Annotated in this window: 53 protein-coding genes, 1 tRNA gene and 1 pseudogene (1 of these 55 only partly in view); 29 read left to right on the forward strand and 26 right to left on the reverse strand. The window is 65.1% G+C overall.

Annotated elements, in window-relative coordinates; translation table 11 throughout:
- The 5 genes from C5L14_RS20605 to C5L14_RS30035 form a co-directional block, all read left to right on the forward strand.
- The coding region (locus C5L14_RS20605) for an NAD(P)(+) transhydrogenase (Re/Si-specific) subunit beta (protein ID WP_146126978.1) at positions 1-170 on the forward strand (170 nt) is incomplete at its 5' end.
- A gap of 153 nt (positions 171-323) precedes the next feature.
- Positions 324-953 (forward strand): glutathione S-transferase family protein, encoded by a 630-nt coding sequence (locus C5L14_RS20610; RefSeq protein WP_105863963.1) that lies wholly within the window; start codon positions 324-326, stop codon positions 951-953.
- A 737-nt stretch (positions 954-1,690) separates the two neighbouring features.
- On the forward strand, positions 1,691-3,016 hold the full coding sequence (locus C5L14_RS20615; protein ID WP_181161267.1) for a porin: 1,326 nt from the start codon (positions 1,691-1,693) through the stop codon (positions 3,014-3,016).
- 361 nt (positions 3,017-3,377) lie between these two features.
- Complete coding sequence (locus C5L14_RS20620) at positions 3,378-4,331, forward strand: glucokinase (RefSeq protein WP_181161268.1); 954 nt, start codon at positions 3,378-3,380, stop codon at positions 4,329-4,331.
- 9 nt (positions 4,332-4,340) lie between these two features.
- Complete coding sequence (locus tag C5L14_RS30035; RefSeq protein WP_146126979.1) at positions 4,341-4,757, forward strand: hypothetical protein; 417 nt, start codon at positions 4,341-4,343, stop codon at positions 4,755-4,757.
- On the opposite strand, the gene C5L14_RS20630 is transcribed toward C5L14_RS30035, so the two are convergent.
- Positions 4,747-5,931 carry an MFS transporter gene (locus tag C5L14_RS20630; protein ID WP_105863967.1) on the reverse strand — a complete coding sequence of 395 codons (1,185 nt, stop codon included), beginning with the start codon at positions 5,929-5,931 and terminating at the stop codon, positions 4,747-4,749. The two genes, C5L14_RS30035 and C5L14_RS20630, sit on opposite strands and share 11 nt — an antisense overlap.
- A gap of 54 nt (positions 5,932-5,985) precedes the next feature.
- Positions 5,986-6,924, reverse strand: a complete 939-nt coding sequence (locus C5L14_RS20635; protein ID WP_105863968.1) for a LysR substrate-binding domain-containing protein — start codon at positions 6,922-6,924, stop codon at positions 5,986-5,988.
- A 298-nt stretch (positions 6,925-7,222) separates the two neighbouring features.
- Here C5L14_RS20635 and C5L14_RS20640 point away from each other — a divergent pair, with 298 nt between their 5' ends.
- Entirely contained in the window at positions 7,223-8,113 is an 891-nt protein-coding gene (locus C5L14_RS20640) for a DMT family transporter (RefSeq protein ID WP_105863969.1), read from the forward strand.
- 345 nt (positions 8,114-8,458) lie between these two features.
- Positions 8,459-8,872, forward strand: coding sequence for a hypothetical protein (locus C5L14_RS20645; protein ID WP_146126980.1), 414 nt, complete (start codon positions 8,459-8,461; stop codon positions 8,870-8,872).
- 264 nt (positions 8,873-9,136) lie between these two features.
- Here the strand turns inward: C5L14_RS20645 and C5L14_RS20650 are convergent, their stop codons facing one another.
- The 3 genes from C5L14_RS20650 to C5L14_RS20660 all read right to left on the reverse strand — a co-directional run bounded on the left by C5L14_RS20650 (position 9,137) and on the right by C5L14_RS20660 (position 13,124).
- Positions 9,137-10,246, reverse strand: coding sequence for a mandelate racemase/muconate lactonizing enzyme family protein (locus C5L14_RS20650; RefSeq protein WP_105863971.1), 1,110 nt, complete (start codon positions 10,244-10,246; stop codon positions 9,137-9,139).
- Between the two features lie 121 nt (positions 10,247-10,367).
- Positions 10,368-11,870, reverse strand: a complete 1,503-nt coding sequence (locus C5L14_RS20655) for an aldehyde dehydrogenase (RefSeq protein WP_105863972.1) — start codon at positions 11,868-11,870, stop codon at positions 10,368-10,370.
- 93 nt (positions 11,871-11,963) lie between these two features.
- Entirely contained in the window at positions 11,964-13,124 is a 1,161-nt protein-coding gene (locus C5L14_RS20660) for an iron-containing alcohol dehydrogenase (protein WP_105863973.1), read from the reverse strand.
- 397 nt (positions 13,125-13,521) lie between these two features.
- Here C5L14_RS20660 and C5L14_RS20665 point away from each other — a divergent pair, with 397 nt between their 5' ends.
- Together C5L14_RS20665 and C5L14_RS20670 are read left to right on the forward strand one after the other, a co-directional pair.
- Complete coding sequence (locus C5L14_RS20665; RefSeq protein WP_105863974.1) at positions 13,522-15,075, forward strand: trimethylamine methyltransferase family protein; 1,554 nt, start codon at positions 13,522-13,524, stop codon at positions 15,073-15,075.
- A 107-nt stretch (positions 15,076-15,182) separates the two neighbouring features.
- Positions 15,183-17,609 (forward strand): GcvT family protein, encoded by a 2,427-nt coding sequence (locus C5L14_RS20670; RefSeq protein ID WP_105863975.1) that lies wholly within the window; start codon positions 15,183-15,185, stop codon positions 17,607-17,609.
- 31 nt (positions 17,610-17,640) lie between these two features.
- Here C5L14_RS20670 and C5L14_RS20675 read toward each other — a convergent pair whose 3' ends face one another.
- Positions 17,641-18,576 carry an IS110 family transposase gene (locus C5L14_RS20675; RefSeq protein ID WP_146126830.1) on the reverse strand — a complete coding sequence of 312 codons (936 nt, stop codon included), beginning with the start codon at positions 18,574-18,576 and terminating at the stop codon, positions 17,641-17,643.
- 399 nt (positions 18,577-18,975) lie between these two features.
- Here C5L14_RS20675 and C5L14_RS20680 point away from each other — a divergent pair, with 399 nt between their 5' ends.
- Both C5L14_RS20680 and C5L14_RS30845 read left to right on the forward strand, forming a co-directional pair.
- Positions 18,976-19,227 (forward strand): type II toxin-antitoxin system ParD family antitoxin, encoded by a 252-nt coding sequence (locus C5L14_RS20680; RefSeq protein WP_105863976.1) that lies wholly within the window; start codon positions 18,976-18,978, stop codon positions 19,225-19,227.
- Between the two features lie 201 nt (positions 19,228-19,428).
- Positions 19,429-19,497 (forward strand): annotated as a pseudogene (locus tag C5L14_RS30845) (type II toxin-antitoxin system RelE/ParE family toxin); the annotation flags it as partial.
- A gap of 15 nt (positions 19,498-19,512) precedes the next feature.
- Here C5L14_RS30845 and C5L14_RS20690 read toward each other — a convergent pair.
- Complete coding sequence (locus C5L14_RS20690; RefSeq protein ID WP_105863977.1) at positions 19,513-20,202, reverse strand: hypothetical protein; 690 nt, start codon at positions 20,200-20,202, stop codon at positions 19,513-19,515.
- 513 nt (positions 20,203-20,715) lie between these two features.
- Positions 20,716-21,108 (reverse strand): winged helix-turn-helix transcriptional regulator, encoded by a 393-nt coding sequence (locus C5L14_RS20695; RefSeq protein WP_105863978.1) that lies wholly within the window; start codon positions 21,106-21,108, stop codon positions 20,716-20,718.
- Positions 21,109-21,189: 81 nt separating this feature from the next.
- Between C5L14_RS20695 and C5L14_RS20700 the strand changes: the two genes are divergently transcribed.
- The gene (locus C5L14_RS20700) at positions 21,190-21,921 is read left to right on the forward strand and encodes an SDR family NAD(P)-dependent oxidoreductase (RefSeq protein WP_105863979.1); all 732 of its coding nucleotides are present in this window, start codon (positions 21,190-21,192) and stop codon (positions 21,919-21,921) included.
- 403 nt (positions 21,922-22,324) lie between these two features.
- On the opposite strand, the gene C5L14_RS20705 is transcribed toward C5L14_RS20700, so the two are convergent.
- From C5L14_RS20705 to C5L14_RS20735, 7 genes are all read right to left on the reverse strand, one after another.
- The gene (locus tag C5L14_RS20705; protein ID WP_210203273.1) at positions 22,325-22,855 is read right to left on the reverse strand and encodes a hypothetical protein; all 531 of its coding nucleotides are present in this window, start codon (positions 22,853-22,855) and stop codon (positions 22,325-22,327) included.
- A complete protein-coding gene (locus tag C5L14_RS20710) occupies positions 22,852-23,982 on the reverse strand; it encodes an MGDG synthase family glycosyltransferase (protein ID WP_210203274.1) in 1,131 nt (376 codons plus the stop codon). The genes C5L14_RS20705 and C5L14_RS20710 overlap by 4 nt, the downstream gene beginning before the upstream one ends.
- 69 nt (positions 23,983-24,051) lie before the next feature.
- Complete coding sequence (locus C5L14_RS20715) at positions 24,052-24,651, reverse strand: DUF2585 domain-containing protein (RefSeq protein WP_105863980.1); 600 nt, start codon at positions 24,649-24,651, stop codon at positions 24,052-24,054.
- Positions 24,652-24,867: 216 nt separating this feature from the next.
- Complete coding sequence (locus tag C5L14_RS20720) at positions 24,868-25,884, reverse strand: sugar-binding protein (protein WP_105863981.1); 1,017 nt, start codon at positions 25,882-25,884, stop codon at positions 24,868-24,870.
- 79 nt (positions 25,885-25,963) lie between these two features.
- Entirely contained in the window at positions 25,964-27,007 is a 1,044-nt protein-coding gene (locus C5L14_RS20725) for an ABC transporter permease (protein ID WP_245443466.1), read from the reverse strand.
- Positions 27,008-27,014: 7 nt separating this feature from the next.
- Positions 27,015-27,755 (reverse strand): ATP-binding cassette domain-containing protein, encoded by a 741-nt coding sequence (locus C5L14_RS20730; RefSeq protein WP_105863982.1) that lies wholly within the window; start codon positions 27,753-27,755, stop codon positions 27,015-27,017.
- A 564-nt stretch (positions 27,756-28,319) separates the two neighbouring features.
- Positions 28,320-30,983, reverse strand: a complete 2,664-nt coding sequence (locus C5L14_RS20735; RefSeq protein WP_105863983.1) for a TIGR02302 family protein — start codon at positions 30,981-30,983, stop codon at positions 28,320-28,322.
- Positions 30,984-31,883: 900 nt separating this feature from the next.
- On the opposite strand from C5L14_RS20735, the gene C5L14_RS20740 reads away from it, so the two are divergent.
- Together C5L14_RS20740 and C5L14_RS20745 are read left to right on the forward strand one after the other, a co-directional pair.
- A complete protein-coding gene (locus C5L14_RS20740; RefSeq protein WP_105863984.1) occupies positions 31,884-32,663 on the forward strand; it encodes a class I SAM-dependent methyltransferase in 780 nt (259 codons plus the stop codon).
- Entirely contained in the window at positions 32,660-34,123 is a 1,464-nt protein-coding gene (locus tag C5L14_RS20745) for a cobyric acid synthase (RefSeq protein ID WP_181161269.1), read from the forward strand. The genes C5L14_RS20740 and C5L14_RS20745 overlap by 4 nt, the downstream gene beginning before the upstream one ends.
- A 165-nt stretch (positions 34,124-34,288) precedes the next feature.
- On the opposite strand, the gene cbiB is transcribed toward C5L14_RS20745, so the two are convergent.
- Positions 34,289-35,272: an adenosylcobinamide-phosphate synthase CbiB gene (cbiB, locus tag C5L14_RS20750; RefSeq protein WP_105864215.1), complete on the reverse strand. Its 984-nt coding sequence runs from the start codon at positions 35,270-35,272 to the stop codon at positions 34,289-34,291.
- Positions 35,273-35,555: 283 nt separating this feature from the next.
- Here cbiB and C5L14_RS20755 point away from each other — a divergent pair.
- Both C5L14_RS20755 and C5L14_RS20760 read left to right on the forward strand, forming a co-directional pair.
- Positions 35,556-35,631 (forward strand) — tRNA-Ala (locus C5L14_RS20755).
- Positions 35,632-36,029: 398 nt separating this feature from the next.
- Positions 36,030-36,800 (forward strand): hypothetical protein, encoded by a 771-nt coding sequence (locus tag C5L14_RS20760; protein ID WP_105863985.1) that lies wholly within the window; start codon positions 36,030-36,032, stop codon positions 36,798-36,800.
- Positions 36,801-36,803: 3 nt separating this feature from the next.
- On the opposite strand, the gene C5L14_RS20765 is transcribed toward C5L14_RS20760, so the two are convergent.
- On the reverse strand, positions 36,804-37,709 hold the full coding sequence (locus C5L14_RS20765; protein WP_105863986.1) for a LysR family transcriptional regulator: 906 nt from the start codon (positions 37,707-37,709) through the stop codon (positions 36,804-36,806).
- Between the two features lie 82 nt (positions 37,710-37,791).
- Here C5L14_RS20765 and C5L14_RS20770 point away from each other — a divergent pair, with 82 nt between their 5' ends.
- From C5L14_RS20770 to C5L14_RS20800, 7 genes are all read left to right on the forward strand, one after another.
- Positions 37,792-38,541: a sulfite exporter TauE/SafE family protein gene (locus tag C5L14_RS20770; protein ID WP_105864216.1), complete on the forward strand. Its 750-nt coding sequence runs from the start codon at positions 37,792-37,794 to the stop codon at positions 38,539-38,541.
- Between the two features lie 137 nt (positions 38,542-38,678).
- Entirely contained in the window at positions 38,679-40,091 is a 1,413-nt protein-coding gene (locus C5L14_RS20775) for an MFS transporter (RefSeq protein ID WP_105863987.1), read from the forward strand.
- A 143-nt stretch (positions 40,092-40,234) separates the two neighbouring features.
- Positions 40,235-40,546 carry a ribbon-helix-helix domain-containing protein gene (locus C5L14_RS20780; protein WP_068289590.1) on the forward strand — a complete coding sequence of 104 codons (312 nt, stop codon included), beginning with the start codon at positions 40,235-40,237 and terminating at the stop codon, positions 40,544-40,546.
- Between the two features lie 181 nt (positions 40,547-40,727).
- Positions 40,728-41,099 (forward strand): c-type cytochrome, encoded by a 372-nt coding sequence (locus C5L14_RS20785; RefSeq protein WP_245443468.1) that lies wholly within the window; start codon positions 40,728-40,730, stop codon positions 41,097-41,099.
- A 30-nt stretch (positions 41,100-41,129) separates the two neighbouring features.
- On the forward strand, positions 41,130-41,504 hold the full coding sequence (locus tag C5L14_RS20790) for a VOC family protein (protein ID WP_245443470.1): 375 nt from the start codon (positions 41,130-41,132) through the stop codon (positions 41,502-41,504).
- A gap of 94 nt (positions 41,505-41,598) precedes the next feature.
- Positions 41,599-42,135 (forward strand): twin-arginine translocation signal domain-containing protein, encoded by a 537-nt coding sequence (locus tag C5L14_RS20795; RefSeq protein WP_245443472.1) that lies wholly within the window; start codon positions 41,599-41,601, stop codon positions 42,133-42,135.
- Between the two features lie 189 nt (positions 42,136-42,324).
- Positions 42,325-43,896 (forward strand): GMC family oxidoreductase, encoded by a 1,572-nt coding sequence (locus tag C5L14_RS20800; RefSeq protein WP_105863991.1) that lies wholly within the window; start codon positions 42,325-42,327, stop codon positions 43,894-43,896.
- Positions 43,897-43,947: 51 nt separating this feature from the next.
- Here the strand turns inward: C5L14_RS20800 and C5L14_RS20805 are convergent, their stop codons facing one another.
- The 4 genes from C5L14_RS20805 to C5L14_RS20820 all read right to left on the reverse strand — a co-directional run bounded on the left by C5L14_RS20805 (position 43,948) and on the right by C5L14_RS20820 (position 46,957).
- Positions 43,948-44,361: a hypothetical protein gene (locus C5L14_RS20805; RefSeq protein ID WP_105863992.1), complete on the reverse strand. Its 414-nt coding sequence runs from the start codon at positions 44,359-44,361 to the stop codon at positions 43,948-43,950.
- 84 nt (positions 44,362-44,445) lie between these two features.
- The gene (locus C5L14_RS20810; RefSeq protein ID WP_105863993.1) at positions 44,446-44,940 is read right to left on the reverse strand and encodes a hypothetical protein; all 495 of its coding nucleotides are present in this window, start codon (positions 44,938-44,940) and stop codon (positions 44,446-44,448) included.
- Between the two features lie 156 nt (positions 44,941-45,096).
- Entirely contained in the window at positions 45,097-46,164 is a 1,068-nt protein-coding gene (locus C5L14_RS20815; protein ID WP_105863994.1) for an ABC transporter ATP-binding protein, read from the reverse strand.
- Position 46,165: 1 nt separating this feature from the next.
- A complete protein-coding gene (locus C5L14_RS20820; RefSeq protein WP_105863995.1) occupies positions 46,166-46,957 on the reverse strand; it encodes an SDR family oxidoreductase in 792 nt (263 codons plus the stop codon).
- Between the two features lie 364 nt (positions 46,958-47,321).
- Between C5L14_RS20820 and C5L14_RS20825 the strand changes: the two genes are divergently transcribed.
- From C5L14_RS20825 to C5L14_RS20845, 5 genes are all read left to right on the forward strand, one after another.
- The gene (locus tag C5L14_RS20825; RefSeq protein ID WP_105863996.1) at positions 47,322-48,557 is read left to right on the forward strand and encodes an ABC transporter substrate-binding protein; all 1,236 of its coding nucleotides are present in this window, start codon (positions 47,322-47,324) and stop codon (positions 48,555-48,557) included.
- Positions 48,558-48,851: 294 nt separating this feature from the next.
- Positions 48,852-49,721, forward strand: a complete 870-nt coding sequence (locus C5L14_RS20830; protein WP_105863997.1) for a carbohydrate ABC transporter permease — start codon at positions 48,852-48,854, stop codon at positions 49,719-49,721.
- Complete coding sequence (locus C5L14_RS20835) at positions 49,718-50,557, forward strand: carbohydrate ABC transporter permease (protein ID WP_105863998.1); 840 nt, start codon at positions 49,718-49,720, stop codon at positions 50,555-50,557. The genes C5L14_RS20830 and C5L14_RS20835 overlap by 4 nt, the downstream gene beginning before the upstream one ends.
- Positions 50,558-50,680: 123 nt before the next feature.
- On the forward strand, positions 50,681-51,046 hold the full coding sequence (locus tag C5L14_RS20840) for a RidA family protein (RefSeq protein ID WP_105863999.1): 366 nt from the start codon (positions 50,681-50,683) through the stop codon (positions 51,044-51,046).
- A 301-nt stretch (positions 51,047-51,347) separates the two neighbouring features.
- Entirely contained in the window at positions 51,348-51,734 is a 387-nt protein-coding gene (locus C5L14_RS20845; RefSeq protein WP_105864000.1) for a VOC family protein, read from the forward strand.
- Between the two features lie 14 nt (positions 51,735-51,748).
- On the opposite strand, the gene C5L14_RS20850 is transcribed toward C5L14_RS20845, so the two are convergent.
- The 4 genes from C5L14_RS20850 to purH all read right to left on the reverse strand — a co-directional run bounded on the left by C5L14_RS20850 (position 51,749) and on the right by purH (position 55,015).
- On the reverse strand, positions 51,749-51,988 hold the full coding sequence (locus C5L14_RS20850; protein ID WP_105864001.1) for a hypothetical protein: 240 nt from the start codon (positions 51,986-51,988) through the stop codon (positions 51,749-51,751).
- A gap of 43 nt (positions 51,989-52,031) precedes the next feature.
- On the reverse strand, positions 52,032-52,715 hold the full coding sequence (locus C5L14_RS20855) for an OmpA family protein (RefSeq protein ID WP_105864002.1): 684 nt from the start codon (positions 52,713-52,715) through the stop codon (positions 52,032-52,034).
- A complete protein-coding gene (locus C5L14_RS20860) occupies positions 52,712-53,176 on the reverse strand; it encodes a hypothetical protein (RefSeq protein WP_105864003.1) in 465 nt (154 codons plus the stop codon). Before C5L14_RS20860 ends, C5L14_RS20855 begins: the two co-directional genes overlap by 4 nt.
- 249 nt (positions 53,177-53,425) lie before the next feature.
- Entirely contained in the window at positions 53,426-55,015 is a 1,590-nt protein-coding gene (gene purH, locus C5L14_RS20865; protein WP_245443474.1) for a bifunctional phosphoribosylaminoimidazolecarboxamide formyltransferase/IMP cyclohydrolase, read from the reverse strand.
- A gap of 252 nt (positions 55,016-55,267) precedes the next feature.
- Between purH and C5L14_RS20870 the strand changes: the two genes are divergently transcribed.
- Positions 55,268-55,756, forward strand: coding sequence for an RrF2 family transcriptional regulator (locus tag C5L14_RS20870; protein ID WP_105864005.1), 489 nt, complete (start codon positions 55,268-55,270; stop codon positions 55,754-55,756).
- Here C5L14_RS20870 and C5L14_RS20875 read toward each other — a convergent pair.
- A protein-coding gene (locus tag C5L14_RS20875) for a mechanosensitive ion channel family protein (protein WP_105864006.1) crosses the window boundary here: on the reverse strand, positions 55,662-55,854 show its end. It continues 854 nt past the right edge of the window; 193 of the gene's 1,047 nt are visible here — the last part of the coding sequence; its start codon lies beyond the right edge, outside the window; the stop codon is at positions 55,662-55,664. The genes C5L14_RS20870 and C5L14_RS20875 overlap by 95 nt on opposite strands.

Consider the following 55,854-nt stretch of genomic DNA (forward strand, 5'->3'; position numbering starts at 1 on the left):
TCGGCATGCCCATCCTCGATGTCGAGAAGGCAAAGACCGTCCTCTTCATCAAGCGCGGCATGGGTTCGGGCTATGCCGGCGTCGAGAACGAGCTCTTCTTCAAGGACAACACCATGATGCTCTTCGGCGACGCCAAGAAAATGGTCGAGGAAATCCTCAAGGCGTTCTGACGCGGGGAACCGGAGGTTTCGTCGCGTCTCATTTGTGCCGAACCTGGCTGCCATTGCGAGTTCCGCCAGTCCCGTGACGTGGAAGAACTCGCAATGGCCACGAATCCAGCCTAACAATAAACGGCAAATCGTCGGACTCGGGAGGAGGATGCGATGCGGCAATGGCGGCACTATTGGTGTCCCGGCACCGGCTCCCTGGTCGTCGACGTCGCCTTCGCCTGGGCGGGGATCACGCCTGAGCGCGTCCTGATCGATACCGACAAGGGCGAGCAGCAGGCGCCTGATTTCCTCGCCATCAATCCCGCCGCGCAGATCCCGGCGGTGATCCTGCCCAGCGGCACGGTGCTGACGGAGACGGCGGCAATCCTGCTCACCATCGACGAGGCCTCCGCCGGGGCGGGCCTGTTGCCGGCCGCCGGCTCGACAGCGCGTGCCGTCTCGCTGCGCTGGCTGATGTTCCTGGCAACCAACGCCTATCCGGCGGCTTTGCGCACCTACTACGCCGATCGCTACACCGCCGATGCCGGCGAGGCGGCCAGGATGGCGGTCGCCGAAGCGGGCAGGCGGGATTCCGACCGCATCTTCACCCTGCTCGCCAAGGAGATAGCCGGCCCTTTCCTGCTCGGCGACACCGTCACCATCGTCGATGTCTATGCCGCCATGATCGCTGGCTGGCATGGCCCCGCGCGCGCTTTGCCGGCCTTGCGCACCCTGTACAAGGCCCTGCAGGCTCATCCCGTGGTCGGGCCGGCCTGGCGGCAGCACGAGGGGCAGCCGGATTGATCCGGGTTCGGCCCTTCAAAGGGCTTTGACGTAGGGAAAGCAGGCGCTACATCTTGGTACGGAGGGCTTGAAATCCACTTAGAGCGGCCATCACCCTGCCTCCGACCTTGGCATAACAGAGCGCGCGGACCAAGAGAATAAACCTTGCTTCGGTCGAAGCCATACAAGCATAAGAATTCCAGAACCGAGCTAAAATGAGCGAACAGGGCACAACATGCTCTAGATCGTCGTCACATGTTCGCCAAGGCCGTGAGTACAGAAGCGGATCTATAGATTGCGCAAATTATCGAAGCCCGCTGCCGATCGAACTTTAGACGATACGTTGTAAGCTTGCAATAACTGCAATCGCTCTAGACGTCGGCCGATAACATAATTGAATTGGTTGTGGATGTCCGCAGTGCATCCAAAAAGGAACCCGGATTGGCGGAGATCGCAACCAATCCGGGCGCTTTACAAGATCGCATGGGTCTCGCTTCCCTGCGCAGTATATTACTACCACATTGACAATCTCTGGCAAGCCAACTTGCCCTTCGAATGCCGTAGTGTGGCAATTTCGTGACACTCGACGGCAAATCGACGGAGCCACCCTGTTCCTGGCTTGTACAATTTTACCGTGTATATAAAGATTAAACGGTCATCGCACCTTGCAGATACAAGCATGTACAACCGGCTGGGTTCGTCGACGCCAATTCAGAATGCTGGCTCTTGGCCGCATAACTCTCCCTAGGGGGTCTCTAATGAAATTGAGCTCAGCTCTCCTTGGCGCAGCTGCTGGTATTGTCGCCTTTGGCGCTGCCCAGGCCGCCGATCTGCCCATGACCAAGGGCGAAGCCGTTGAATATGTGAAGGTCTGCTCGGCTTTCGGTCCCGGCTTCTTCTATATCCCCGGCTCCGACACCTGCCTCAAGATCGGGGGTGAAATCCGCGCCGATTACCGCGTCTTCGGCGGCAACGGCTTCAGCCGCAACGACGATCGGTCTGCCTTCAACACCCAAGGCCGCATCTGGTTCGATGCCCGCACCGAGACCGAATGGGGTCTGCTGCGCTCCTACTTCCAAATTAATGCCGACTCGCATAAGATCAGCAATCAAGGTCGTGGCGCAGTTTACAATTCCAACACGTTCTCCGTCGATAAGGCCTTCATCCAGTTTGGCGGCTTGACCGCTGGTTATGCCCATTCGTTCTTCGGCTTCTACGACAACGATTACGGCAATACTATATGGGCGCCTTATTACGCCGAGTCGAATACGGTCAACCTGATCGCCTATACGGCTCAGTTTGGCGGCGGTTTCAGTGCTACGCTGTCGATCGAAGACGGGCGCGACCATGCGCTGGATAGCGGGTTTGGCGCCAGCGGCCTTCCGACCACCAGCCTTCGCGGTGGGCAGCAGATTCCGGACGTCGTCGCCCAGCTGCGTTGGGACCAATCGTGGGGTTCGGTGGCGGTCCAGGCTGCCGCCCACCAGTCCCGGACGGCGGAATCTGTAACGATTACTGATCCGAACGATCCGACCAACACTCAGACCTTGGGGCTGGATCGTTCCAATAAGTGGGGCTATGCGGTCGGCGCTACCGGCCTGATTAAGCTCCCCTTTATTGATGGCGGCCATTTCATCGTTGAAGGTCAGTACGCCGATGGCGCTACTGACTACTTGGGTGCCGGAAACAGTTTCTTTGGCCGTTCGCCGGGTGATCTCTTTATCACGGGTACCACCCCTGCCGGCTTGGCTGTTGTTGATCGGGCCAAGGGTTGGTCGATCGTCGCCGAACTCGGTGGCAATATCACCCCTGTCCTGAATGCCAATCTCGTCGGCAGCTATATCGATACAAAGTCCGAGAATATTCTTGGCGCGGGTGTCGATACAAAGGTTCAGGAATACACGATTGCAGGTAACTTAACGTATACGATCGTCAAGGGACTGACGATTGGAGCTGAAGTGGCCTATACTCACGGCAAGGTCAAGAACGGTCTCGTGTATGACACGGACGCGGAGACTCTTGCTCTCCAGAACGACAGCGTCAATGCGTGGCAGGCTGGCATCCGCCTTAAGCGTGTTTTCTAAATCGGACTCTAAACGAATTAAACGAGGACCCAGCCAATCGGCTGGGTCTTTTTTGTTTCTATGGATGGGAATCGCTCGGGAGAGGAATGGCGTCCCAGGGCGTACAATACCGAGATCAGATATGCTGCGCGGACCCGGCAAGAGGCTTAGCCGCAAGAGTGTGGCTGTCCGCGCTCTTTCGAAAAGACTGAGCAAGCAATGAAGTGAAGGTTGACGTCAAGCCGAAGGGCTATGTTAATGACGCATGTGCCTTACGGAAGGTGTTGCCGAGGAGCTATTCCCCACCGCGAAAAGGTGCAGACGAGACCCCAGATTTCACCGGCATTTTCGATGCGTTGGAAGCCAAGATGACGAGATTCTCATGACAAACCTGACCTTGCTGGGCGACATCGGCGGCACCAACAGCCGGTTTGCCCTCGTCGTTCAGGGCCGCACCGATTATCGCAGCGAGCGGCATTACGAGAACAAGCGGTATCCCACCTTCCGGGAGGCGATCGAAGCCTATATCGCCGATGTCGGCGAACGGCCGAATGCCGGAGTCGTCGCCATCGCGGGGCCGGTAGCGGGGGAGATGGTCGGGCCGACCAACCGGCAGAGCTGGCTGTTCAATCCACCGACCCTGGCGGCCGAGCTGCGTTTTGCCCGCCTCGACGTGATCAATGATTTCGAGGCGGTCGCCCATGCCTTGCCGCATCTGGCGCAGGCCGACACCACGGTGATCGGCAGTGTCACCGGCGGCGTGGCCGGCGGCAACATGGCCGTGCTCGGACCGGGCACGGGGCTGGGCGTCGGTGCGCTGGTGCGCGGCGGCTCGCGCTGGATCGCCGTGCCCTCCGAGGGTGGCCATGCCGAGATCGGCGCACCCGCCGGGGCGTGGGCCAAAGCGCATGAGCTCATCCGCGGCAAGATCGGCCGCGTCTCGGGCGAGCATGTGCTGTCGGGCCCAGGCCTGCAGCGTATCGATGCAGCCCTTGCGGCCCTTGCGGGCCATCCCGCCGAGCGCAGCGCCGCCGAGATCGGCACGGCGGCGGTGGCCGGCACAGATCCGGTGGCGGTGGAAGCCACCCATCTGTTCTTCGACTATCTCGCCCGCTTTTCCGGCGATGTTGGCCTGATGTTCGCGGCCAAGGGCGGCGTCTTCCTCTATGGCGGGGTGGTGCAGAAGCTCTCGCCGCTGATGGACGAGGCCGCCTTCCGGGCCGCCTTCGAGGCCAAGAGCCCGCTGGAGAAATTCCTGCGCGAGATCCCGATCCGGCTGATCACCCATCCCACGCCCGGTCTGATCGGCTGCGCGGCGGTGGCGGCGCATTGGTAGGGGGCAGCAATGTTTTTTTCGAAAGAGAAATTTATTATATGGGTAGGAATAGCGGTCACGGTCCTCTGGTATTCTTTGTGCGTATGGTTTTGTTTTGCTTTGTGCTATTATGTAACAGACAAAGGTGATCTATTTTTTGCGATTGAGAAGGTTGTATTTCTATTAATAGCGATATTGTTTATTGGAGTTTTAATGTGGAGATTTGGAAATATATTTATTTTTAAATCGAAATATATTGAAGTAAAGCTTGCGCTTGTCTTTCAATCTTGCAGCGCTGGCTTAATGTTATTGATTTTTAATCTAAAGAAGCCGATTGCTTTTGAGGGCGCCATTACGCTCTATATACTCGCCTTTTTTGTTGGGGCTTTTGGCTGGTTCCTTTCACAAGTTGTCGCCGCCAGGTTCGTAAAGCGGGTCATTGGTTAGCCATTGAGGTCGTGCCGGCCCTGTCCGACCCCGGGCTCCTCAGCACCCGGAGCAGAATGAACACCGCCATGGCGGCGTGAATGCCGGCATTGTGGAGGTAGAGGCCGGGATCGCCGAGCCATTGCATGATGGCGTAGGCCGTGACCGGGCCGAGCACGGCGCCGATGCAATAGAGGAACAGCAGGGCCGAGGCGACGCCGACGGCATTGTCGCGGCCGGTGATGTCGTTGGTATAGGCCGAGCTTGCATAATATTGCGTCGAGATGATGCCGCCCAGCACGAAGCCTGTGATCACGAAGGGCCAGCCGACCAGGAGCTTGCCCGACCAGTAGATGCCGATCTCGACCAAAGCGGTGAGGGTGGTGAGGCCGATCAGCACCTTGCGACGGTCGAAGGCGTCGGACAGCCGTCCGACCGGGAACTGGAAGGCGGCCGAGCCCAAAGTGATGGCCGAGATTAGCGTGCCGGTCTGGACCCCGTCCATGCCGAGCTTGGTGGCGTAGACGGGGGTCAGAGACCAGAACGGGCCATTGGCAAAGCCGATCAGCGTGGCGCAGACGAAGCCGACCGGCGTGGTGCGCAGCAGCCAGAGAAGGCGCATGCCGGCCCGGCGGCTGCCCTTGGGAGGCGGGCCGTCCTCGATCAGCAGGAGCGGCGCCAGGCAGACGATCACCACGGCCGCGGCGATGCCGAAAATGGTGAAGGCGGCGGGATCGCCCAGGCGCATGAACTGGTTGCCGATGGCCCAGCCGCCATATTGGGTGATGGAGTAGAGCCCGAGCAGGCGTCCGCGGATACGGTTCTCCGCCTTGCCCTGCAGATAGCTCTCCACAATGGCGTAGATGCCGGCCAGGAAGAAGCCGCGCAGGAAACCGATGACCACCCAGGCATGCGGCTCGACCAGGGTGCCGGCGACCAGGATCATCACCGCCCCGCAGATCGAGGACAGGCCGAAGGCCTTGATGTGGCCGAAGCGTTGCACCAGGCGCGGCGTCAGGAAGGCTCCGGCGAGCATGCCGCCGAAATAGGCCGAGCCCATCAGGCTGATGGCCAGTGCCGGAAAATGTTCGAGCTCGGCGCGCACCGGCAACAGCGTGGTGAGCACGCCATTGCCGGCCAGCACGCCGGCGACGGCGACCAGCAGGGCGGCGATGGAGGCGTAGGAGGAACGCAAGGCAGCGAACTCGTGGCAGGAGAGTGTTGTCGGAGCGGGGTGGTGGACGAGGGCTCAGGTGGCCGGCGCCGCGGCCTCCTCGAGGAAGGGCGGGCGCGAGAAGCGGCGGATCAGCCAGGAGCGGAACAGGGCGATCTCCGGCCGGTCGAGGTCGTCGGGATGGATGGAGAGGTAATAGCCATAGCCGTCGTCGACATGGATGTCATAGGGCCTCACCAGGCGGCCGGCCCGGATTTCGTCCTCGAACAGCACGGGATCGACCAGCGCCAGGCCTTCGCCGGACAGCGCATATTGCACGGCGAGCTGGGCGGTATCGAAGACCAGGCCGCGATCGAGCTGCCCCGGGGCGACATGGGCGGCCCGGGCGAAATTCTGCCACAGGAAGGCAGGGGGGCGGCTGTCGAGCTTGACGTGGAGGAGATCGTTGGCGGCCAGGAAACCGGCGATGTCGGTTCCCTTGGCCCGCGCGGCGACGTCGGGATGGCACAGGATGGTCAGCTTCACCATCCAGAGCAGGTCGAGCACCTGCGGGGCCACCCGGGGCGGGGTGTAGATCACGGCGACGTCGGCCTCGCGTTCGGCAGTGCCCGGCACCGGGCGGGAGTCGATGTCGAGCTTGAGGTCGGGGAATTCGGCCCGGAAATGACGCAGGATCGGCACGGCCAGGCGTTGGGCGAAGGTCGTCGGCAGCAGCACCCGCAGGGAGCGCTGCGGCTCGCCCCGCTCGCGCATGATCTCCTCCAGCGTGGTGTCGATGCGCTCGAAGGCCTTCTCCACCACGGGCAGCAGACGTTTGCCCGCTTCGGTCAGCGCCGGCTGCGGCGGCTTGCGGTCGAACAGCGGCACGCCGAGGAAGTCTTCCAGGCCAATGACATGGCGGCTGACGGCGCTTTGGGAGACCAGCAGGCTTTGGGCGGCGCCTGTGAAACTACCCTGCCGCCCCACCGCCTCGAAGGCCCGCAAAGCGTTCAGCGGCAGCCAGCGCCTGTCCATGATTTCCGACCCTGTGGTTCATGCCGACCCCGGGAGCAAAGCGCGTTTAGACGGAAACGCTTCTTTGCTCCGGCTCTTCTTCGACGCGCCGTTGCGATGCGACACGCCTCCACCAAATCGCAAAACGATTTGGCGGATCATACGCTCAGTCATCATCCGGTTCCTTTATTCGCCCTGTCTTGAACGCGACATGAACGGCGCCTGTTATGGCGTTTGAAGGCAACTCTTTCGTCGCGACTCCGCGATAGGGATGATATAGCCAGCCTATCGGCCCCGTCGCGCCGCCGCGTACCCCTTCATGCCTCCCCTTGCTCCCCCCGATTCACGCCCGCTGACCGGCATTGCGCTAGCCTCGATCGGCTATTGCCTGTTCGCCATCCAGGATGCGGCCGTCAAATGGCTGGTGGCGAGCTACGAGGTGCCACAGATCCTGTTCCTGCGCTCGGTCGTCATCCTCCTCGTAGGCATGACGATCGCCCGGCGGCAGGGCCAGCCGCCGATCTGGCGGAGCCGCAACAAATGGGCGCTGACCTCGCGCGGCCTGCTTTTGCTGGTGGCCTGGCTGAGTTTCTATAATGCCTCGCGCTATCTGGGCCTGGCCGATCTCACCACCATGTATTTCGGCGCGCCGGTGATGGCGGTGGTGCTTTCCATCCTGATCCTGAAGGAGAAGGTCGGGATCGCGCGCTGGCTTGCCGTGATCGCCGGTTTCCTCGGCGTGATCGTCGCGGCCGACCCGTCGGGCCGGCCCGACTTCCTGCCGGCGGCGATGGTGCTGTTCGCCGCCTTCTGCTGGGCCTGGGGCACGGTGCTGATCCGCCTGATCAACCGTTCCGAGAGCACGGCCAACCAGATGATCGCCACATCGGGCCTGTTCGTGCTGGTGTGCGGGGCGGCGCTGCCCTTCATCTGGAAGATGCCGGACGCCATGGGCTGGGCCCTGATGCTCGGCCTCGGCCTCGTCTCCGGCGTCGCCCAGTACCTGCTCTACGAGGGCTATCGCTACGCGCCGGCCTCGGCGCTGGCGCCGGTGGAATATACCGGCCTGGTCTGGGCCTTCATCTATGGCTATCTCCTGTGGCAGGATATTCCCAAGCCCCACGTCTTCGCTGGCGCGGCCCTGATCGTCGCCGCTAGCCTCGGCCTGGTCTGGTGGGAGGCGCGGGCGGCACGGCTGAGGACGGCCTGAGCGCAGGCGCTGAGCCATCGGTGGTCGAAGGTGACCTAGAGGCGCACTGCCTTCGAGACCGTTCAAGAACAAGCGCGCCGTCATTCCCGGCCGAGCTTCTCGTGAGCGAAGCGAGAGAGGGCGAGGTATCCTCACAAGCTTTGCTTGTGAGTGGAATCCAGGGGCTAAAGATCGTATTTACGGCCCCTGGCCCCCTTCCCGCCGCCTGCGGCGGCGCCGGAGATGACAGAGCGCATCGCACAAACGGTTTGGTCATTCAGCGAACTGTTACTGCCTCATCGCGACCTCAGCCGACACCACCTTGCTAAGGTCGATGGAGCTGGCTAGGCAAGGATGATGAAGACCATGCTGCGCCTCGTCCTCCTTCTCCTGTTCGCCGCCGCGACGGTTCCGGCAGTCGCCGCCGCGCCGCCGGCCAAGCGCCATCTTGCCTGGGTCGGCACCGGCGTGCAGAGCGAGCGTGGCGCGCCGCCCAGCCGCTGGCGCATCCATCTGGTCTTCGACAGCCATGGCAATGCCCGCATCGACTATCCCAGCCTGCATTGCGGCGGGGTGCTGATCCGGCGCAGCCAGCATGGCGCCATCGCACGCTACCGCGAGCATATCCGCTATGGCCGCGGCACCTGCATCGATGGCGGCACGGTGACGGCCTGGCGGCGCGGCAACCGGCTGTTCTGGCGCTGGAGCGGGGTGAACACCCGCTTTCCCGGCATCAGGGCGCGAGCCACGCTTGTACTGTCGCGGCACCGGGGGCGGTAGGAGCGGGGGCACGCGGCAACAGGAGCTGTCTGGTCGGTGGCATAGCCCCTCACCTCTATCCTCTCCCCGCAAGAGCGGGGCCAGGGGACGCAAATGTTGTGTATCTCCTTGCCGCACTGCGTCCCGCTCGACGGTTGGGCGAGATGAGTCGATCTCCGCATGAAGCCCGACGCCGATGCCCTCCTCGCCCCGCTCTTGCGGGCAGATGGCACAGGAGGGGCGGCGCTGCCCGACGGAATCAAGGGCCGTTTTTCGGCGGAAGCCTCAGCCGACCCGCGTCTTCGCCAGCATCGTTTCGTCCAGCGCGTAGCCCATGCCGGGCTGATCGCTCAGCGTGATCATGCCCTCACCATCCACCGCCAGGGGCTCGGCCATCATGAAGTCGCGGCGCGGCAGGCTCCATTCCGGCGGATCATAGGGGAATTCCACGAAAGGCGCGTCGGCGAGGCCGGCGGTCAGGTGGCAGTTGGCGGCAACGCCCATGCCGTTGGTCCAGGTATGCGGCGTGAAGATGAGATTGTTCTCGGCCGCCATCGCCGCGACCCGGCGAAGGCCCGTGATGCCGCCGACCAGGGCGGCGTCGGGCTGCAGCACGTCCAGGCAGCCGTCGCGGATGAGGTCGCGGAATTCGTAGAGCTCGCGCGTCATCTCGCCGCCGGCGATGCGGATGTCGACCATTTCGCGCAGGCGCCGCATGCCTTCCCGGTCGGAGCGGTGCAGCGGCTCCTCCATCCAGTAGACACCGAGCCGTTCGAGCTCGCGCGCGACGGGGATGGCATCCTTGAGCGTCCAGGGCGCATAGGCGTCCCAGGACATGCGCCAGCCCTGGTTGCAGTCGACCATCAGGTCGAGCCGGCTGCCGACACGGGCCCGCACCGCCTCCAGCGCCTTGATGTCGGCCCGCCAGTCGCCGCGATGAAAGCGGATCTTCAGCGCCTTGAAGCCTTGGCCCAGATAGGCCTCGGCCGCGTCGGCGAGTTCCTCGGGCTTGCGCAGCGTGCCGGAGGAGGCATAGGCGGCGACCTTGTTGGACAGGCCGCCGAGCAGCTTCCACACCGGCTGCCCGGTGATCTTGCCGGCAAGGTCCCACAGCGCCAGGTCCAACGGCCAGCAGCGGCCGTAATGGAACTGGATGTTGGAGAGGATGCGGTAATGGCGCTCGATCGCCATCGGGTCCTGCCCGATGAAGAAGCGCTCATGGCCCTCGAAGCCCGTCATGGTGTCGCCCGAGCCATAGCCGGTGAGGCCCTCGTCGGTGGCGACCCTGACAATGGTGGCGTCGAAGGCGGTGCGGGGCTTGGAATCCCAGCTTGCATGGAAGGGCGGGTCGAGGGGCAGGCGATGATGGGTGATCTCGATGCCGGTGATTTTCATGAGGGTGTTTCCCGGGTGCGCGGACGTCTCGTCCGCTCTTGGAACCGTTGCGGGAGCCGGATGGGAGATGCGGACGTCGCGACATGCGAGCATGTCGCTGTGACGTCCGCGCACCCGGGATTCAGGAATACGCCGTCCACACCGTCTTGAAGTCCGTGTACTTCTCGATGGCGTGGGGGGAGCGGTCGCGGCCGAAGCCGGATTGGCGGAAGCCGCCGAAGGGCGTGGCCAGCGAGGAGCGGTCGAAGCAGTTCACCCACACGGTGCCGGCGCGGATGCCGCTGGTGAGGCGGTGTGCGGCGTTCATGTCCTTGGTCCACACCGCGGCGGCGAGACCGTAGATGGAATCATTGGCCATGCCCAGCGCCTCGCTCTCGTCGGTGAAGGCGGTGACCGCTACGACCGGCCCGAAGATTTCCTCGCGGGCGACGCGGTGCTCCGGCCGGACCCCGTCAAGGATGGTGGCCTCGACGTAATAGCCGCCGGTTTCCGCCATCACGCGGTTGCCGCCTCGGGCGACGACGGCGCCTTCCTGCCGACCGATGTCGATATAGGAGAGCACGCGCTCCATATGGTCCTTTTCGACCAGGGCGCCCATCTGGGCTGCGGGATCGAGCGGGTGGCCGAGGGGAATCTGCGTGGCCGCGACCTCGCCGATCCTGCGGACCAGTTCGTCCTTGATCGAGGCGTGGGCGATCACCCGCGAGCCGGCATGGCAGGTCTCGCCCTGATTGTAATAGATGCCCCAGGCGATGCCCGAAGCGGCCGCGTCGAGATCGGCATCGGCGAGCACGACATGCGGGCTCTTGCCGCCGCATTCCAGCGCCACGCGCTTCATGTTGCTCTCGCCGGCATAGCGCAGCATCAGCTTGCCAACCTCGGTGGAACCGGTGAAGGAGATCATGTCGACGTCGGGATGCAGCGCCAGCGGCTTGCCGGCCTTCTCGCCGAAGCCGGGCACCACGTTGAGCACGCCGTCGGGCAGGCCGGCCTGCCGGGCGAGTTCGCCGAGGCGCAGCGCCGAGAGCGGTGACTGCTCGGCCGGCTTCAGCACCACCGAGTTGCCGGCCACCAGGGCCGGGCCGATCTTCCAGGCTGTGATGATCAGCGGGTAGTTCCAGGGCACGATGGCGCCGATCACCCCGAGCGGCTCGCGCCTGACGATGGCGAGGTCGTTAGGCCCGGTCGGCGCGACCTCGTCGAAGCTCTTGTCGGCGAACTCGGCATAATACTGGATGCAATCGGCGCAGAAGGGTACGTCGACGCTGAGCGAATTGGAAATGACCTTGCCGACGTCGAGGGTTTCGAGCAGGGCCAGATGCTCGAGATCGGCCCGGATCAGTTCGGCCAAGCGCAGGAGGATGCGCTTCTTCTCGGCCGGCGGCTTCAGGCGCCAGCGCCCATCCTCGAAAGCGGCCCGGGCGGCCTTTACCGCGGCCTCGATATCATCGGCGCCGCAATCGGCGACCTCGGCGATCATCCTTCCGTCGATCGGCGAGGCCTTGGCGAAGGTCTTGCCGGAGAGGGCGGGGACATAGCGGCCGTCGATGAAGGCGCGGCCTTCCGGCTCGATGGCCGCGGCCTTGGCTTCCCAGTCGGAGCGGGTGAGGGGGGTGGTGAGCATGGGATATTCCTGGGACCGCCGGCTTTCAGCCGGCTCTTGGAAACGAAGAGCGTGGGGAAAGGAAGAGCCGGCAAGATGCCGGCGATCCCAGAACTAAACCTGCGTCAGCACGCGTTCGGCGAAGCGGATGAGGTCGGCCTCCTCGATCGTGCGGCGGTTGGAGGCGCGCATCGCGGCATTCTCGGGCCGGGCCATCTGCTCGGCGAGCCGCGTGGCGCTGATGCCCTCGAACTCGTCGGCGAGCGAGACCTTGATGCCGATGGCGCGCACCAGTTTCTCGAAGGCGGTCGGCAGGTCCGCGGCCGATGTCAGCCCCATCGCCCGCGCGGCGGCGGCGAAGCGCCCGTCATCGCCCGCGATGTTCCAGTCGAGCGTGGCGATCATGCCGAGCGCCACCGAGCGGCCGTGCTGCACGGGGCGGAGGGAACCCAGCGCATGGCCGATATTGTGGGCGACGGCGGTGCCGCAATTGTCGATGGCGATGCCCGCCAGCGCCGCGGCGCGCTGCAGTCCCTCGCGGGCGGCGAGGTCGCTGCCCTTGCCGACGGCATCGGGCAGGTTGGCGACGGCGAGGCGGATCGCTTCATGCGCATAGACATTGTTGGCCGGCGTGGCGTTGCCGTTGGTGGTGGCCTCCAGCGCGTGGACGAGGGCGTCGATGCCGGTCCAGGCCGTCAGCACCGGCGGCAAAGAGAGCGTGGTTTCCGGATCGAGGATCACCTCGTCCGGCTTGAGTTCCTCGCCCCAGAGCCAGACCTTGGCTTTGTCCGAGCGGGTGAGAATGGCGGTGCGGGTGCATTCCGAGCCGGTGCCGGAGGTGGTGGGAATGACCAGCGAGACCAGACGCTTGCGCGGGAAGGGGCGCTTGCACAATTCATAGTCCTCGGCCGAGCGCCGCGCCGTCGCGGCCGTGGTCGCGACGGCGGCCACCACCTTGCCGAGATCGAGGGCGGAGCCGCCGCCCAGCGACACAACCGCCTTGGCCTTGGTGCGCCGCGCCTGGGCGGCCGCGGCATCGGCCGAGGCGATGGTGGGATCGCCGCCGAAATCGGAGAAGACGGAGACGCCGAGCCCGGCCTTGCGTAGCGAGGCCTCGACGTCATCGATCAGGCCCGTCGCCTTCAGCCCGGGATCGGCGACCAGCAGCACCTGCGCGCCCGCGCCGAGCCGGGCGGCCGTAAGCTCGCCGGCGAGTTCCCGGGCCCCCGGCCCTCCGGTGATGCGTGGCAGATGAGAGAGCTGGTAGCGGGACATGGATTGTCTTTCGGTGGGTCGATCTCCAGATCGACCCTGATGGGCGAGGTACGGGCCGATCTGGAGATCGGCCCACCAACACTACCTCTGCCCTCGGTGCGCCGTGTGCGCCTTTATTCGATGGCCCGATCCAAAAAAACGATAGCGCCGTTTCGCCGTGGCGGCGGGTCCGGGTGCGCGCTAGGCTCTCTTCGAATTCGTGAATCGAAGAGTGCTGTCATCCCCGGCGAGGCCGCAGGCCTCGGGTATCCTCACAAGCTTTGCTTGTGAGCGGGATCCAGGAGCCCAAAATGCCTCGTGGCCCCTGGATCCCCTTCCCCTCGCCCATAAAGGGCTCGGCCGGAGATGACAGGCCCGTGCTCTTCGGACAGGGGAACGGCCTGCCATGCAAAGCCCGATGGAACTTTCGCTCGAAACCTCGGAGCGGCCGCGCCGCCGCGGCCGGGAGGAGCGCCAGCGTGCCGGCGGCGCTGCCCCGGCCTCGAGGCCCCAGCCCCGGCGCCCGTTTCCGGCCGTCAATGCCGTTTCGGCCGACCAGCTCGAGGCCATCCATCTCGCCTCGCTGCAGATCCTGGAGGAGATCGGCCTCGACGTGCTGCATGCGGAGGCCAAAGCCATCCTGAAGGCTGAGGGCGCCGAGGTCGACCCCGGTTCCGACAGGGTGCGTTTTCCCCGCGGCCTGGTGGAGGCCAAGATCGGCCTCGCGCCGCAGAGTTTCACCCTGCATGCGCGCAATCCCGCGCGTAGCGTCGTGCTCGGTGGCGATCATCTCGCCTTCTGCTCCGTGGCGAGTGCGCCCAATGTCGCCGATCGCGAAGGCGGCCGCCGGCCCGGCAACCGCCAGGACTACCAGAACCTCATCCGGCTCGGGCATACGCTCGACAGCATCCATCTGTGGGGCGGCTATCCGGTCGAGCCGGCCGATATCCATGCCTCCGTGCGCCATCTCGACGCGCTCTGGGACATGCTGACCCTGTCGGACAAGCCCATCCACGCCTATTCACTCGGCCGCGAGCGCAATCTCGATGCCATCGAGATGGCGCGCATCGCCCGCGGAATCGACCAGGAAACGCTGGAGCGCGAACCCTCGCTCTTCACCATCATCAATTCCTCCTCGCCGCTGCGGCTGGATACGCCGATGATGGAGGGCGTGATCCAGATGGCGCGCCGCAACCAGGTCACCGTGCTCACCCCCTTCACCCTGGCGGGCGCCATGGCGCCGGTGACGATTGCCGGCGCCGTGGCCCAGCAGAATGCCGAGGCGCTCGCCGGGCTGGTGCTGGCCCAGTCCGTGCGACCGGGCTCGCCCTTCGCCTATGGCGGCTTCACTTCCAATGTCGACATGAAGACCGGCGCGCCGGCCTTCGGCACGCCCGAGCAGATGAAGGCGGCGCTGGTCGGCGGCCAGCTCGCCCGCCGCTACAGCCTGCCCTACCGCTCCTCCAACACCTGCGCTGCCAACACCATCGACGTGCAGGCTGCCTATGAGAGCGTGTTCTCGCTGTGGGGCGCGGTGATGGGCGGCGTCAACCTGCTGATGCATGGCGCCGGCTGGATGGAAGGCGGGCTGCATGCGAGCTTCGAGAAGATGGTGATCGATGCCGACCTGCTCGACATGATCACCCACTTCCTGATGCCCTTCCAGGTCAATGACGACGAACTGGCGTTGGAAGCGGTGCGCGAGGTCGGGCCCGGCGGGCATTTCTTCGGCTGCGCCCATACCCAGGCCCGCTACCGCAACGCCTTCTTCGCCCCAATGATCTCCGACTGGCGCAATTACGAGACTTGGCAGGAGGCAGGCTCGCCCACCGGCTATGATCGCGCCAACCGGCTCTACAAGGAGCGCCTTGCCGCCTATGAGGAGCCGCCGATGGATCCGGCCATCCGCGAGGAACTCGCCGCCTTCGTGGCCAAGCGCAAGGAAGAGGGCGGCGCGCCCACGGATTTTTGAAGTTTGGGGGAGCGGGTCTTCAGACCCGGCTCTCCTATCCTGCTTCCGCGACGTTTCAAGAATGCCGGGTCTGAAGACCCGCCCCCCAATAGCTCATAGGACTCGCCATGAAATCCCACACCCGTGTCCTCGTCATCGGCGGTGGCGTCGTCGGTTGCTCGGTGCTCTACCATCTCGCCAAGGCTGGCTGGACGGATATCACCCTGATCGAGCGTGCGGAGCTGACGGCGGGCTCGACCTGGCACGCGGCGGGCGGTTTCCATACGCTCAACGGCGATCCCAACGTCGCCAAGCTGCAGCAATATACGGTGGAGCTCTACCGTGAGATCGAGGCGCTCTCCGGCCAGTCCTGCGGCCTGCACCTCACCGGCGGCGTCATGTTGGCCGGCACTAAGGAGCGCATGGACTGGCTGAAGATGGCACATGCCAAGGGCCGGTATCTCGGCATGCATACCGAGATCATCTCGGCCGCCGAAGCCAAGAAGCTGATGCCTCTGATCGACGAGAAGCAGTTCGCCGGCGCGATGTATGATCCGCTGGAGGGGCATCTCGACCCCTATGGCACCACCCATGCCTATGCGAAATCGGCCAAGATCCTCGGCGCCGAGATCGTGCTGCGTAACCGCGTCGTCGACATGGCCCAGCGCGAGGACGGCAGCTGGGACGTCATCACCGAGCACGGCAGCATCCAGGCCGAGCATGTGGTGAACTGCGGCGGCCTCTGGGCGCGCGAATGCGGCCGCATGGTCGGCCTGGAACTGCCCGTGCTCGCCATGGAGCACATGTATTTCCTCACCGAGGACATGCCGGAGGTCGCCGAGATCAACGCCGCCACCGGCAAGGAGGTGATCACCGCGCTCGATTTCGAGGGCGAGATCTATATGCGCCAGGAGCGCGGCGGCATGCTGCTCGGCACCTATGAGCAGGCCTGCAAGCCCTGGTCGGAGAAGGAGACCCCCTGGGATTTCGGCCAGAACCTGCTCGAACCCGATCTCGACCGCATCGCCCCGTCGCTGGAAGTCGGCTTCCGGCATTTCCCGGCCTTCGAGAATGCCGGCATCCGCCGCGTCATCAACGGCCCCTTCACCTTCGCGCCCGACGGCAACCCGCTGGTCGGCCCGATCAGGGGCCTGCGCAACTACTGGGTGGCCTGCGGCGTGATGGCGGGCTTCTCCCAGGGCGGCGGCGTTGGCCTCGCGCTGTCCAACTGGATGGTGCATGGCGATCCCGGCTTCGACGTCTGGGGCATGGACGTCGCCCGCTATGGCGACTGGACCACGCTCTCCCACACCAACGCCAAGGTGCGCGAGAACTATGCCCGCCGCTTCCGCATCCGCTTCCCCAATGAGGAACTGCCCGCAGCCCGCCCCTTCCGCACCACGCCCGTCTATGACCGGCTGGAGAGCCACAACGCCGTTTTCGGCGACATGAACGGTCTGGAGCACGCCCTCTGGTTCGCGCCCTCCAGGGCCGAGGCCAGGGACGAGTTCTCCTTCCGGCGCTCCAACGATTTCCCGCATGTCGCCGCCGAGAGCGCCGCGGTGCGCGAGGGCGTCGGCCTCCTGGAGATCTCGAATTTCGCCAAATACGAGATCTCCGGCAAGGGCGCGGAGGCCTGGCTCGACACCATCCTGCCCAACCGCCTGCCCGCCAGGGGACGCATGGTCTTGACGCCCATGCTGAACGAGAACGGCATGCTGATCGGCGACTTCACCCTGGCGCGCGAGGCGGATGACCGCTTCATGATCTTCGGCTCCGGGCTGGCCGAGCAATATCACATGCGCTGGTTCCAGGCGCATCTGCCCGAGGCCGGCGTCACTCTGCGCGCCCACGGCCTCGACCTCGTCGGCCTGCAGATCGCCGGCCCGAAGTCGCGCGAACTGCTCGCCCGGCTCGTCGACGCCGACCTGACGAAGGAAGCCTTCCCTTTCATGGCGGTGGGGCGCTTCAATGTCGGCATCCTTCCCGCCTTGATCGGGCGCGTCACCTATACGGGCGACCTCGGCTACGAGATCTGGGTCAAGCCCGAGCACCAGCGTGCTTTGTTCGACCTTCTGATGCAGGAAGGAGCCGGCCTCGGCATCCGGCTGTTCGGGGGCCGGGCCCTCAACTCGCTGCGGCTGGAAAAGAGCTTCGGCTCCTGGTCGCGCGAATACCGCCCGATCTATACGCCCTGGGAAGCCGGGCTGGAGCGCTTCGTCTCGACCCAGAAGAGCGATTTTATCGGACGCGATGCATTGCTGCGCGCCCGGGACGAGGGCCCCAGGCGGCGCCTCGCCACCTTCGTGGTCGACGCCCTCGACGCCGACGTCATCGGCGACGAGCCGATTTGGCTCGATGGCAAGGTGGTGGGCTGGGTCACCTCCGGCGGCTACGCCCACCATGCCAAGGCCTCGGTGGCGCTCGGCTATGTAGAGGCCGCCGCCTTCGACGCCTCGGCCCCCTACGAGGTCGAGATCATCGGCGACCGCCGCCCCGCCAGGGTAGCGCCCGAACCGCTGTTCGACCCCAAGGGGCTGAGGATGCGGGGGTAGGAAAATCCCGGCAACTGTAGTTGAGCGAGTGTCAGGCCTTGAACGGGGCCTGATCGCGCAAGATTGCATTGAGAGTGATGAGGATCTTTCGGGCCAAGGCGATGAGAGCCAGTTTGGGCGGCTTTCCGGCTTGTCGCAGTGCGCGATAAGTTTGGGCGAAGTTGGATTTGGATCGGCTGGCTGAAACAGCAGCCATGTAGAGGGCCTGGCGCACGCGTCGTCTGCCGCCGATGACTTTGCGTGTGCCGCGCATGAGGCCGCTATCGCGATTGAAGGGAGCCAGGCCTGCCAAGGCGGCGATGGTCTTGGGCGAGCGTTGGCCAAGTTCGGGCAGGAGAGCCAGCAGGGTCGTGGAAATGACCTTGCCGATGCCTGGAGTGGAGCACATGAGTTGGCGCCTTTGCTCAAGGCTGTCATGGCGGGCAATGAGGCGAGTGATATGCTGGTCGAGGCTGGCAATGGCGGCCTCCAGCCAGGCGAGATGGTCCAGGAGGCTGTCGCGGATCTGGGCCATGTCGGCTTGAGCCAGGCGCGTCAGTTCCTGCTTGCGGGTGGCGACGAACTGGTCGCGGCGCTTGTGCAGCAAGGCCAGTTGCTGGCGGTGGGGATCATCGGCAGGGTCGGCTTGCAGGTTGAGGCACTGGGCCATGGCGGCGAGCATGCGGGCGTCGATGGCGTCGGTCTTGGCCAGCAGGCCGATGGACTTGGCAAAGTCGCGGGCACGGGCCGGATTGATGCGGACAAGGGACAGTTGCAGGCTGGCCAGAGCCGTACGCAACGGCCCATCATAAGGCCCGGTCGCTTCGAAGGCGACGAGCTTGATTGGATCGGCTCGCAAGCGCTCGAAAGTCGAGGTGATCGCCTGTGGGGTGTTGTCGATGCGCTCGACATGCTGGGTGGTGGCATTGAAAATGTCGAGATGGTGTTTGGAGACATCGATCCCGATGAAGCCAGGGTGTATGATCATCGCGCCTATCCCTGTGCTACGAGGTCCGGTGGTGCGGCCTCGATCAACTGTTCAGGTTGGGTACTCGAACGCGGGCGAGGACCAAGCCGGAAAACGGCCTTAACGGGCCGGGGTGCACACGGTCTCTCGCCCGCACCCATCCTGACACATTCCAACTACACAGGGTGCACACGGTCTCTCGCCCGCACCCATCCTGACACATTCCAACTACACAGGGTGCACGGGCATTTCAGCGACATGTATGTCGCGATGCCCGTTCTTTCCTTCCCCGAACGTCGTGATTCCAAGAACGGGCAAGATGCCCGTGCACCCGGATGTAGCACCTCCCTTGGCGCTCCGAGTTCGACTGAACTTGGCAATCTTTGCCATTAATCTCATTATCTCTGCAAAGGAGATATCATGGCTACCATGAATGTATCGCTGCCTGACGGTATGAAGGATTGGGTCGAGCAACAGACCCAAACCGGCCGATTTGGCAATGCCAGCGATTACGTGCGTGATCTCATCCGGAGGGATCAGGAACGCCAAAGCGGTATCGAGCGGTTGCAGCGTCTGATCGATGAAGGGCTGGAAAGTGGTATTAGCCCACGCAGCTTCGAAGACATCATTGCGGATGCTCGTTCTCGTGCCGGCATCGGTCACAAAGCTTGACCTATCGCTTATCTCGGCAGGCTGACACCGATATCGTCAGGCTCTATCTGCATGGCGTTGCGATGTTCGGCTTGCTGCAGGCTGAACGCTATCAAGCCGACCTGCAGCGCTGTCTCGATAATTTGGCTTCACAGCCCTTGATCGCCCGGGAACGGACGGAATTCCGCCCCCCCGGTCCGTGTCCATTTCCACCAGGCACACGTCATCGTCTATGTGCTCGACGGATCCGGCATCCTGATTGTGCGTATTCTCCACGGCCGGCAGGATTAGGAGCATCTGTTGTGACTATTGCCGCGAATAGAGCCCCGTGAAGCGCACGTTCTCGCCGCCGCAGGCGTCGTTGTCGATCACCGCGATATAGGGGCCGAGCTGGGCCATGCGGGCCGCGCAGCGTTTGGGGCCCGCATTGGCCTCTTCGTACCCTATCTGCTGGCCGCCATAATAGCCGAAGGCAAACTCCCGCTCGTTGGCGTCGCCCTCGACCTCGAACTCACCCGTATTGACGTAGGAGCCGGTGTCGTAGGTGGCATGGCCGCGCACGAACATGCGCCCGCCGCCAGTGGTCTTGATGGTGATGACCGAGCGCCCGTCATAGGTGCTCCAGCGTCCGTCCCAGCGCGGCTGGACCTGGACCCGCGAGAGCGACGAAAGCGGCAGCCAGCTCGCAATGTCGGTGCCCTTGCGGTCGACATAGTTGGCGCAGGCGAAATCGCCCTCGATCTCGTTCACCACCACCTTGTCGCCCTCGACCAGGAAGGAGCGCTGCCGGCAGGCCGGCGAGAGGGACGGGCAGCTTTCGCGCTGGCTGGTCGGACCCTTGATGAAGAAGGTGCGCCCGCTCTCGGCGACCTCGTAGAGGCTGATGGCGGCAAGGTCGTTCTGGAGATTGAAGCCGCGGCAGACGCCGTTGGCGGCGAAGGCGGAACCGGTGGCGGCTGCAAGCAGAAGCGCGGCGCTCAGGCTGGAACGGAACATGTCTTTTTCTCTGATCATTGCTTGAGATAAAGGCCGGTGAAAGTGAGTTCAGGCCGCCGCAGGCATCGTTGTCGACCACGGCGATAGAGGGGCTAAGCTGGGCCATGCGTATGCTGCAGGTACCGTCACCGCTGCGGGCATCCTCGATGCGCCCGTGCCGATGCCGGCATCCCGCGCGAGGGCAGGGGCGGCGGGAAGTAAGACGGAAAGCAAAGCGAAGGACAGCAAGCGGCGAATCATCGTGCGACCCTGGAAAAATCCATCGTCATGGAGCCGATTTTCCCGCCTTCGTCTATGCCTTCGGAAACGGTTGTCCTGCGTCGTGATTGACCAGGCCAGCAGGAGGATGCGGGTCGTCGGCATCGTCTAATTGTCGAAAAACAGCCGCGGCTCGTTTTGCTCGTTTGGGCCAATCCAGCAGTATTTGCCGGCCGCGAGCGATCGTTCCCAGGCCCGCGCGATTCGACTGCCTGCTATGGCCGCTTAGCGCCGGGAGCGGTTATATCAACATCGTCAGCGACGACTTCCCGTGTTGTCATAGCGCAGCGTGGCTGTTTCGACTTTGTCGCCATTGGCGGCTGCCCATGAACACAGGGCTTCAAACGGACCCCGCAGTGAATGGCCGAGTGGAGTGATTGCATATTCCACGCCAATCGGCTGCGTCGGGAGTACGGTCCTCGTCACAAGGCCGTTCCGCTCAAGCCTCTTCAAAGCGTCGGCGAGAGCCTTGTGCGTAATCCCATCGAGACGCCGCTTGATCTCGTTGAAGCGCGAGGGTTTGGGACAGATCACTATCAGGATCAGGATCGTCCATTTGTCAGCGATCTTGTCGAGCACCGGGCGAACCCGCGCCATCTCGCCAAGGGCGCAATGAGAAAGAGCTTCCAGGTCGGTATACTCATCCATATCTAGGCTACTCTAGGTGCGTAATTGATACCAGATATCCGGCGTATATCATGGCGAGACCATCAATTGAAAGGATTCACGATGGCTCGAATGAGTAACAAGGTTGCCCTGGTCGTCGGCGGCGCCAAGGGTATAGGCCTGGCGATTGCAGAGCGGCTTTTTGCGGAAGGGGCGAAGGTCTTCATCACCAGTCGTAGAAGTGAAGATGCCGAGAAGGCGGCCAAGGGTATCGGCCATGACGCGGTCGCCATTGCCGCCGATGCCAGTGTGCCCGAAGATATGGTGGAGGCTGTCGAAAAAGTGCGACAGGCATGCGGCCGTATTGACGCGCTCGTCTTGAATGCAGGCCTCTCCGAGCCTGCGCAAATAGCCGAAATAACGCCAGACCACTTCGACCGCCACTTCGGCGTCAACGTCCGCGGAATGGTTTTCGGCCTGCAGGCGGCTCTCCCCGTGATGACGGGAGGCGGGGCGGTCGTCCTCGTCGGATCCATCGCCGATAACGCGGGCTATTCTTCGTACGGAACCTATGCCGCCACCAAGGCAGCCGTCCGTTCTTATGCTCGAACCTGGACGGCAGAACTCGCGCCCAAAGGTATACGCGTCAACGTTGTTGCTCCGGGTCCAACGGATACGGAAATGATGGCCGCGGTTCCGGAAGACACGCGTGCGGCACTTGTCGCTCCGATCCCGATGGGGCGAATGGCGCGGCCGTCAGAAGTGGCTGCGGCCGCCTTGTTCTTGTTGAGCGATGAGGCGAGCTACATCGCCGGTGCCGAACTGTGCGTCGACGGCGGCTTGCGGCAGGTCTAAGGTCAAGGTGAACCGGTGTACCCGATCTGAGCCGGTCGGGTACAACAAAACGCGCTCGATGACGGATCGACTTTACGTCGAAGCCGTTCAACATCGAAAAAGCCACTGAACACCGAGTGCGATCATGTTAGTGCCTCGGTTCTTCACGACCCCGTCCACCTGTCGTGAAACGTCCTCTTCGGGCCAGAGGCAGTCATTGCAGGAACGAGAGGTAATGGCTGAGATGGGGGCGGATGCCGAACGGCAGCTGTTTTCCGCCGGCAGTATATGTCATCACGCGTTCAATCGGTTACCGGTGCGCGGAAGAAGAAGCACCTCCGAGTGACGCATGAGACTGTAGGTTGAGGGCCTGAAAAACGGAGATAGGCGTTCTTTTCTCCCGATCCGGGAGCCCTGGGCAGGATCATCCTCCACATTTCGGTTGCCGATATCCCCGATAGGACCAGACCAGCAGCAGGATCCCGGCCGTCGACATCGTCCAGTAGTCCACCGGCGCCACCCAGAACCAATGGATATGCCAGGGCACGAATTCGGGGCTGAAGCGGGCGAGGCCGAAGGCCGGGTTGAGCACGAACCACAGGAAGTCCTCGCTCAGCCAGAAGATCATGATGCAGGCGATCACGCGCGCTTCCAGCCGCCAGGACCAGGTCCAGGCGAACACCAGCGGAAAATGGAAGAAGATCGCCATGAAGGGGAAGACCCAGGCGTGATAGCCGGTCATCGGGCGCCCGCCCCAGACAATGTCGAGCAGCCAGTGGTGCTCGATGCGCCAGGTCGGCAGGCTGGTGGCCCAGCCATGGCCGCCCTCGATCTGGATCTCGACATTGGCGAAGAAGAAGCCGAGCACCAGCACCATGGCGACGAGCGCCGCGGGCTGGGCGAGGGCGCCGCGCCGGGCCGGGCTTGCGGAGCCGGGAATATCCAGGCCGGTCACCTCAGGGCCTCCAGCACGATGCGCATGGCGTCCCGACCGGCCTCGGGCCGGCCGAGCGCGCGGGCCTGGCGGCGCATCGCGGCGAGGCGCTCCGGCTCGGCCTTCAACAAGGCGACGTGATATTCCAGGCCGATCTCGTCGATCGCCTTCATCGCCGCCCCGTTCTCCATGAGATAATCGGCATTGCGCTCCTCCTGCCCCGGAATCGGGGCGCTGAGCAGCATCGGCACGCCCATGGCCAGGCATTCGGAGGTGGAGAGCCCCCCGGGCTTGGTAATGACGAGATCCGCCGCCGCCATCAGGCGCGGCACCTCGTTGGTGAAGCCGAGCGGAAAGAGGCGGCCCGGCCGGCTGGCCGCCAGGGCCTGGAGTTCCGCCAGCGCCTTCTGGTTCTTGCCGGCCAGCACCACGAGCTGGAGCTCGGGATCGGCAGCCGTGAGGCGCCTGGCCACCGGCCCGACGCCGAGGCCGGCGCCCCCGCCCATCAGGAGATAGGTGCGCCTGGCGGGATCGAGCCCGAAGGCGGCGGCGCAGGCCCCGCGCTCATGGTCCTGCGCGAAGGCCGGCATGATCGGAATGCCGGTGACATGGATCTTGTCTGCCTCGATGCCCTGGGCGGTGAGGCGGAAGGCGACCTCCTCATTGCCGGCAAAGAAGCCGGACATGCGCGGGATCACCCACATGCGGTGGAGGTCGAAATCGGTGATCTGCACGAAGACCGGCACTTCGACGCGGCCCTTGCCGATCTCGCGCATCAGGAGTTCGGCCGGCAGGAAATGGCTGCAGACGATGGCATCGGGCGCGAATTCGTCGATGGCGCTGCGCAACGGCCGGGTCGAGAGGCGTTCCACTGCCCGCCGCAATTTCTGGGAGACGGCATCGGGCGGCGCGTCCGAGCTCGCCTGATAGAGTATGCCCCACAGGGCCGGATGCTTGGTGACGAGCTTGATGTAATAGTCGGTGTAGATCTTGCGGAAGGTCGAGGGCACATAGTCCATCACGTCCAGATGCAGGACCTTGGCATCGGGCGCCAGCAGGAGCGTGGCTTCCTTCAGCGCTTCGGCCGCCCGCATATGGCCGGCTCCGGCGGAGACGCTGAGAAAGAGGATGCGATATGATCTGGCCAAGGCGGCGGCTCCGTGCGCAAGGCGAAGACTTGGCGAGGCACGGGCCGATTTGTCAACTGGACCGGGACCTTACAACCCGCTCTGCCAGGCTTTGACGCTGGCGATCGGATAGATCAGCATGAGGACGTTGAGGGTGAGGTTGTCGCGGATGGCGTAGAGGGCCAGCAGTTCGAAGAAGATGGCGAGCGCCACCGTCGCCCAGACGGGCAGGCGCGAGGCGATGAGGAAGCCCACCAGCATGAACAGGATGTCGCTCACCGAGTTCAGGATGCTGTCGCCCTCATAGCCCAGCGCGATGGTGCCCTCGCGGTAGCGGTTGATGATCAGGGGGCTGTTCTCCAGGATCTCCCAGCCCGCCTCCACCACCAGCGCCAGGAGGGCCCGGAAGCCGAGCGGACGGCTCCGTGCCAGCAGCCAGAACAGGCCGCAGAACAGGAAGCCATGGATGACATGCGAAAGCGTGTACCAGTCCGCGATGTGCTGGGAATTGTCGGCGGTGTTGGGATCGCCGACCCATAGTTTCACCGTGCCGCAGGTGCAGATCGGATTGCGGCCCATGGCAAAGAGAATCAGCGCCGCCAGAGCGATCAGGCCCGCACCGGCCAGCCAGAAGCGCAGCGCCGGGGCGGGGGTGGCGCTTCGCGCGACCGTTTCGGAGGAAGGATTCATGACGCGCCCGGTTTCCAGTGCAACAGGGCGTGTGTCCCACCATTGGCCGGCATTGGCAAGCCGGGACGGCACCGAGCGCGGCTTCGCAGCGAAGGCAAGCTGTCAGCCAGGCCCGCCGGTTTTCGCTATGGGGCCCGGCGTGCCAGCTCTCCCTTTCGTTACCGGCGTGCTGCCGGCAGGATGGAGGCGGCCGGCGCGTCCATCCTGCCTGCTATGTCAGTTTCCGCCGCCGATGCAGGTGGCGACATTCTCCGGCGTGCAGACGTCGAGGCCGGTATAGGTCGGGTCCTTGGGCGGGGCCTTGCCGTCCTTGATGTCTTTCAGGAAATACATGGCCTTGTAGCCCATCTCGAAGGGGCGCTGGCCGACATTGCCGGAGGCCAGCCCCGCCTTGAGCAGGTCGAGCTGCACGGGCAACGTATCGGCCACCACCAGGGCGAGCGCGCCGGATGCGATCTTGTCCTTGTATTTGCCGGCGACCTGCCGGTAGGCGTCGGGCAGGAATTGCGGGAAGCCGCCCGTCGGAATGAAGGCGTCGAGATCGGGATATTTGCCGAGCGTGTCCTCCATCTGCTGCACGGATTTGGGGAAGTCGTCGTCGGTGTAGAGGGGGCAGCCGTCGACCTCGGTCCAGCCGTTCTGGCCGGCGAGGCGCTCGCCGGGCGCCTGGGCGCTCTGTTTGCCGGCCAGGGTATCGCGGATGCCCTGCATGCGCTCATTGTGGTTGGCCGCTGCCGCGCCGCCGGACTGGATGCAGATCTTGCCGCCTTTGGGCTTGATCTTCATGGCGAGCTTGGCGAGGTTGACGCCGATCTCGTAATTATGCGTGCCGACATAGGCGAGGCGCTCGCCCTTGTTGTCGGCCAAAAGGTCCGAGTCCCAGGTCAGCACCGGGATCTTGGCGCCGGCCGCGCCCTGCAAGGCGGCCGCGATGGCCGGGGCGTTGGCCGGCGAGACGGCGATGCCGTCCACCCCCTTGGTAATCAGGTCCTGCACGATCTGGGCCTGTTCGTCGCCGCCGCCATGCTCGCCCGGGCCGACATAGAGGCATTCGATCGCGCCGCCCAGCTCTTTCTCGGCCTTCTTGCAGCCGGCCTGCGCCTGGTCGAAGAAGGGGTTGTTGGTGTTTTTCGGCACCAGCGCGAAGGTGAGCTTGTCGGCGGCAGAAGCGGCGCCGGCCGTCGCGGCGAGGCCGACGGCGAAGGCTGCCGTGGTCATCAGATATTTGAGCATCGTTTCCTCCGGATATTGCACCCTCCGGGCGTGCCCTCGGCACGCCCTTGGGCCATTCACACGACGCCGGTTCGACCGGTCATTCGCGTCTCTTGCCGCGGATCCTTTCGAGCAGGACCGCGAGAACCAGGAAGCTGCCGACGAAGACACCCTGCCAGTTGGAATCGACGCCGGCCATCAGCAGGGCATTGCGGATGACCTCGAGCAGGGCCGAGCCGATCAGCGCGCCGAAGGCGCCGCCTTCCCCGCCCATCAGATTGGCGCCGCCGATCACGGTGGAAGCGATGGCGCGCAGCTCATAGCCCGTGCCGAGGGAATTGATGGCCGAGCCGGCCCAGCCGACGCTGAGGATGGCGGCGATGGCGCCGCTGACGCCCGAGACGACATAGGCCTGCAGCTTGATGCGCTTGACCGGCACGCCGGTCAGGTTGGCAGCCTGTTCGTTGCCGCCGATGGCGAGGAGATGGCGGCCCCAGCTCGTCATGCGCATCACCACGAACAAGGCCAGCGTAAGGACGAGCAGCACCCAGACCGGATTGGCGATGCCGAGGATCGAGCCGGCGCCGATGGTCTTGAAGGCCGGGCCGCCGGGGCCGAAATTGTAGAGCATCTTGTTGCCCGAGAGCACCACGGCGACCGAGCGCGCCGCCGAGAGCATGCCCAGCGTCACCACGAACGGGGACAGGCCGACATAGGCGATGAGGCCGCCATTGACGGCGCCCGCCAGAGCGCCGGCGGCAAGGCCGGCACCGACGGCGGCATACCAGGGATAGCCGGCCTCCAGCGTGAGGCCGCAGGCGACCGCCACCAGGCCCATGATCGAGCCGACGGACAGGTCGATGCCGCCGGTGATGATCACCACGGTGGCGCCCAGCGCCATGATGCCGATGAAGGCGAAGTTGCGGGTGATGTTGTAGAAATTGTCCTCGGTGGCGAAGCGCGGCTCGCGTAGCGACATCAGCACGCAGATGACGATCAGCGCGATGGTGACCCAGAAGGCCTGACTGGAGACCAGCGTCTGCCAAAGCGACTTCTCGCGGATCGCCAGGACGGATTCGATGGAGACGCTGGCGCTGTCGCGGCTCGGATCGTTGCGGGAAGCGGGGGGCATGGTGTTCGTCATCGCAGCCTCATGCCACCTGGATGGCGCCGGTGATCAGGCCGGTCACCTCTTCGGGGGAAGTCCGGTCGATCGGCTTGTCCGCCACCTTGTGGCCGCGGCGCATGACGATGACGCGGTCACAGACCTCGAACACATCGGGCATGCGGTGGGAGATCAACACCACCGAAATTCCGGCATCGCGCAGGCGCCGGATCAGGCCAAGCACCTCGGCGACCTGGCGCACGCTGATGGCGGCGGTCGGCTCGTCCATCAGCACGATCTTGGCCTTGGAGAGCCGGGTCCGCGCGATGGCCACGGCCTGACGCTGGCCGCCCGACATCTGGCGGACGAGGTCGCGGGGACGGGTTTCGGATTTGAGCTCGGCGAAGAGCTCGCCGGCTTTTTGGATCATCGCCCCGTGGTCGAGCCAGCGGAAAGGCCCGATCCGCTTCTTGATCTCGCGGCCGAGAAAGACGTTGGCGGCGGCCGAGAGATTGTTGCACAGGGCCAGGTCCTGATAGACCACCTCGATGCCCTTGGCCCGCGCCTCGACGGGCTTGTGGAAATGCACCGTCTCGTCGTCCAGCATGATCTCGCCGGAGGTGGGCGGGAAGTTGCCGGCGATCAGCTTCACCAGGGTCGACTTGCCCGCGCCGTTGTCGCCCATCAGGCCGACGATCTCGCCGCGGCCGATGGTGAGGTCGACATCGGTGAGCGCCCTGATCGCCCCGAAGCTTTTTCCGACTTTTTGTAAGACCAGCAGCGTCATTGCGAGGCGCTCCCTCGTACCGATGGCACTATATTTGATATTGTCAGACGATATTGCACGTATTGCGCGAGATAACCCGCCGGCCGCGGTGGCCTGGAAGCCTGTCCTGTGGCGTTATGCACCTGACGGTGAGGCGATCCGGCGCGCAGAAACTCAGTATCGTCTTTACGACCTTGTCTGAATTTCAATTATTGCGCGATCTAAGGGCGCCGCTGGCTGAAGCGTTCTTTTAACGAAACGCAAGCATTCATCGTCATGATGATAGATGTCACGGCAGTGCTTGTTTTCTGCACCGATTTTCTGCACTTGGGCCTCCCGATCCACATAGTGCCGGCGACTTTCAATGTCGTCTTGTTTATATTTGCTGTAGCCGCCCGATAGTGCTTGTCATCTGGCCGGGGTGTCAAGCCTCTTGCGCATGACGGACGGGGCGCTCGCATGTGAGCGACCGGGTCATTCGCGGTCACTGGCAAGAAAGTCTTCGATCCTGGAAGAGATCCCATGCCTGCGGTGCTGCATGACTGCCGCATCGCGCACGGGACGACATGCGATGCGTGGCATGCCTCACTGCCGGTTGAGCAGGCGCTCCAGATAGTCCGTCTCCGCCTTCGGGCGGTTGGGATCGGCGAGGCGGCGGCGCAGTTCGTTCAGGACTTCGCCGGCGCGCCTGGAAGGCGAAGCCTCGGTGGAGCCGTCGGCACTGAAGTCGGGGCCATTGGGCAATTGCCGGCCGAGCGGATCCTTGCCGCCCCGATTGTTGCCCTGCTGCGGGCCCTTGCCGTTCTTGCGGGCCTGCGCCATCTGCTCGGCCAGCCCCTTGGCCGCCTTGCGCAGGGCTTCGATGGCCCGTCCCTGCGAATTGACGGCATTCTCGCCATCCTGCTCGCCAAGCTGGTTTTCGGCATCGCGCATGGCCTGCCCGGCCTCGCCCAGGGCACCAGGGGTCTCCGCGCCGCTATCGCGCAGATTCTTCTGCATCTTCTCCAATTGCTGGCGCAGCGCCTGCTGGCGTTCCTTCAATTGGTCGAGGGAGGGCGAAGCTTCGCCCTGTCCACCTTGGCCCTGCCCGCCCTGGCCCGTGCTGCCCGGCCCCTGTCCATTCTGGCCTTGGCGACCCTGGCCGGACGGGCCCTGTCCCTGTCCACCTTGGCCTTGATCGCCGAGTCCCTGGTCGCCAAGCCCCTGGTCGCCCATGCCCTGATCACCCGGACCCTGGCCGTCCTGCCCCTGGCCTTCTTGGCCCTGTCCTTCCTGTCCCTGCCCGAAAGGCTGGTTCTGGCGGTAGGTCTGGTCGCGCAGGCGCTGCTGACGCAGGATCATCTTGCCCATGTCGTTGAGCGATTGCTGCATCTGCTGCATCGTGGGATCGCCCTGGCCGACGCTATCCTCGGGATTGGCCAGGTTGTTGAGGATGTCGTCGAGCTGCGAGAGCAGCTTCTGCGCATCGTCCTTCTTGCCGTTCTTGGCTGAATTCTCGAGCTGGTCGAGCAGCTTGTTCAGTTCCTCCGGCGTGATGTTGCGCACGGGCTTGTCGCCGGGTTTCTGGGTGTTCTTGAGGGCCTGCTGCTGGCGCTTGGCATAGTCCTGCAGGAAATCGTTGAGGGCCTGGCGCAATTCCTGGGTGAGCTTTTCGATCTCCTCGGGCGAGGCGCCGCGTTCCAGTGCCTCCTTCAACTTTTCGCGCGCGGCCCTGAGCCGGCGCTCGGCGACGCTACCGTCGCCTTCCTCGATGGCGAGCGCGATCTGCCAGAGATAATCGGCGGCGTCGCGATAGGCGTCATCGGAATTCGCGCGGTCGATCCGGTCGCGCACGGTGCGCAGGCCGAGATAGAGGCCGGCATCCTTGGTGAAGTCCTCCGGCGCGATCATCAGCGCTTCCAGCGCATATTTGACCTCGCGGGCCTGGTTGGCATCGAGCGCCAGGGTGAGGCGCTGTTCCACCAGGGCGCGGGCGAGCGGGTTCTGGAACTCGCGCTGAGGCAGGGTGACGTCCTGAGGCTCGCTGCGGCCCTCATTGCCGGCATCGTCGCGTACCACCAGCGTCATCTTGACGGTGGCGCCGGCCAGCGGATCGGCCGAGAGATTGCGCGTTGCCGTCACCGTGCCGGAGCGGGCATGGCCCGCCGGCGCGGAGAGGGCGATCTTCGGCGGCTGGTAGAGCGGATGCCCGTCCGACAGCAGCGTGCTCTGACTCTCGACGGCGGTGGCGCCGTAATCATCGTCGATCTTGTAGCTGAAGATCATGCCGCCCTTGCCGTCGGGCTTCACCGGCCCTTCGAAGGCGATGGTGGGCGGTCTGTCGGGGATGACGGTGAAGGCAAAGCGCGTCAGGCTGCCGTCGCCATGGCGAATGTCGATGCCGGTGTCGGACATCAGCTTGAGGCGCTTTTCGACGACGGCGGCTTCCTGATCGGCGGGCGTCGAAGAGGGGACGTCCTCGGTGCCCGCCTGTGCCGCGATCTCGGCGCCCTTGTCGCCGGCAAGGCGAACCACGAGGACGGAGCCCTGCGGCACCGGGATCGGCGCGCCCTGATTGGCCTGCGAGAGGACCTGGGGGGCACGGCGCGTATAGGGCGGCGGCGTCACCCAGGCGTCCATGCGCATGCCTGACAGCTCGCCGTCCTGACCCGAGAACAGCGCGGCGATGTCGTGCCGGGGGGAGGCGAGGGCATCGATGAGGCGCGGCAGGCGTTCGGCCCCCGCATAGAAGAAGCCGACGAACAGGGCCAGGATGGCGCCGACGCGCAGGCCATAGCGATCGAGCTGTGGCAGGCCGGGCGAGGGCAGGCCGAGACTCACCCGGCGGCTCGCCTCCAGGGCGAGGCGCAGATGCCGGCGCCACAACGCTTCGGCGAGCGGATCCCCGCCGCCCTGCACCAGCCGGTCCTGCCGGGTGGTGGCCGGGCGATGCGGCAGGCCGATGGCCTCGTCGATGCGATGGAGAGCCATGTCCCGGCTGGGGAAGCGCAGCCGGGCGAGCGGCCAGAGCGAAGCGAGAAGGCCGGCAAAAAAGACCAGGAAGAGAGCAAGACGCGGCAGGCCGGCGAGCACCCCGAACAGATCGAACCAGCTCAGTGCCACGAACAGGCCGATAACACCCACCGGCACGGCCAGGCGCGGCCAGGCCTGTTCCCAGAACAGGGCAAGCCTCGCACGCAGCACGAGCGTTTCGAAGGCGCGTGTGTCGCCTGCCGCTTCCTCGCTCATGCCTGCCTCGGGATCAGCCATGCATCATCCAAACATCTCGATCGGCAGCAGGATAGGCCGCCCAGCCGGGTGATTCCAGTACCTGCCTATCATAAGCCTGTGCGTGGCAAATCCATGTCCAAACGCATGTTTGCCGCCAAGCGCCTATTTTGAAGGGATGACTAGGCCAAAGGATACCCAGACCTTGCCCGGGATGGGCGCGCCGGCTGCGGCAGAAGCACGCCGATGGAGCAGCTCGCCACCAAATGTCGGCCGATGGGAATCTCAAAAGGAGAAAGTCAAATTCCACACGCTGCGGACAGCACCAGGGGGCTCAAATCCGCGGTATATTCGGCAAGACCGGCAATATCTGGTCCCGTTTTGACGGGACCGCCTTCTTGTCGGTCTATGATGCATGAGATCTTTGAGCGATGAGAGCGCTTCGGCATGATAACGCGTATAAATCGATCTTGATTGCGTTGCTTTTCACCGGAAGAAGAACAGCCAAAGCAAGATGATGATCGGAATGGGTATTCCGACCAGCCAGAGCAAAAGCGCGCGTCCCATTATACCATCTCCATTACTGATGCGGAACGGAGGAATCCGCTCCGGCTTTGAACAACCATTAACCGCAGGATTGGTTCCCGACGCGAAGGACGATGATCGCCAGGATCCTCATGATCCAGGGCATGGTCGGGCATGGGCCGGTCGCCGCCGGTAGCGGGGCTGTGCCGTCATTCCGTCGACCGGGGCCTGAGGAGGCGCCTCCTCAGGCCGCAGAACGCGTCGACGAGGCCGCCATCACCGGGGAGAGTGGTCGAGCTGCGGCGGACCGGGCGCGGAATGTCGCTTCGGGCGTAGCGAATCGGCAGGCTTTGCGGCGCTGGATAGGGGTGATAGGCAAGCAACACCTGGAACGAGCCGAGCAGGACCGACAAGCCCGTGAACCACGACAATGCCCGCCCCGACCGGCTCTATGAGGATCCGGATCTCGCCAGCTTCTATGACGTCGAGAACGAGTGGAGCGCAGATCGCGCCTGCTGCCGGTCTCTGGCGGCGGGCTGTGCTTCGGTGCTCGATCTTGGCTGCGGCACGGGCGATCTTGCGGCGGACGTGGCGCGCCAGCCCGGTTGCACCGTCTTCGGCGTCGATCCCGCCGCTGCCATGCTCGATATCGCCCGCCGCCGCCCGGGCGGCGACCGGGTGACCTTCGTGCAGGGGGACGGTCGTATCGTGCGGCTCGGCCGCCGTTTCGACCTCGTGGTGATGACCGGCCATGCCTTCCAGGTCTTTCTCACGCAGGAGGACCGCATCGCCGCCCTGCGCACGATCGCGGCGCATCTGGAGCCCGGGGGCCGTTTCATCTTCGACAGCCGCAACCCCGCCATGGAGCAGTGGCGGGAATGGACGCCGGAGCAATCACGCCGGCGGATCGAGCATCCGCGTTTCGGGGCAGTCGAGGCCTGGAACGACGTCACGCACGATCCCGCCACGGAGGTCGTGACCTACGGCACCCATTATCGCATCCTTGCCGACGGGCGGACGCTGTCGTCGCATTCGCGCATCGCCTTTGCGCCGCGGTCCGAGCTGGAGCGGGCGCTGGACCAGGCGGGCCTGGAGGTGGAGGCCTGGTATGGCGATTGGGAGCGGGGCCCCTTGACACCGACATCGCCGGATTTCATTCCCCTCGGCCGGCTGCGCGGGAGCTCGGGGCATCGATGACCGCCAGAATCCTCATGATCCAGGGCACGGGCTCGGATGTCGGCAAGTCGCTGCTGGTGGCGGGACTGTGCCGTCACTTCGCCGACCGGGGCCTGAGAGTGCGTCCCTTCAAGCCGCAGAACATGTCGAACAATGCCGCCGTCACCGTGGATGGCGGCGAAATCGGCCGGGCGCAGGCGCTCCAGGCCCGGGCGGCGCGGGTGGCGCTCAGCGTGCATATGAACCCGGTGCTCTTGAAGCCGCAATCGGAGATCGGGGCGCAGATCATCGTGCAGGGCCGCATGCGCGGTTCGGCCCGCGCCCGCGACTACCAGGCGCTCAAGCCCGCGCTGATGGCCGACGTGCTCGACAGTTTCGAGCGCCTGAGAGCCGAAGCCGATCTCGTGCTGGTCGAGGGAGCGGGCTCGGCCTCGGAGGTCAATCTGCGCGCCGGCGACATCGCCAATATGGGCTTTGCCCGGGCAGTGAACGCCCCCGTGCTGCTCGCCGGCGATATCGACCGCGGCGGCGTGATCGCGCAGATCCTCGGCACGAAGGTGGCGATCGATCCCGAGGATGCCGCCCTGATCCGGGGCTTCATCGTCAACAAGATGCGCGGCGATGCCAGCCTGTTCGCCGACGGCATGGCCTTCATCGCCGAACGTTCCGGCTGGCCGGCCCTCGGCCTGGTGCCGCATTTTCCTCAGGCCGGTCGCCTGCCGGCGGAGGACGCGCTGGCGCTCGGCTCCTATGGCTCGCGCCGCGCCGGCGCCAAGCTGACCATCGCAGTGCCGATGATGCCGCGCATCTCCAATTTCGACGATCTCGATCCGCTGGCCCAGGAGGCCGAGGTCGATCTTGTCATGGTGAAGCCCGGCCAGCCCCTGCCGGTGGCCGATCTCGTCATCCTGCCCGGCTCGAAAGCGACCATTGCCGACCTTGCCTTCCTGCGCGCCGAAGGCTGGGACATCGACATCGCGGCCCATGTCCGGCGCGGCGGCCATGTCCTCGGCCTGTGCGGCGGCTACCAGATGCTGGGCAGGCGCATCGCCGATCCCGACGGCATCGAAGGACCGCCGGGCGAGGTCGCGGGCCTCGGCCTCCTCGACGCCGTTACCCGCCTCGGCGGCGACAAGCGCCTGGTGGCGGTGAGCGGGCGCAGCTGCGCGGACGGGGTCGCTTTCTCCGGGTATGAGATGCATGTCGGCGTTACCGAGGGGCCCGCGCTCGCCCGTCCGCTGCTGCGCTTCGACGACGGCAGCCTCGACGGAGCCGGCTCGGCGGATGGCCGCATCGCCGGCTGCTATGTGCATGGCCTGTTCGGCGACGATCGCCAGCGGGCCGCCTGGCTCGCCCGCCTCGGCGGGCAGGGCAGCAGCCTGGCCTATGAAGCCGTGGTGGAGGAGACGCTGGATGCTTTCGCCGCCCATCTCGCCAGCCATCTCGACATGACGGCGATCGGGCGGATCATCGGGCTGTAGGGCGAAGCCGCTAGGTTTACGGGGTTTGGCGCGCGTCCGGTGGGTCGATCTCCAGATCGACCATCTTGGAAACGCCGGACTTGCCGGCGGAAAGATGCCGATCCCCGCTCCATCCGGAATTTCCTCACCCCCGGGCTCTCTCCCGAGCCGGGAGAGCGGGCGCTCTTACTGATACTGCTTGTAGATCAGGTAGAAGGTGAGGAGGCCGATCAAGGCCGACAGGATCACGCACGCCATGTGATAGAGATCGAGCGCGCGACGGATGTCGGCCGCACCGGCATCGGCCCGGCCATTGCCCATATAGGCGTCCTCGACCAGGGTCTCGCCATAGATGCGGGGACCGGCGAGGCGCAGGTCGAGCGCGCCGGCCATGGCCGCCTCGGGCCAGCCGGCATTGGGCGAGCGGTGCTTGCCGGCATCGCGCCTCACGGCAGCGATGGCGGCCCGCCCGCGGCGATGGCGGATGAAGGCGGCGGCGCTGATGATCAGGGCCGTCAGGCGGGCGGGGATGAGGTTCAGCCAGTCGTCGAGCCGGGCGGCGGCCCAGCCGAAGGCCTCGTGGCGGGGGGTGCGGTGGCCGATCATCGAATCGGCGGTGTTGATGATCTTGTAGACGGCGATGCCGGGCAGGCCGAACAGGGCATACCAGAACACCGGCGCCACCACGCCGTCGGAGAAATTCTCGGCCAGGCTCTCGATCGCGGCACGGCAGACACCCGGCTCGTCCAGGGTTTCGGGATTACGCCCGACGATCATCGAGACGGCCTTGCGGCCGCCGGCCAGGCCGCCGACCTCCAGCCCATGCGCGACATCCTCGACATGGTCGCCCAGGCTCTTGGAGGCGATCAGCGCGGAAGCGATCAGCCCGAGCGGAATGAAGCCATAGGTGATGGAAAGGCAGAGCCGTTCCACGATAATGCCGCCGAGCCCGGCGACCAGCACCAGGACACCGGTGGTGACGATGCCGGCGCCCCGACGGGTCGAGGGAGCATCCTCCGCAAAATTCAGGCGCCGGTCGAGCCAGCCGATGAGGGCGCCCATCCAGGTGACGGGATGGCCGATCCGCGCATAGAGCCAGCGCGGATAGCCGAAGATCATTTCGAAGGCCCAGGCGATCGCGAGACTGAGAATTCTAGAGAAAACATCCATCGATACGGCAAAACCAAACTTGATCGGCACCCAGCCCGTTCCGGGCCACCATGCCTCGCCAAGACTCAGAATTCGGTTAAGGATTTCCAAATTCCGCTCGGTCCCCACCCTTTCTGGGACTGAAGCCAGCCCCCTGGAACCGCGGATGGGGACACGCGCAGTCCCGGCAAGGGCACTGCGCCATCGAGGCTCGGCCATCTTCAGCCAGCGGGCCTGGATATATGGCAAGTCCGCTTGACAGGAGGGAGGCACGAACACTAAATGGCGACGCTTCCGGGCAGCCGGGGCTGTAGCTCAGTTGGGAGAGCGCTGCAATCGCACTGCAGAGGTCGTGAGTTCGAATCTCATCAGCTCCACCATCCCGCTTCGCGCTCCAGGCGAGGCAGGAACCCCCGAATAGCCAACAAAGCCTGCATGTTTTGCGCAGTGGCCTGCCAATGGCGCGCGCCGTTCCGCCTCACATTAAGTTTACGCAATGGCATGTGCGGCGGGCATTTCCTCCACCGAAACGCCGATTGGTCGTTCCGAAAAATGCGTTGGACGCGCGAAGCACCAAAGCAGAAGCGGCGATGCTGCCGGCGGGTAGGGCGTCGCGCACGGTGGGCTGGAGCGGCCGATCATCCTCGCGGCCTCGGTTTTCTTTATGCCGCCCTTATGCGATCGGCCCGAAATAGGACGATCTCCTGATTTGAAGGTCCCCATCCGCCGGCCGTATGATGTCGCGGCTGGCAGGGCTTCGAAACGATCGAGGATGAGAATGAGAGCGTCGGTTGCCGAACTCGGTGAGGCGCTGGCTTTCAATCGTTCCGGCGGCATTATCGACGATCTTCCGCTGCAGCTGATTTCCTCGGAGCAGATGGCCGAGGAGGTCCAGGATGCGGCGCTTGCCGCCATGGACGACAATGTCGCCGGCTACTTTGCGACGGCCACGATCCCCGCCACGAGACGCATCCTGCAATGCGAGGTTCCCCTTTTCGGGCCGCTGGCCGCATCGAGCCTGCTGCCGAGCCACAGCCATTTCCGCCTGCCGCCAGGGGTGCTGGGCGCGGAATGGAGCCTCGGCCTGCTGATGGGCGATTCCTATCCCGATCCGCATCGGCCGGTGACCTTGGCGCTGATCGAGGAGGCCATCATCGGCTGCGTGCCGATGATCACCATCCTCGGCCGCCGGGTGAGGGGCGGCGTGCCGCTCAATTCCTGGACGGCGACGGCCGATTTCGGCCTGCATGTCGCCTCCGTCAGGGGAGCTCCGGCCTTTGACCGGCACCTGGCCGACCTCAAGGGGCTGGAGGTCGTCGCCAGCATGAACGGGGCCGTGGTCGGCAGGAGCAGGGGCGAAAGGGTGATGAGCGACATCAGGGAGGCGATTGCGAGCCTCTCGCTCTATCTGGCGCGTCGCAGCCGGCAGGTGCCGCCGGGCAACCTCATCGCCATCGGTGGCGGGCCTCTGATCCTGCAGGCGGTGGTCGGCCAGGCCTTCACTGCCGATTTCGGCGGCTTGGGGGCGGTCGAGGTGGTGTTTGGCTGAGAACTAACTATTCGGATCTCGAGGCGAAGCGCCCTGCCGCTCGAGTTCGTCGATGAGCAGGCGGGCATGCATCGACAGGTCGGCGAGGGACCTTGCGCAGACGACCAAATGGCGATCGGCCCAGCCGTCGCTGAGGCGCAACACGGCAAGGTGGGGGCTGCCATAGCGTTCGACGGCGGCAAGCGGCAGCACGCCGACGCCGATGCCGGCTTCGACCAGGCGGGCCACGGCATCGAAGCTGCGCAGCCTGACGCGATAGGCGATGCGCCGCCCCAGGCGGGCGGCATGGCGGGCGAGATGGTCGGTGAGGGCGCCGCCGGCCAGGCCGACGAAGGGCTCGCCGATCAGCTCGGCAAAGCCGATTTCCGGCCGGGCCGCGAGCGGGCTGGTGCCGGCGGTGATCGCCACCAGGCGATCGACCCCGAGGGAGCGCGTTTCCAGCGCCGCCAGATCGGCGGTGGCGGCGATCACGCCGAAATCGGCCAGGCCGGCCCCGATGGCTTCGACGATCTCGGTGCTGGTCCTTTCCTCGATGTCGATGTCAACGCCGGGATGGTTGGCGAGGAAGACGCGCAGCGCCGCCGGCACCAGTTCGACCAGCCCCGCCGTGTTCGAGAGTATGCGGATCTCGCCCTTGAGGCCGGCGGAGAAGGCGAGAAGCTCGCTGCGCATCTGCTCGACCTGGGCGGTGATGGTGCGGGCATGGTGCAGCAGCGCCCGTCCGGCCGCGGTGGGCTCGACACCGCGGCGGCTGCGGCTGAACAGGGCGGCGCCGAGCACGGCTTCCATGCCGCTCACCCGGGCGCTGGCGGAGGCCAGCGCCATATGCATGCGCTCGGCCCCGCCGGAAATGCTGCCTGCCCGCACCACCGCCTCGAACAGGCGCAGGTCGGTGAGATCGAAACGCATGGTCTTTTCCTTCGGCTTTTCCGAAGGAAAGGGTCGGATCTTCCCGATTGTCAACCGGCTGGCCAAATGTCAGGAAGCCCCCATGTCCGATTTTCTCCTGCTCACCGGGGCCGGCCTGCTTGCTGGCGCGATGAACGCCATGGCGGGCGGCGGCTCCTTCGTGACGCTGCCGGCCCTGATCGCTGCCGGCGTGCCTTCGGTTGCGGCGAATGCTTCGAGCACGGTGGCGCTCTATCCCGGCGGCGCGGCCAGCGCCTATGTCTATCGCAGCGGCTTCGATCCGATCTGCGGCGCGCCGGCCGGATGGATGCTTGCCGTCACCCTGGCCGGCGGCCTCGCGGGCGCGCTCTTGCTCCTGTGGACGCCGACGACCATGTTCGACCGGCTGTTGCCCTGGCTGCTGCTGGTCGCCACCCTCATGCTGGCGGGCGGGCCGCGGCTCGGCGCCGCCTTGCGGGCGCGCCTGGCGGCCGGGCCGGCCGTGGTCTTGGCGATCCAGGCCCTGCTCGGGCTTTATGGCGGCTATTTCGGCGGCGCCGTGGGCCTGATGATGATCGCGGCCTGGAGCCTGCTCGACGGCGCCGACTTCAAGGCGCTGAACCCGTCCCGCACGCTGATGGTGACCGCCGCCAACAGCGCCGCCGTGCTCTGCTTCGCACTCGCCGGAGCGGTCGAATGGCACGAGACCCTGCTGGTGGGCGGCGGGGCTCTCCTCGGCGGCTATCTCGGCGCCCAGGCCGGCCGGCGGCTGCCTTCCGCTGCCGTGCGCTTCGCCACGCTGGCGATCGCGACCGGCATGACGGCGGCCTTCTTCATCAGGGCCTATGCGTGAAAGCGAATTTGGAAACGATCGTTCTCTTTTAGGCCGGTCCTCAGCTTTCCCTTTCCAGCCGCGTCTTCTTTTTCTATGGTCCGACCAATGGCGCGGCGGGCAATGCCCGCCGCCTTCAGTCTTCGGAACCGACCTTCATGACCTCCAAGCCGGCGAGCAGTTCCATCCTGGCCTTTCTCGTCGCCGGCGCCTATTTCATGGAAATGCTGGACGGCACGGTGGTGGTCAGCGCCCTGCCGCAGATGGCCGAGTCCTTCGGCGTGCAGCCGATCGACCTCAATATCGGCATCTCCGCTTATCTGCTCACCCTGGCCGTGCTGATCCCGGCCAGCGGCTGGGTCGCCGACAAATATGGCCCGCGCGCCGTGTTCGGCTGGGCCATCGTGATCTTCACGCTCGCCTCGATCCTGTGCGGCCTCAGCCCCAATCTGTGGACCTTCACGGCGGCCCGCATCCTGCAGGGCGTCGGCGGCGCGCTGATGGTGCCGGTCGGGCGGCTGATCGTGCTGCGCAACACCGCCAAGCAGGACCTGATGCGGGCGATCGCCACCATCACCTGGCCCGGACTGGCGGCGCCCGTGCTCGGCCCGCCGATCGGCGGCTTCCTCGCCACCTATGCGACCTGGCACTGGATCTTCTTCCTCAACGTGCCGCTCGGCATCCTCGGCTTCATCCTCACCATGAAGCTGATTCCCGCCGGCAAGCCCGATGGCGCCAAGCCGTTCGACTGGACGGGCTTCGTGCTGATCGGCATTGCCTGCTTCGGCCTGATGTATGGCCTGGACCTGATCTCGCGGCAGGACGGCTCGATGTCGCTGGCTGCGATCTGGCTGACCGCCAGCGCCGTGGTCACGACGGCCGCCATTCTTCACGCTCGGCGGGCCGAGCATCCCCTGGTCGACCCCTGGGCGCTGCGCATCCGCAGCTTCTCCATCACCATCTGGGGCGGTTCGATATTCCGCGTCGCCATCGGCGCCGTCCCCTTCCTGGCACCCCTGATGTTCCAGCTCGCCTTCGGGCTCGACGCCTATCAGGCCGGCCTTTTGGTGCTGTGGGTGTTCGCCGGCAACATCGTGATGAAGCCCTTCACCACGCCGGTGCTGCGGCGCTTCACGTTCCGCCAGGTGCTGCTCGGCAACGGCCTCCTCAACGCCGTGCTGATCTCCTCCTATGCGCTGCTGACGCCGGCGACGCCCTTTGCGCTGATCTGCGCCCTGCTGTTCGCCAGCGGCCTGACCCGCTCGATGCAGTTCACCGCGCTCAACACCATCGCCTTCGCCGAGGTGCCGGAAGCGCGGATGAGCGGGGCGAACACCCTCTTCAACGTCGCCCAGCAGATGTCGATGGGCCTCGGCGTCGGCGTGGCGGCCGCGGCGCTCAGGCTGGCCGAACTCTGGTTTCCGGGCACGAACGGCTCGCTGCCGCTGATCGATTTCCAGATCGCCTTCGCGGTGATCGGGCTGATTTCCTTCGTCGCCATCCTCGACATGATCGGTCTCGATGCCGGGGCGGGCAACGAGCTCAGGGTCCGGCGGGCCGGCGCGAAATAGCACTCCGATACCAGCGGCGCCTTGGCGCGGCTTTCGCCGATTGACAGAGCCGTTCTCTTTGGAAACAGTCAAAGAAAGCAAAGCGTTTTGCGACGTGCCGCAATCGGCCGGAAGCGCAAGGACGCGCCGATCGGGGGAAAGCCATGTGCCATCTGTTCGCCTCCCAGCCGCCGGAGACCTATGAGACGCATACGCGCTCGGTGCGTATCGGCGGGCATGCCACCTCGATTCGCCTCGAAGCCGTCTATTGGGACATTCTGGAGGAGCTGGCCGTCGACCAGGGCATGTCGCTCGGGCGTTTCGTCACCCGCCTGCATGACGAAGTGCTGGACCTTCACGGCGACGTCCGCAACTTCACCTCGCTCCTGCGCTGCTGCTGCCTGAAATATGTCGCCGAGCTGCGGCCTGCCGCCTCGCGCCGGCCCGCCGCCTTCGACCTGGTCGCCGCGGAGTAGGACAGGGCCGCCGCCCTCACGTTCTCCGGGATCCGTGCCGCAACCCGGCCTATTTTCCGAATTCTCGACGTGTAATGCAATATTACTACCCGGTGCCTGAAGCCGGCACCTAACCTCCCGTCCCTAGTCGCAAACGAAGCAGGCGGTGATGATGGGTGGAACGCGGGGAAGGATGGGCAGGGTGCTTGCCGCGATCGCGGGAGCCTGGCTGCTCGGCATCTGCGCCGCCCAGGCGGACGATGATCTCGCGGCTGCCCAGAAGCAGTTCGTCACCAGTTGCGGCACCTGCCATGTCGTCGACCCCAAGGCGGGGCCGCGCCAGGGGCCGAACCTGGCCGGCCTCATCGGACGCAAGGCGGGAACCTATCCGGGCTACAAATATTCGGCTGCCCTCGCCAATGCCGGCTTCACCTGGGATGCCGACAATCTCGACAAGTGGATCACCAATGCCCAGGCGTTCAAGCCGGGCACCACCATGCCCTATCGCCAGGCCGATCCCGCCAAGCGGGCGCGGATCATCGCCTATCTCAAGTCACTCAGCGTTGAAAAGTAGAGGCCAGTTGCCATGGGCATGATTCACAGCATGATCCGCGTTCTCGACGAGGAGCGTTCGGTCGATTTCTATCGGAAGGCCTTTGGGCTTGAAGTCGCCGGCCGTTTCGCCTTCGAGAGCTTCACCCTGATCTATCTGAGCGACGAGACCGGCTTCGAACTGGAGCTCACGGTCAACAAGGGCCGCACCGAACCCTACCAGCTTGGCGACGGCTATGGCCATCTGGCGATCTCCGTGCCGGACCTCGAGGCGGCCCATGCGAAGGTGGCCGCCCTGGGCCTCAACCCCGGCGATTTGAAGACGCTCTCCTTCCCGGATGGCTCGGGAGCCGCGCGCTTCTTCTTCATCCAGGATCCCGACGGCTACAAGATCGAGGTCCTGCAGCGGGGTGGGCGCTACAAATAGCCTGCCGGCCGCCAGCGCGCGGCCGCCCGGCATGACAAGAATGGCAGACCGGGGCGCCGATGGCAGCCCCGGCGCAACAAGCAGGGAGGATAACATGAAGAAAGCCAGGCAGGCAGGCGAACTGTCCCGTCGCGGTTTTATCGTCTCGGCCGCGACCGGCGTTGCGCTGGTGGTCGCCGGCGGGGCGCTCTACTGCCCGCGGGAGGCCTGGGCGCTCGAAGCCGGCGCGCTGAAGCCGGAGACGTTGGAAACGCTGGTCCGGATGTCGCGCGACATCTATCCGCACGACCGGCTTCCCGATCGCTATTACGCCGTTGCCGTCAAGGATTTCGATGTCAAGGCCGGCAAGGATGCGGCGAGCAAGGCGCTGTTCGAGGATGGCGTGACTACGCTGGACGGGCTGGCCGCCGCGGCGGGGGGGACGCGCTATGCCGACCTCGGCTGGGAGGAGGAGAGGCTGGCGATCCTGCGCAAGATCGAGCCATCGCCCTTCTTCGCCACGGTGCGTTCGGGCCTGGTGGTCAGCCTCTACAACCAGAAGGAGGTCTGGCCCCTCTTCGGCTATGAGGGCTCCTCCGCCGACAAGGGCGGCTACATCAACCGCGGCTTTTCCGACATCGAGTGGCTTTGATCCCGGTCGGCGCAGACCGGATTCCAGCCCTTATTTCCTCCGGACGGCCTTTCCTCCGGCGGCATCCATTCCCTGAGCTAAGCGCGTTTCAATCAGAACGCATTTTTACTCTCATTCTTTGGTTCGACGCGTCCTTGCGTCCTGAGACGAGATCGTCTTGGCGCAGGATGCCTTGGAGGAGACAGAACCATGGCAGCCCCTTTTGATCTGAACGACGATTCCGTCGTGGTGATCGTCGGCTCCGGCGCCGGCGGCGGCACGCTGGGCACCGAACTGGCCCTCAAAGGTGTGAAGGTCGTGATCCTGGAAGCGGGGGGCCGCTACGAGATCGAGGATTTCGTCAACGACGAATGGGAAAGCTTCGGCCAGCTCGCCTGGAAGGACATGCGCACCACCTCGGGAAGCTGGCGGGTGCACAAGGACTTCCCCAATCTGCCGGCCTGGATCGTCAAGGCGGTCGGCGGGTCCAGCGTGCATTGGGCCGGCGCTTCGCTGCGCTTCCAGGAGCACGAATTCAAGATTCGCTCCACCTATGGCAGTCTGCCGGGCGCCAATCTCCTGGACTGGCCGATCACCCTCGCCGAGCTCGAGCCCTATTACGCCAAGGCCGAGGACAAGATGGGGGTGACGCGCACCAACAACATTCCCGGCCTGCCCGGCAACAACAATTACAAGGTGCTGGAAGCCGGCGCCAGGAAGCTCGGCTACAAGGAAGTGCATACCGGGCGCATGGCGATCAACAGCCAGCCGCGCGACGGGCGCGGCTCCTGCCAGCAGATCGGCTTCTGCTTCCAGGGCTGCAAGTCCGGCGCAAAATGGTCGACCCTCTACGCCGAGATCCCCAAGGGCGAGGAAACCGGCAATCTCGAAGTCCGGCCGAACAGCCAGGTGGTGAAGATCGAGCATGACGCGAAGGGCAAGGTCACCGGCGTGGTCTATCTCGACAAGGATGGCAAGACCCAGCGCCAGAAGGCGCGTGTCGTGGCGGTCGCCGGCAATTCCATCGAGAGCCCGCGCCTCCTGCTCAACTCTGCCTCGAACCTGTTCCCCGATGGCCTGGCCAACAGCTCCGGCCAGGTTGGCCGCAACTACATGCGCCATACCACCGGCTCGGTCTATGGCGTGTTCGAAAAGCCGGTGCACATGTATCGCGGCACCACCATGGCCGGCATCGTCAGGGATGAGGCGGGCCACGATCCCAAGCGCGGCTTTGCCGGCGGCTATGAGCTGGAGACGCTGTCGCTCGGCCTGCCCTTCATGGCCGCCTTCCTCGATCCCGGCGCGTGGGGGCGTTCCTTCACCTCTGCGCTCGACAGCTACGACCACATGGCCGGCATGTGGATCGTCGGCGAGGACATGCCGAGCGAGGCCAACCGCATCACCCTGCATGCCTCCGCCAAGGACAAGGCAGGCATGCCGGTCGCCAACGTGCATTTCGACGACCATGAGAACGATACCGCCATGCGCAACCATGCCTACCGGCAGGGACGTGCGATCTATGAGGCGGTCGGGGCCGTCAGGACCTTCCCGACGCCGCCTTATCCCTCCACCCACAATCTCGGCACCAACCGCATGAGCGCCAAGGCGTCCGACGGCGTGGTCAACAAGCACGGCCAGACTCACGACATCAAGAACCTGTTCGTCTCGGACGGCAGCCAGTTCACCAGCGGCGGCGCCGAGAATCCCACCCTGACCATCGTGGCGCTCGCCATCCGCCAGGCGGATTTCATCGCCGCCAGCATGAAGAAGGGGGAGCTGTAGATTGGATGGGCGAGAGGCATCGAGGGTGCCTCTCGCGCCACATGATCCGGTTCATTCCGTGACCAGATGGCTCTTGCAGACGGCGCTGGGCGGGGGCTCCCAGGGGCCGCGCGGGTTCATTTGGGCGGTGTAGCCCTGATAGTCGCTGATGGTGCGGACGCAGTCGGCATAGGCGAGTTCGCCCCTGCAGCGCTTCATCGCTGGGGAATTGTCCGCGAGGCCCTTGGCGCGGCAGATCGAGGTGTAGCCCTCGTCGACAAGCCGCCGGCTCTGAGTCTGCTGGCACCCGATCTTGTCTTGTGCGCTGGCGCATCTGGCGGCGGCGTCTTGACGGACTTGCCGCTTGTCGATGCCGCTTCCCGAAGCGCATGCCGCCAGGGCCATGCCGAGGACCGTGACGAAGAAGAGGGCGGCCGGGAAGGGTATGCTGCCCCGCGGAGGCTGACTCAGGTGATTGGCGGGCATGTTCGGGCTTCTTTTCATTGTCGTCGAAGGCTCCAGCCGAAGGTGGCATGCGTCGGAGGAGGCGTCGATGTCAGCCTGTCAGGTTCAGCCCGATATCCCCATCGGATTGGGCAGGTAGCCGACGAAGCCGGCGATCTTCCAGCGCCCACCGACCCGATTGCACAGATAGAGGGTCTGCCAGTTGATGGCATCGGTGCTGCCGTCGGCCTTGGCGATGATGCCGTCGAACTTCTTGTGCGCCACCGCCCGCTCGCCATTGATGTCGATATCTCGGAGCGAGGTGATGCGATAGAGCGCTTCGCGGCGGGGTTCGGCATAGGCTGTGGCGGCCGAAAGCCGGGCCTGGCTCAGCCAGCGGTCGCGATAGTCCTCGAGGCGCGGGAAGATCATGCGCCATTCGTCCGGATTGGCGGATTTGAGGCCGCTCAGGCCGAAGAAGGTGTCGGCGAGGAAATCGTCCGCCACCGCCGGCCAGTCCGCCTTGAGATAAGCCTCGATGTCGCGGCGGACCAGCATCTCCCACAGGGCGTGGCGCTCGGGATCGTCAGGGAAGGGATTGGTGTCGAAGGGCTTCGTCATGGATGGCGTTCGAATTCTCGAGTCCCGGAACAGGTTTCCGTCATTGCGAGCGCAGCGAAGCAATCCAGCTTTTTTGAAAGGCCATGCTTGCGGCGACCGGATTGCTTCGCTGCGCTGGCAATGACGATAGAGCGAATTTGCAATCCACTCGTTGCCTTACAGTCTCGCCCCGCTCTGCGGGTCGAAGACGTGGACATTGGTTCTGGCGACGTCGAGGTAGAGCGTCTCGCCCGGCTGGGGCGACAGGCGCTCGCGGAACACCGCCCGCATCTCGGTGCCGTCGATGGTGCCGAACAGATGGGTCTCCGCGCCGGTGGGCTCGACCACGCCGACTACGAAGGGAAAGCCGGTCTGTTCCGTGCCGAGCAGGAAATGCTCGGGGCGGATGCCGATCTCCACCGCCTGCCCGGAAACGGCGGCGCTGTCGCCCATCGGCAGCAGCAGGCCGTTCTTGGTGCGCAGCCGTGGGACCCCGTCACCCTTCTCGGCCGTGCCGGGAATGAAACCCATCGAGGGCGAGCCGAGGAAGCTCGCCACGAAGCGATTGGCGGGCCTGTCATAGAGCTCCAGCGGCGAGCCGACCTGCTCGATATGGCCGGCATTCATCACCACGATGCGGTCGGCCATGGTCATGGCCTCGATCTGGTCGTGCGTGACGTAGACGATGGTGGTCTTCAGGTCCTGGTGCAGCGCCTTGATCTCGGTGCGCATCTGCACGCGCAGCTTGGCGTCGAGATTGGAGAGCGGCTCGTCGAACAGGAAGAGTTCGGGCTGGCGCACGATGGTGCGGCCCATGGCGACGCGCTGGCGCTGGCCGCCGGAGAGCTGGCGGGGGTAGCGGTCGAGATAGTCGTGCAGGTTGAGCACACCAGCCGCCTTCTGCACGCGCGGCGCGATCGACTGGGCGCTTTCGCCGCGCATGCGCGGACCGAAGCCGATATTGGCGCGCGTCGTCATGTGCGGGAACAGGGCGTAGCTCTGGAACACCATGGAGATGTTGCGCTGCTGTGGCGACAGCTTGTTGGCAAGCTTGGAGCCGATCCACAATTCGCCGTCCGAGATCTCGTCGAGGCCGGCGATCATGCGCAGCAGCGTGGACTTGCCGCAGCCGGAAGGGCCGACCAGCACCACGAATTCGCCGTCGCGGACATCGAGGTCGATGCCCTTGAGGATCACGGCCGAGCCATATCGCTTTTGCAGCGCCTTGACCTGCAGGCCCGCCATGTCACGACCTCCTCTCGATGATGTCGCGCACGAAGCGCAGATTGCCGGCGGTCAGGCCGCCGTCGACCGGCAGGACCGCTCCCGTCACGCCGGCGGCGAGCGGGGAGGCCAGGAAGACGGCTGTATTGGCGACGTCCTCGGGGCGCACCATCCGCCCGAGCGGGTAATGGGAGACGACATCTTCGAGGATCGTCGGATCCTTGGCAAGGCGGTGGTCCCAGGCCGGCGTGCGCACCGAGCCGGGGCAGACCACATTGGCGCGGATGCCGTCGCGGCCGGCTTCCACCGCGATCGACTTGGCATAGGCGATCAGCCCGGCCTTGGCCGCCGAATAGGCGGGATTGCCGTAATGGCCGAGTCCGTTGACCGAGGCGACGAAGACGATCGAGCCGCCGCCGCGCGCCACCATCGCCGCCATCACGGGGCGGGTGACGTGAAAGGCGCCGGTGAGGTTGATGGCGAGTTCGCTGTCCCAGACCGCGTCGTCGACGTCGGCCAGCGTTTCGGCCCGGGTGAAGCCGGCATTGTTGACCAGCACGTCGGGGGGGCCGCCCCCGGCCACCAGGCCGGCAATGGCATCGGTGCAGGCCTTGGCGTCGGTAAGGTCGAAGACGAGCCGGTGCTGCAGGGGCAGGCTTTCCAGCAGAGCCGCATCCCTGTCGGCGCCCGAGACCGCGGCGCCGGCGCGGGCAAAGGCTTCGATCATGGCCCGCCCGATGCCGCCGCCGGCGCCGGTGACCAGGACATGGCGTCCCGAAAGGCCGAAGGGGTCGGGGAGGGATGGCTCGCTCATGGTGACGTTTCTTCCTGAGCGCGGACGTCCTCGTCCGCTCTTCCTGACTGCATGTGCTGCGCCCGGGGAGGGGAGGAACGGGCGGACGAGGACGTCCGCGCTCCCAGGGAAGCACCCGTGGGACTCACCCGAACAAAGACGCGCCATCTATGCATGGCGGTGGTGGGAAGGCAAAGTCGGATCGGGCCTTTTGCGCCTCGGATTGCGGTCAGCGATGCGCGGATCAAATCCGCCCCGGCCATAGGCCGGCTGGTCAAATCCCGCTTGCGCGGTTTTCGATTACGGGGAACATTAGCGCCCTCTTGCGGCAAGGCGCGCGGGGGCGCGGCAACGACCGCAGCAATGACAAGGACGGGGACGTTTCATGACAATGATCGGACGGATGGCGATGCTGCTCGCAGGCGCCAGTCTCCTGGCTTGCGCTTCCATCGCGCAGGCAGGCACGGTACGCGTGACCATCGCCGAATATTCCAAGGATACCGGCCCCTATTTCAAGGAAGCCGCGGAGGCGTTCCAGAAAGCCAATCCCGACACCAAGGTCGAGATCGAAGTGGTGCCGTGGGACAATCTCCAGCAGAAGCTGACCACCGATATCTCGGCCGGCACCAATGCCGATCTTTCGATCATCGGCACGCGCTGGCTGCTCGACTATGTCTCCCAGGGCGTGGTCGCTCCGCTCGACAGCTACATCACGCCCGAGTTCAAGGCGAGCTTCATCCCGACCTTCCTGTCGCCCTCGGTGATGGACGGCAAGACCTATGGCCTGCCGATCGCGGCTTCCGCGCGCGCCATGTATTACAACAAGGACGTCTTCGCCAAGGCCGGCGTGACCGAGTTCCCCAAGACCTGGGCCGACTTCCAGGCAGCCGCCGGCAAGATCAAGGCATCCTCGCCTGACGTGGCGCCCTTCGGCCTGCAGGGCAAGGAAATCGAGACGGACGTCTATTTCTACTACGGCATGTGGTCCAATGGCGGAGCGATCGTCAAGGACGGCAAGTCCGGCCTCGACAGCCAGGCGGCGATCGATGCGGCCAAGCTCTACAAGGGCTTCATCGACGGCGGCCTCACCGAGCCGGGCGTGACCTCCTATGCCCGCGAGGACGTGCAGAATCTGTTCAAGCAGGGCAAGGTCGCGACCGTGATCACGGCGCCCTTCCTCTCCGGCCAGATCAAGAAGGAAGCACCCGACCTGAAATATGGCGTGGCGCCGATTCCGCTCGGGCCCAACGGCAAGCCCTTCACCTATGGCGTGACCGATTCGATCGTGCTGTTCGAAAATTCCAAGGTGAAGGACGAGGCCTTCAAGTTCCTCGCCTTCCTGTTCTCGACCGAGCAGCGCACCGCCTTCGACAAGAACGAGGGCTTCCTGCCGGTGAACGCCGCCGAGGCGAAGGATCCTTATTTCGCCGACGATCCGGACAAGAAGGTGTTCGCCTCCCTCCTGCCCAACGCGATCTTCGCGCCGGTGATTCCGGGCTGGGAGGACATCGCCCAGACCACCTCCAACGCGATCCAGACCATCTATCTGGGCAAGGGCGAGATCGAGCCGACGCTCAAGGAAGCCGCGGCCAAGGTCAACGGCATCCTCGAGAAGAAGTAGCGGGATGATGGGTGGGGGTAGCGAATGATCGCGGTTCCATAGGCAAGCGATACGCTGCCCCTCACCTCTATCCTCTCCCCGTAAGAACGGGGCGAGGGGCGCCGGGTGTTGCGCTTTAATGTAAAACGCCGCATTTGCTGGACAGGGCGCGACGCCAAGCTCCCCCTCGCCCCGTTCTTACGGGGTGTCGTCAACTCTCTTGAGTTGACTAGGGGTAAGGGTGAGGGGCAGCACAGTCCGTGCTGTGAAAAACCAATCAGCTCTTCCCTTCGGCACCGAGGAGGCACACACCGTATGGGGCGTGCGACACCCTATCTTCTGATCCTGCCAAGCTTCCTGATGGCGGCCTTCATCATCTTCTGGCCGCTCTACCAGATCGGCCAGATCTCGCTGCATGACGTCAACCGCTTCGGCATGCTCCGGGAGTTTTCGGGTCTCGCCAATTTCCAGGCCCTGTTTGCCGATCCCGATTTCATCGCCGCGCTGTGGCGCACGCTGATCTGGACGGTGGGCGTGGTGGCGGGCACGCTGATCGTCTCGGTGCCGATCGCCCTGATCCTCAACGACGATTTCTACGGCCGGAGCCTTGCCCGCGTCATCATCATGCTGCCCTGGGCGGTGTCGCTCGCCATGACGGCGGTGGTCTGGCGCTGGGCCCTGAACGGCGAGAGCGGCATGCTCAATTCCGGGCTCAGGGGCCTTGGCCTGACCAGCCGCAACATCGAATGGCTGGCGGACGCCTCCACCGCCTTCCCGATGCAGATCCTGATCGGCATCCTGGTTTCGATCCCCTTCACGGTGACGATCTTCCTGGGCGGCCTGTCCTCGGTGCCCGACGATCTCTACGACGCCGGCGCGGTGGAGGGGGCGAGCCGCTGGCAGCAATTCACCCATATCACGCTGCCCTTGCTGAAGCCCTTCATCAACATCGCCTTGGTGATGAACACCATCAACGTGTTCAATTCCTTCCCGATCATCTGGGTGACCACGCAGGGCGGCCCGGCCAATTCGACCGACATCCTGGTGACCTATCTCTACAAGCTCGCCTTCCGCCTGGGTAAGTTCGGCGAGGCGGCGGCGGTGTCGATCATCATGTTCGCGCTGCTGCTCGTCTTCGCCATCATCTATGTGCGGCTGGCCATGCGCGAGGAGCAACAGGCATGAGCAAGCTCAAGCGCTCCGTGCTCTATTGGGTGCTGCTGTCGCCCCTGATCATCCTCACGCTCTTTCCCTTCGCCGTCATGCTGGTGACGGCGCTCAAGCCGACGGAGGAGATGCTGTCTTCCTCCTGGTGGCCGAGCCGGCCGGTCTGGGGCAATTTCGTCACCATGTATACCGAGACGGCCTTCGGGCCGGCGCTCGCCAATTCGCTGATCGTGTCGCTGGTCACCACCGTGCTGACGGTGCTCGTCGCCATTCCCGCCGCCTACGCGCTCAGCCGCTACCGCTTCGCCGCGCGCGGGGCGTTCCGGCAGTTCCTGCTGATCTCGCAGATGCTTTCGCCGATCGTGCTGGTGTTCGGCCTGTTCCGCCTGCTGGTGGAACTCGGCAGTCGCCTCGGCTTCCAGCTCATCGACAGCCTGACCGGCGTGACCTTCATCTACATCGCCTTCAACCTCGCCTTCGCGGTGTGGATGCTGCAGAGCTATTTCTCCACCATTCCCAAGGATCTGGAGGAGGCGGCCTGGATCGAGGGGGCCAGCCCCTTCGCCACGCTGGTCAAGGTGTTCCTGCCGCTGGCGCTGCCGGCCATGGCGGTGACGGCGATCTTCACCTTCATCAATGCCTGGAACGAATATGTCATCGCCCTCACCATGCTGCGCAAGCAGGAAGCCTATACGCTGCCCTTGCAGGTGGTGAATCTGGTGGCAGGGCGCTACACGGTGGAATGGAACTATGTGATGGCGGCCGCCCTGGCGGCGACCATCCCGATCGCGATCCTGTTCACCTGGCTGCAGCGCTATTTGATGCGCGGCCTTGCCCTGGGGGCGGTGAAGTAGGACACGTGTCATTGCGAGCGAAGCGAAGCAATCCAGAAACTTCCGGCACGGAACGTTGCTCTCTGGATTGCTTCGCTTCGCTCGCAACGACGCAAATCATTGGCACAACCTACCGGGATATCCATGACCAAGCAGCATTTCGGCAGCTCCCACGTTCCCCTGTCCCCGGCCGTGCGGGCGGGTGACAGCATCCATATTTCCGGCCAGGTGCCGACCCTGCCGGACGGCTCGGTGGTGCCGGGCGGCATCGAAGCGCAGACGCGCCAGGTGATGGAAAACCTCGCCAAGGCCCTGGCGCTGGCCGGGGCCGGGCTGGAGGACGTGGTCAAGACCACGGTGATCCTGGCCGATGCCCGCGATTTCGGTGCCTTCAACAAGGTCTATGGCAGCTATTTCCCCGCCAATCCGCCGGCCCGCACCACGCTGGAGGCTCGGCTGATGATCGACATCAAGATCGAGATCGAGGCGATCGCCTACAAGCCGCTCTGAGCGGCAATGCGGTTCACTTGAAGAGGGAGCGCTCGATTCGTATGGCCGGGTCCCGATCGGCAATCCTGTCGGCCGCCGGCCGATGGCGCTTGCCGCTTCCGGATAGGCGGGTCGGAAGGAGTTCCTTGTCATTCCGTGACTCGACGCAGCATTTCATGCCGCATCATCGCGCCATTGCGTGCTGCAATGCGTGCGGGATGACAGCGAGCTTCACCCCATCGCCCCGAAAAACGCTGCCTTCACACTGGACAAAGTCGGGTGTTTGTCTTATCGATGATGCGAACAAACAGGGAACATTATCATGAAGCTCGGTTATGTCGTCCAATATGTCCGCGATGTCGTCGAGACCTCGGCTTTCTACAAACAGGCCTTCGGGCTGGAGACGCGCTTTATCGCCGAGGGGCAGTTTGCCGAGCTCGTCACCGGCGAGACGGCGCTGTGCTTTGCCGATGAGAGTTTCGTCACCGACATGACCGGTCCCTTCCAGCCCAACCGGCCGGATGCGCCGCCGGCCGGCATGGAGATCGCGCTGGTGGTCGACGATGTCGAGATCGCCTACAAGAAGGCCCTGTTCGCGGGGGCGCAGGCGGTGTCGCCGCCGGCCCAGAAACCCTGGGGCCAGATCGTCGCCTATGTGCGCGACAACAATGGCTGCCTCGTCGAGATCTGCACCAAGGTCGTGGTCTGAGCCGATGTCGCGGCTCAGCCGCTGACGATGATCAGCGTCATGATCACCGCGGCGACGCAGATGCAGAACACCGCGCCGAGCACCAGCTGTACCAGGGCGTTGGCCGAGACATAGGTGCCGGCGACGCCGCCCAGCACGCGGACGGCCGTCTGCTTGCCCTCGCCGGCAGCGGCGATCGGATGCCCGCAGGACGGGCAGGCCAAGGCCTGCTCGGAGACGCGCTGGCTACAGGCCGGGCAGGGGATCAACGCCATGATGTCGCCTTTTGCTGGAGGATCATGATGGAAAGGGCCTCAATCATTCCGGCGGCTTGCCGATCTCGAATTCCACCCGGCGGTTGCGCTGGCGCCCCTCGGGATCGTCGGCGCCGTCCGCCTTCTGGTTGGGCGCCACGGGGCGGGTCTCGCCATAACCCTGGATGGTCAGGCGGCCGGGGCTGATCTTGCCGCGGGCGAGATAGGCCTTCACCGAGGCGGCGCGGCGCTCGGACAGAGCGAGATTGTAGTCGTCCTCGCCCTTGGCGTCGGTATGGCCGCCGATCGCCACCGGCGCCTTGGGGAAGGCCTTGAGCACCTCGACGAGGCGGGCCAGCACCGGTCTGGCATCGGCGCGGATGTCGGCCTTGTCGAAATCGAACAGCACGTCGCCGGGCAGGCTGATCAGGATCTTGCCCTCGTTCTCGCGGGCGCCGAACTGCTCGAGCAGAGCCTGCGTGCGGCTGCGCAGCTTGGCCGGCACCTCCTTGAGGCGCAGGCTGGAGGCTCCGCCGGCCGGCCCGAGCTGGCTCGCCCGGGTTTGTGGCGCAAAGCGCGTGGGCGGCAGGGCATAAGGCTGCCAGCGGCTGGCGCCGATGGATCTGGGGCGCATCGTCGTCGGCTGCTCGCCGATCGGCTCGTGGCGGTGCTCGATGACGAGGGCCGAAGCCGGCAGGACCGGAAGAACCAGGGCCAGCAGCGCCATGGCGGCGCCTGGACGCCTCATTGCGCCTTGACCGGGATCTTGAGCGTCAGGCCGGGGGCGTTGAGGTCATCGCCCGCATTGCCGTTGTTGAAGACCAGCCGGACCTCGCCGGCATCGGCGGGGAGGCGGCCGGGGAAGACCAACTCGCCATCCATGCTCTGGCCGTTCTGGATGATCAGATAGGGGTTGTCCTCGGGCTGGCGCAGGCTGAGTTTCTGGTCGCCGCCGATGTCGAGGAAGGCGTTGATGTCGTTGAGATTGACGCGGTTGGTCTGGCGGCTGTCGAAGGACGCGACGAGGCTGACCACCGTGGCGTCCTCGCCCACGGTGATCTTCTTGACGATCACCGTCACGCCGGCGGGAATGCTGGTCTGCACGCTGCCCTGATACGCCACGCGGGCGGCCTCCTCGGCCATCGAAGGGGTGGCGATCGCCAGGACCAGGCCGGCCGCCACCACCGCGCGCGCAAACAACCGCTTCATTCCAGCTCTCCCCAGCACATCGATCAAATCCAAAAGCCGATTGCAAGCTTATGGATTTCAGCCCGAAACTATCACCGGGCCTGTCGGCGGTTCAACCATGCGATCATCTACAGCTATAGGCTGTGGACAGAAGAGCGGAAGCTGCCGCCAGGCCAGGGCATTACGACAGCCTGGATGCGTCATTGCCGTGCCGGACGGCTATACCTGCGGGAACACAGGTCGTGCGGCGCGTCGAGGCGCGGACGCATCTCAATGCCGGAAGTGGCGCGTGCCGGTGAACACCATGGCAAGGCCCGCCGCGTCGGCGGCGGCGATCACCTCGGCGTCGCGCTGCGAGCCGCCGGGCTGGATCACGGCGGTGGCGCCGGCGGCGACCGCAGCCTCCAAGCCGTCGGCGAAGGGGAAGAAGGCATCCGAGGCCACCACCGAGCCCTTGGTGAGGGGTTCCGGCAGGCCCGCCAGCTTGGCGGCGTCGGCGGCCTTGGCGGCGGCGATCCTCGCCGAATCGACGCGGCTCATCTGTCCGGCGCCGATGCCGACGCTGGCGCCGTCCTTCACATAGACGATGGCGTTGGACTTCACATGCTTGGCGATGCGGAAGGCGAAGGCGAGGTCGGCCATCTCCTCGGGCGTCGGTCTGCGCTTGGTCACCACCTTCAGCGTCATGTCGTCGACCACGGCATTGTCGCGCGACTGCACCAGCAGGCCGCCCGCCAGCGTCTTGGCGATGAGGCCTTCCGCGCGCGGATCGGGCAGGGCGCCGGTGACGAGCAGGCGCAGATTCTTCTTGGCCGAGATGATGGCGATGGCTTCCTCGCTGGCGTCGGGGGCGACGATCACCTCGGTGAAGATCTCGACGATCTTGCGGGCGGTGTCGGCATCGAGCGTGCGGTTCACCGCGATGATGCCGCCGAAGGCCGAGACGGGGTCGCAGGCAAGGGCCTTCTCATAGGCCTCGACGAGCGTCGGCGCCTCGGCGACGCCGCAGGGATTGGCGTGCTTGACGATCACCACGGCGGCGGACTTGGCCGGGTCGAACTCGGCCACGCATTCGAAGGCGGCGTCGGTGTCGTTGAGGTTGTTGTAGGAGAGCGCCTTGCCCTGGAGCTGGCGGGCGGTGGCGACGCCCGGGCGCTTTTCGGGGGTGAAATAGAAGGCCGCGCTCTGATGCGGGTTCTCGCCATAGCGCAGCGCCTCGGCCAGCGTGCCGCCGAGGGCGCGGAAGGTGGGCGTATCCTCTTCCAGCGTCGCGGCGAACCAATTGGAGATGGCGGCGTCATAGGCGCCGGTGCGGGCATAGGCCTTGGCGGCCATGCGGCGGCGGAAGGGCAGGCTGGTGGCCCCCGCATTCTCGGCGATCTCGGCCAGCACCTCGTCGTAATCGGCGACGTCGACGATGACGGTGACGTCGTCATGGTTCTTGGCGGCGGCGCGGATCATGGCGGGGCCGCCGATGTCGATGTTCTCGATCAGGTCCTCGAAGCTGCCGCCGCGGGCGAGCGTCGCCTCGAAGGGATAGAGGTTGACGACGAGGAGGTCGATCGGGCCGATGCCATGCGCGGCCATGGCGGCGCGGTGCTCCTCATTGCCGCGGATGGCGAGCAGGCCGCCATGCACCTTGGGATGCAGCGTCTTGACGCGGCCGTCCATCATCTCGGGAAAGCCGGTGATGTCGGAGACGTCCCTGACAGGCAGGCCCGCCTCCTCCAGCGCCTTGCGCGTGCCCCCGGTCGAGACCAGCTCGACGCCATGGGCGGCGAGGCCCTTGGCGAAATCGATCAGGCCTGATTTGTCCGAAACGGACAGCAAAGCGCGGGCGATGGGGGCAGCAGCGGTCAAGGTCGAGATCTCCAGGGCGGGGTTTGGCCGCTTGATAGCGCAAGATGAGAGGAAGGGGGAGATTTTATGGAAGAGGCCGGCATTCCGGGTGCGCGGACGTCCCGTCCGCCTCTTGGAAACGCTGTGCTCACCGAAGGGAAGAGGCGGAAGGGACGTCCGCGCACCCGGAAACACCCGCATTTACACGCTGCACCAATAGGGATATCGTATGTCCGTAATTGTCGGCGCGTGCTGCCGCTGCGGAACGAGCGTATGATCCTGAAAAGCCAAGTCGAATGGGCGCTGCATTGCTGTGCGATCCTCGCCGGCCTGCCGGCGGGGCGCTACCTCTCGACCAAGGCGCTGGCCGAGTTCCACGGCGTGCCGAAGGAATATCTCTCCAAGGCGCTGCAGCACCTCTCGCAGGCCGGGCTGGTCGACACCACGCTCGGCCCCTCCGGCGGCTACAGGCTGGCGAGGCCCCCGTCCGAGCTGACCTTCCTCGACATCGTCGAGGCGGTGGAAGGGCCGTCGCGCACCTTCGTGTGCACCAATATCCGCGCCAACAATCCCTGCCGCCCCAAGGGCTATTGCGAGAGCGCGCCCTGCGCCGTGGCGCGCATCATGTGGGAGGCGGACGAGGCCTGGCGCCAGAAGCTGCGCAGCGTCAAGCTGTCCGATCTGGTCGGAATCCTGTCGCAGGAGATCCCGGCTGAGCTGTGGAAGAATAGCTTCGAATGGGTGCTGGCGCGGGCAGGATGAGGGAGGCGGGCGAGGGCGCCAGGGCGAGGCCGCCGGCCCCGCAGGCCTGGTAGAGCCGGTCCAGCACCTCGTTGCGCGCCGGCGTGCGCCGTGCCGGA

It is taken from the genome of Labrys okinawensis (assembly GCF_002982075.1).
Classification (GTDB): domain Bacteria; phylum Pseudomonadota; class Alphaproteobacteria; order Rhizobiales; family Labraceae; genus Labrys; species Labrys okinawensis_A.

What these genes read in the sequence shown, in the direction of transcription:
- C5L14_RS20840 (WP_105863999.1), top strand. Translation starts at nt 50,681, where the DNA reads ATGACCAAGCAGCATTTCGGCAGCTCCCACGTTCCCCTGTCCCCGGCC.
- C5L14_RS20820 (WP_105863995.1), bottom strand. Translation starts at nt 46,957, where the DNA reads ATGAGCGAGCCATCCCTCCCCGACCCCTTCGGCCTTTCGGGACGCCAT.
- C5L14_RS20830 (WP_105863997.1), top strand. Translation starts at nt 48,852, where the DNA reads ATGGGGCGTGCGACACCCTATCTTCTGATCCTGCCAAGCTTCCTGATG.
- C5L14_RS20780 (WP_068289590.1), top strand. Translation starts at nt 40,235, where the DNA reads ATGTGCCATCTGTTCGCCTCCCAGCCGCCGGAGACCTATGAGACGCAT.
- cbiB (WP_105864215.1), bottom strand. Translation starts at nt 35,272, where the DNA reads ATGGATGTTTTCTCTAGAATTCTCAGTCTCGCGATCGCCTGGGCCTTC.
- C5L14_RS20770 (WP_105864216.1), top strand. Translation starts at nt 37,792, where the DNA reads ATGTCCGATTTTCTCCTGCTCACCGGGGCCGGCCTGCTTGCTGGCGCG.
- C5L14_RS20650 (WP_105863971.1), bottom strand. Translation starts at nt 10,246, where the DNA reads ATGAAAATCACCGGCATCGAGATCACCCATCATCGCCTGCCCCTCGAC.
- C5L14_RS20620 (WP_181161268.1), top strand. Translation starts at nt 3,378, where the DNA reads ATGACAAACCTGACCTTGCTGGGCGACATCGGCGGCACCAACAGCCGG.
- C5L14_RS20715 (WP_105863980.1), bottom strand. Translation starts at nt 24,651, where the DNA reads ATGAATCCTTCCTCCGAAACGGTCGCGCGAAGCGCCACCCCCGCCCCG.
- C5L14_RS20745 (WP_181161269.1), top strand. Translation starts at nt 32,660, where the DNA reads ATGACCGCCAGAATCCTCATGATCCAGGGCACGGGCTCGGATGTCGGC.
- C5L14_RS20695 (WP_105863978.1), bottom strand. Translation starts at nt 21,108, where the DNA reads ATGGATGAGTATACCGACCTGGAAGCTCTTTCTCATTGCGCCCTTGGC.
- C5L14_RS20640 (WP_105863969.1), top strand. Translation starts at nt 7,223, where the DNA reads ATGCCTCCCCTTGCTCCCCCCGATTCACGCCCGCTGACCGGCATTGCG.
- C5L14_RS20665 (WP_105863974.1), top strand. Translation starts at nt 13,522, where the DNA reads ATGGAACTTTCGCTCGAAACCTCGGAGCGGCCGCGCCGCCGCGGCCGG.
- C5L14_RS20680 (WP_105863976.1), top strand. Translation starts at nt 18,976, where the DNA reads ATGGCTACCATGAATGTATCGCTGCCTGACGGTATGAAGGATTGGGTC.
- C5L14_RS20675 (WP_146126830.1), bottom strand. Translation starts at nt 18,576, where the DNA reads ATGATCATACACCCTGGCTTCATCGGGATCGATGTCTCCAAACACCAT.
- C5L14_RS20870 (WP_105864005.1), top strand. Translation starts at nt 55,268, where the DNA reads ATGATCCTGAAAAGCCAAGTCGAATGGGCGCTGCATTGCTGTGCGATC.
- C5L14_RS20795 (WP_245443472.1), top strand. Translation starts at nt 41,599, where the DNA reads ATGAAGAAAGCCAGGCAGGCAGGCGAACTGTCCCGTCGCGGTTTTATC.
- C5L14_RS20635 (WP_105863968.1), bottom strand. Translation starts at nt 6,924, where the DNA reads ATGGACAGGCGCTGGCTGCCGCTGAACGCTTTGCGGGCCTTCGAGGCG.
- C5L14_RS20725 (WP_245443466.1), bottom strand. Translation starts at nt 27,007, where the DNA reads ATGACGAACACCATGCCCCCCGCTTCCCGCAACGATCCGAGCCGCGAC.
- C5L14_RS20775 (WP_105863987.1), top strand. Translation starts at nt 38,679, where the DNA reads ATGACCTCCAAGCCGGCGAGCAGTTCCATCCTGGCCTTTCTCGTCGCC.
- C5L14_RS20655 (WP_105863972.1), bottom strand. Translation starts at nt 11,870, where the DNA reads ATGCTCACCACCCCCCTCACCCGCTCCGACTGGGAAGCCAAGGCCGCG.
- C5L14_RS20645 (WP_146126980.1), top strand. Translation starts at nt 8,459, where the DNA reads ATGCTGCGCCTCGTCCTCCTTCTCCTGTTCGCCGCCGCGACGGTTCCG.
- C5L14_RS20730 (WP_105863982.1), bottom strand. Translation starts at nt 27,755, where the DNA reads ATGACGCTGCTGGTCTTACAAAAAGTCGGAAAAAGCTTCGGGGCGATC.
- C5L14_RS20765 (WP_105863986.1), bottom strand. Translation starts at nt 37,709, where the DNA reads ATGCGTTTCGATCTCACCGACCTGCGCCTGTTCGAGGCGGTGGTGCGG.
- C5L14_RS20760 (WP_105863985.1), top strand. Translation starts at nt 36,030, where the DNA reads ATGAGAGCGTCGGTTGCCGAACTCGGTGAGGCGCTGGCTTTCAATCGT.
- C5L14_RS20720 (WP_105863981.1), bottom strand. Translation starts at nt 25,884, where the DNA reads ATGCTCAAATATCTGATGACCACGGCAGCCTTCGCCGTCGGCCTCGCC.
- C5L14_RS20810 (WP_105863993.1), bottom strand. Translation starts at nt 44,940, where the DNA reads ATGACGAAGCCCTTCGACACCAATCCCTTCCCTGACGATCCCGAGCGC.
- C5L14_RS20670 (WP_105863975.1), top strand. Translation starts at nt 15,183, where the DNA reads ATGAAATCCCACACCCGTGTCCTCGTCATCGGCGGTGGCGTCGTCGGT.
- C5L14_RS20610 (WP_105863963.1), top strand. Translation starts at nt 324, where the DNA reads ATGCGGCAATGGCGGCACTATTGGTGTCCCGGCACCGGCTCCCTGGTC.
- C5L14_RS30035 (WP_146126979.1), top strand. Translation starts at nt 4,341, where the DNA reads ATGTTTTTTTCGAAAGAGAAATTTATTATATGGGTAGGAATAGCGGTC.
- C5L14_RS20860 (WP_105864003.1), bottom strand. Translation starts at nt 53,176, where the DNA reads ATGAAGCGGTTGTTTGCGCGCGCGGTGGTGGCGGCCGGCCTGGTCCTG.
- C5L14_RS20835 (WP_105863998.1), top strand. Translation starts at nt 49,718, where the DNA reads ATGAGCAAGCTCAAGCGCTCCGTGCTCTATTGGGTGCTGCTGTCGCCC.
- C5L14_RS20815 (WP_105863994.1), bottom strand. Translation starts at nt 46,164, where the DNA reads ATGGCGGGCCTGCAGGTCAAGGCGCTGCAAAAGCGATATGGCTCGGCC.
- C5L14_RS20700 (WP_105863979.1), top strand. Translation starts at nt 21,190, where the DNA reads ATGGCTCGAATGAGTAACAAGGTTGCCCTGGTCGTCGGCGGCGCCAAG.
- C5L14_RS20790 (WP_245443470.1), top strand. Translation starts at nt 41,130, where the DNA reads ATGATCCGCGTTCTCGACGAGGAGCGTTCGGTCGATTTCTATCGGAAG.
- C5L14_RS20805 (WP_105863992.1), bottom strand. Translation starts at nt 44,361, where the DNA reads ATGCCCGCCAATCACCTGAGTCAGCCTCCGCGGGGCAGCATACCCTTC.
- C5L14_RS20845 (WP_105864000.1), top strand. Translation starts at nt 51,348, where the DNA reads ATGAAGCTCGGTTATGTCGTCCAATATGTCCGCGATGTCGTCGAGACC.
- C5L14_RS20690 (WP_105863977.1), bottom strand. Translation starts at nt 20,202, where the DNA reads ATGTTCCGTTCCAGCCTGAGCGCCGCGCTTCTGCTTGCAGCCGCCACC.
- C5L14_RS20825 (WP_105863996.1), top strand. Translation starts at nt 47,322, where the DNA reads ATGACAATGATCGGACGGATGGCGATGCTGCTCGCAGGCGCCAGTCTC.
- C5L14_RS20800 (WP_105863991.1), top strand. Translation starts at nt 42,325, where the DNA reads ATGGCAGCCCCTTTTGATCTGAACGACGATTCCGTCGTGGTGATCGTC.
- C5L14_RS20735 (WP_105863983.1), bottom strand. Translation starts at nt 30,983, where the DNA reads ATGGCTGATCCCGAGGCAGGCATGAGCGAGGAAGCGGCAGGCGACACA.
- C5L14_RS20855 (WP_105864002.1), bottom strand. Translation starts at nt 52,715, where the DNA reads ATGAGGCGTCCAGGCGCCGCCATGGCGCTGCTGGCCCTGGTTCTTCCG.
- C5L14_RS20660 (WP_105863973.1), bottom strand. Translation starts at nt 13,124, where the DNA reads ATGTCCCGCTACCAGCTCTCTCATCTGCCACGCATCACCGGAGGGCCG.
- C5L14_RS20850 (WP_105864001.1), bottom strand. Translation starts at nt 51,988, where the DNA reads ATGGCGTTGATCCCCTGCCCGGCCTGTAGCCAGCGCGTCTCCGAGCAG.
- C5L14_RS20615 (WP_181161267.1), top strand. Translation starts at nt 1,691, where the DNA reads ATGAAATTGAGCTCAGCTCTCCTTGGCGCAGCTGCTGGTATTGTCGCC.